Origin of the sequence: Nocardioides bizhenqiangii (assembly GCF_034661235.1) — a bacterium.
Taxonomy (GTDB): Bacteria; Actinomycetota; Actinomycetes; order Propionibacteriales; family Nocardioidaceae; genus Nocardioides; species Nocardioides bizhenqiangii.
Genome location: NZ_CP141059.1, coordinates 3,438,831 through 3,496,501 on the forward strand (window position 1 = coordinate 3,438,831; position 57,671 = coordinate 3,496,501).

Consider the following 57,671-nt stretch of genomic DNA (forward strand, 5'->3'; position numbering starts at 1 on the left):
GAGGACGGTCACGCCGAGCCGCTCGTGGTCGAGCAGCTGCTGGAGGTCGGCGGCGCTGCGGGTGTCGCGGTAGTCGGTCACGACGACCACGCCGACCGGCTTGCCTCCCGGACCGCCGATCCCGAGCGTCGACCCGAGAGAGCGCAGTCGCTCGCGGAGGTGGGCGGTGCCCGCGATGTCGGCCCGCGTGACGAGCACGACGATGTCGGCGCCCGTGAAGACCGGCATCGCGGCGCTGCCCGGGACGACCCGGCCGCAGTCGACGAGGACGTCCGTCCGGTGCTGGGCGAAGACCGCCGGCAGCTGGCCCCACGCCGCTCCGAGCCCGGACAGCTGGTCGGGCGAGGCGAGTCCGACGAGGACGTCGACGCCCATCGCCGTGTGCTGGAGGTGCTCGGTCAGGTCGGCCTCGGCGGCGCCGCGTCGTACTGCCGCACCGAGCGACAACAGCCCCCGGTCGGGGTCGAGCGGGCCGCCTCCGACCGCGCGGTTGCGCCACATGACGTCGCCCCCGGCGGGGTCGACGTCGGCGAGCACGACCGGCGCCGGCCAGCTGGCGGCGATCGCCGCGATCGCGGTCGAGACGCCCGGCGAGCCCTTGGCGGAGGCGAACGCGTAGACGGTCACTGGCCGTCCTCGAGGTCGACGTCGGGGTCCAGGCCGGAGTCGAGGATGGCGAGGCCGGCCTCGCCGGCGCCGGCGGCGTCGATCACCGAGAGCGCCACCTGGTCGAGCACCAGCAGGCTGGCGGTCGGGAGGTCCGTGCTGGAGCCCAGGTCGTCGGTCTCGGGTTCGGTGACCTCCAGGACGTAGGCCGTGCCGAGGACCTCGGCCTTCTCGGTGCCACCGGAGGCACTGGTGGCGCGCACGACCTGCACCAGGTCACCGGACCGGACCGTCGCGGCCGGCGCCAGCTCGCCGACGAGCGGGACGGACACGATCGCGCGGCCGTCGGGGATCGGGTCCTCGCTCGACACGTTGTTCTCGGTGAGCAGGGTGCCCGGCTCGATGCGGGTGGTGGCGTAGGCGCCGACCACCTCGTCGGTGAACTCCTCAGGGATCACGGGGATGTCCTCGCTGGCGACCCGCACCACCTGGAGGTGTTCCTCGGTGATCTGCATCCCTGGCTCGATGGGCTGGCTGGCCGCCAGCACCGGCACCCGGCTGTCCATGCGAACGGCGAGCAGACCCGCGACGAGGGCACCTCCGACGATCAGCAGGAGCGCCAGCGCGGCAAGTGCCGGGCGACGCTGTCGCGGTGGTGCGATCTGGCCGGCCGGGTTGGGAACCGCGGCCCGCCTGCCTGCGCGGCTGCGCTGACGATCGGCGACGGTTCCGCTGATGTCGTTGCTCACGACGTCCTCCGAGATGGTCCGAGATTCCGAGCGGCCCGCGTCCACGGACCCCATGTGACTGCGGGTCCGCCTACCCCGAATGACACGTCACGAACCTCGAGAGTTGCGTGGGAGTCGAACGCGGGCCGGGCCAGTCCGAATGATAAGCGGTCCGGGTGGCCGATCTTCGTCCGGATGTTTGCGGGGTCACACCGCGGGTAACCCGGAGGCCGTCAGCGTTTCCACCAATCACAGGAGTTCGACATGGCAGGACCCGACGGCAGCATCTCCATCGATCACGGTTCCATCGAGGCCCAGGCCAGGAACCTCGGTGATCTCAAGAACGAGCTGGAGAACGCGGTTCAGACGACCACTGGTCAGATCCAGAGCCTCTACGACTCCGGCGCCTTCAAGGGTCTGTCCGGCTCGTCGTTCCAGGAGATCTTCGCTCGCTGGAACAAGGAATCCGGTGACCTGTTCGCGGTCATCGACGAGTTCGTGACCTACCTCGGCAAGGCGTCCTCGGCCTTCTCCGAGGTCGACCAGGCATTCACCATCAAGCTGTGAGACCGGCGGCGCGCTCAGGACGCCGCGCTTCACCACCACGGCCCGGCACTCCGAGGGGAGTGCCGGGCCGTCGCGTCTGCGTCCGGAGACCGGCGCGAGGCGTAACCGCAACGGGTCGCGCGGGTTAGTACCTGCAAATCGCCCCTGGCGCTGGGAGGAGCTCGGGCATGGACGAGGACGAGCTCAGGGCAGCGCCGGCCATCGACACGATCTCGCTTCTCGTGACCGCAGCGCGCCGAGCCGGGTTCGACGTCGACTCGGATCCGCTGGACCAGGTCGCGGTCGACGTGGGCCCTCGCCGCACCGGGTGGCTTCACGTCCGAGCAATGGCGGTCGCCGGCGTCGCGATCCTCGCGGCGGCCATCGGCGCCGAGAGCACCTCCGACGGCAAGGCAGCGGTCGTCGCGAGCATCCTCGTCCTGATGTGTGCCTCGCTGGCGGACATCTACAACGGTCGCCCGGCGGCGCCGCGCCCCTAGGAGCCCGCTGAACAATCCGCCCTGCTGCGCGGCGGCCGGATTGTTCAGCGCACTCCTAGCCCACCAGCGGGACCTGGACCCCGATCTGGTCGCCGGTGCCGGGGAAGACCACTCCCCTGCCGGGCTGCACGCGCGGCACCAGCGACGTGCGGGAGACCCGGCCCCCGAAGACGTCTCCCTGCAACGGCTCCTGCGGTGACAGCAGCAGGCCCTTTCGGCCCGACCGGGCCTCGACCACCCAGCCGGAGAACCCGGCGCTGAGCTCGCTGACCCCTCCGCCGAGGACCACGTGGAACCCGCGGTCTCGCGCCTGGCGGACGACCGCGCCCATCACCGGGGCGAGCGGGCCCTCCTTGAGTCGTTCTCCGTCGTCGATGAGGACGACGGAGCCGTGTCCCAGGGCGCGCAGCCGCTCGATCACGTCGTCCTGGGCGTGCTCGATCCCGACCAGCGCGTCGTCGCCGAGGTCGTCGCTGAGCAGGTTCACGCTCGGGGTGAACCCGAGGACCTGACGTCCGTCCGCGCGGGCCCACCGGCAGATGAACCGCAGCGCGTTGGTGCGACCGCTGGAGGGCGGCCCGACGACGAGCATCGGGGTGTTCGCGGCGTCCACGCTCACGAGCTCGAGCCGGTCGCCGCCGACGCCGACCGGGATGTGACCACTCGGCAGCGGCGGCGGGGAGGCGAGCACCGACGTCGCGTCGATCTCGCTCGGCAGCGCCGCCAGCCGGAACGGGCGCTGCGCCTCCGGTGCCGGTCCCTCGTCTCGTTCGGCGGCGGTGAGCGTCGCCCCGAGCTCGCGCACCATCGCGGACTGCGCGGCGCCGGAGGTGTCGTCGCCCAGGACGGCGACCTGCGCCTCGATGCCGGACTCCGCCCACAGGCCACGCCCGTCGGACAGGTGGTCCGGCACGTCCTTGGCCTTCAGGCCACCGCTCGTGTAGTCGCTGCGGTCGGGCAGCCGCAGCAGCAGCTTGTCCTCGACCAGCGACGCGACCCGACCCGAGAGGAGCGACCGGTCGCCGGCCACCACGACGTGGATGCCGACGCTGGCTCCCTCCCGGAGGAGCCCGAGCATGCGGTCGTTGAGGCGGCCGACGTCGACCTCGCTCAGGTCGGAGACGAAGCCCTCCCACCGGTCGAGCAGGAGTACGACGTACGGCAGCCTCTCGTCGGCCGGCACCGCCCGCCGCTGCTCGTCGATGTCGGCGTATCCCGACCTTCCGAGCACGTCCTGGCGCCGCTTGACCTCGTCGCCGAGCCGCTCCAGCAGCCGGCTCGCCCGCTCCACCTCGGTGCGCTGCACGACGGCACCGGTCTGCGGCAGCGCGGTGAGCGGCAGCAGCGCGCCGTTGCCGCAGTCGAGGCCGTAGAGGTGCAGGTCGCGCGATCGGGTGACCTCGGCTAGGCCGACGGCGATGGTGCGCAGCGCGGTCGACCGCCCGGACCTGGCTCCGCCGGCGATGTAGAGGTGCCCGGAGGTGCCGAGGGTGAACTCGCGGGGACGCTGTGCCTGGTCCGCGGGGTGGTCCTCCAGCACCCACGGCGCCGACCACCCGACGACCCGATCGGGGTCGGGCTTGGCGGCGACGAGGTCGCGCAGCGCGGCCAGGGTGACCGGCGCCGGGAGCTCCGGCAGCCACGGCGAGTGCTGGGGGCCGACGCCGCGCAGCTCGGCGGCGCCGGTGATCGCCTCGACCAGCACGGACAGGTCCGTCTCGCCCTCGTCGGTCTGGCTCCCCTCCTCCTTGGGCCGGCCCGGCGCGGGGTGGCCGACCAGGTCCCAACCGACCGGCCACACGAGCGGTGGCTCGCGCACGACGTCCTCGACCGGCTTGGTGTCCGGGCGGGCGCCGCCGACGCGGCCGGCCTGGAACGGGAGCAGCGAGGAGTGGCCGAGCCGGGCGTAGCCGCGGCCGGGCTGGTCGGGACGGATGGTCGCGGAGTCACCGGCGTCGATGACGTCCTTGGACTCCGACTCGTCGGTCACCCGCAACGCGATCCGCAGGTTGGTGTTGGCCCGGATGTCGTTGGAGATCACGCCCGACGGCCGCTGGGTGGCGAGGACCAGGTGGATGCCCAGCGACCGGCCGCGCTGGGCGATGGTCACCAGGCCGGTCACGAAGTCGGGCAGCTCGGCCTTGAGGCTGGCGAACTCGTCGATCACGATCGCCAGCCGCGGGATCGGCGGCAGCCCCGGGTCGCGCCGTTGCAACGCCCAGTAGTCCTCGAGGTCCTTGGCTCCCGGTACGGCGAGCAGGTGCTCGCGGCGCTTGAGCTCGGCGCCGAGCGAGGTCAGTGCCCGGCTGACCAGGTGCGTGTCGAGGTCGGTCACCATGCCGACCGTGTGGGGCAGTCGGGCGCAGTCCTTGAACGCCGACCCGCCCTTGTAGTCGACGAGCACGAACGTCAGCTGCTCCGGACTGTTGGCGACGGCCAGCGAGGCCACGATGGTCTGGAGGAGCTCGGACTTTCCGGAGCCCGTCGTACCGGCGATGAGAGCGTGCGGCCCGTCCTTGCGGATGTCGAGCCGGAACGGCCCGTCGAAGCCTTCGCCGATGACGACGTCGGTGCGCGCCTCCGGCCCCCAACGGCGCGCCACCCCGTCCGGCGTCGGGTGCTCGAGGGCGATGCACTCCAGCAGCCGCGCCGAGGCCGGCAGCCCGGACACCTCGACCGTCGGTGTGGTGTCGCGCACCGGGGCGAGGGCCCTCCCGATGCGGGTCGCCCACGCCGCCTCGACCAGGTCCGGACGGATCCGGGCGACCGCCTCGGACCCGGTGCGTCGCAGCTCGACGAGACCCTCCTGCACGTCGAGCACGGCGCGGCACTCCTCCGGGAGCAGCCGCACGTCCTCGTCGAGGCAGATCACCTTCACGCCGACGGCCGGTCCTTCGCGCAGCAGCGTCACCAGGCCGGGCAGCGCGCGCAGTCGCCGGGCGCCGTCGACCACGACCAGCACGTCCGGGCGGGGGGTTGCGTCGCCGGGAAGGCCGACCCGCCGGTCCTCCGGCGACCGGTCGGCGATCAGCTGGCCGAGCTCGGCCAGCCGTCGCGACACGGACTGCTGCTCGGTGCCCAGGACGGCGGCGACCGGCTCGCCGGGGCGCCGGCAGTGCGGCAGCCACCGGGTCCAGCCCCACTGCTGCTCGCGCTCCGCGTTGGTGAGGACCACGAGGTCGAGGTCGCCGGGCGCGTGCAGCACCGCGGCCTGGCCGACCAGCCACCGGGCGAGTGCGTCGACGCCGCCGCCGTCGCAGCAGATGCCGATCACGCCGAGGTCGCGGATCGAGATCGAGACGGGCACGTCGCCCAGCGTCTCGGGCTCCGGCGGCTCCTCGGACTCCTTCCGGGAGCGGTCGACGACCCTGATCGGCGACGGCCGGTCCGCGACGCCGAGCCGGAGCTCGAGGTAGTCGGGATCCGCGCGGCGCCGCATCCAGAGCTGCTGCCCGGGGCCGACCGCGTCCAGCAGCACCCGGGCCGGGTCGGGACGGTCGCGGCGGAGGTCCTCGCGGAACAGCCGCTGGGCCCGCGCCAGCCGGCGCCGGACGGAGATCGTGTCCTCGCGGAACTCGATCATCTGCTGGCGGTACTCGACAGCCGCGCCCTTGCGCTGGGCCACGAAGTTGAAGAGCGCGAGCACGGGCGACATCAGGCCGAACAGCATGAACCGCCAGCTCCCGAAGAGCAGGCACATCGGCACCGCCATCAGCATCGGCGCGAACACGATCGGCCACGGGATCGTCTGTCGGCGCGGCTTGACCGGCTCCCCCGGCAGCACGAACGAGCTCTCGCGCTCCGGTGGCAGCAGCCGCGGCGGCCGGTTGAAGTCGATGCCGAGCACCTCGTCGCTGCGGCCGGCGTCGGCGTCGGGCGCCCAGACCCGGTGCCACTGGAGCAGTGTCTCGCCGATGCGCAGATCGGCGCCCTCGGGCCAAGCGACGTCGCCGAGCTCCTCCGCTGCCTCCTCCTCCAGCGAACGCCCCTTGCGCAGGGCGCGGGCCTCCCGTTTCTCGGCCCTGCGCTCCGCCTTGCGGTCGCGGCGCTGCTTCTTCCTGCGGCGCTTGCGCTCGCGTCGGGTCAGCGCCTCGACGGGGAGGAGGTCGACCGCGGCGGCATCCTCCTCGTCGTGCTCGGGGTCGGGCTCGGCGGGGTCGCGGCCGTCGAGCCGTACGGCGCGACTGCGCTCGACGATCTCGACGTCGGCGTCGGCGGTCACCCGGATGACGAGCGCGTCGGTCGGCAGGAACAGGTCCGGCAGCGACATGCCGGGCGCGCCGTTCCCGATCTGGTGCTCGCCGATACCGAACCGGTGGATCCGGCCCGCGCCGGGACCGGAGACGACGCGCACCTCCACGACCCCGCGCGGCAGCGCGGCGTCGTACCCGTCGGGCTCGTGGAGAGCGACCACCGAGCCGGGTTGCAGGCGCGCGGCGCGGAGACTCTGGTCCTTCCCGACCGGCTGCCCGTCGACCCAGACGGCGACCTGCTTGGCGAAGCCGGGGTGCATCTCCCCGTCGGTCGCGTCGAGGAGCGGTGGCAGCAGCTCGGCGACCTCGGTCTCGGGTGCGGCGTCGACGAGGACGTCGCGGCGCACGCCGGTGGCGCCGTTCACGACGCTGAGACTGAATCGCACCGAGAGTCCTTCCGTCCGCCCGAGCGGGCTGCGCCCGCCATCGTAGGCAACATCGGACCTACCCGGTCCTCACCCGGCTGACACGTCCGGCGTCGGAGGGCCGGCTCAGTCGACGCGGTCGATGATCAGCGGCCGAGGGTCGTACGCCGTCCCGGGCGGGTCGATGCGGTAGCCACCGTCGAGAGCGGCGAGTGCCCGCTCGAAGCGCTCCGGGGTGTCGGTGAGGAGGGTGAGGATCGGCTGTCCGGCGGTGACCGGGTCACCCGGCCGGGCGTGCCACACGACGCCGGCCCCGGCCTGGACCGGGTCCTCCTTGCGTGCCCGGCCCGCTCCGAGCCGCCACGCGGCGACCCCGACGGCGAGGGCGTCCAGCCGGGTCAGGACTCCGTCGGCGTCGGCGGTCACGTCGTGCGACTCACGGGCCGTGGGCAGCGGGGCGTCGGGGTCGCCGCCCTGGGCGCGGATCATCGCCTTCCAGGCGTCCATCGCGGAGCCGTCGGCGAGCCGGTCGGCGGGGTCGACGTCCGTGACACCCGCGGCGGTGAGCATCTCGCGGGCGAGGGCGAGGGTCAGCTCGACCACGTCGGCGGGGCCGCCGCCGGCGAGCACCTCGACCGACTCGGTGACCTCGATCGCGTTGCCCGCGGTGCGACCGAGCGGCACGTCCATGTCGGTCAGCAGGGCCACGGTGCGCAGGCCGGCGTCGGTGCCGAGGGCGACCATCACCTCGGCGAGCTCTCGCGCCCGGTCGGCGTCCTTCATGAACGCCCCGCTGCCGACCTTCACGTCGAGCACCAGGGCGCCGGTGCCCTCGGCGATCTTCTTGCTCATGATCGACGACGCGATCAGCGGGATCGCCTCGACGGTCCCGGTCACGTCGCGCAGCGCGTAGAGCTTGCGGTCCGCGGGCGCGAGGCCGTCGCCCGCCGCGCAGATCACCGCGCCGACGGACTCCAGCTGCGCGAGCATCTCCTCGTTGGAGAGCGTCGCCCGCCAGCCCGGGATGGACTCGAGCTTGTCGAGGGTGCCGCCTGTGTGCCCCAGGCCGCGGCCCGAGAGCTGAGGCACGGCGACGCCGCAGGCCGCCACGAGCGGGGCCAGCGGCAGCGTGATCTTGTCGCCCACGCCACCAGTCGAGTGCTTGTCCGCCGTCGCGCGGGACAGCGCGGAGAAGTCCATCCGCTCCCCCGACGCGATCATCGCCGCGGTCCAGTCGGCGATCTCGCGGCGGTCCATGCCGTTGAGGAGGATCGCCATCGCGAGTGCCGACATCTGCTCGTCGGCGACGTCGCCCTTGGTGTAGGCGTCGACCACCCACTCGATCTGGCTGCGGCTGAGGGCTCCGCGGTCCCGCTTGGCGGAGATGATCTCGACGGCGTCGTGCGAACTCATCGGGCGTTCCTATCAGGCCGCATCATCAGGCCAGGTCGTCGGGGCCGAACGCGAGGGGCAGCATCTGCTCCATCGTCCGCACACCCTCGGGCGTCAGCAGCTCGAGGCCGGGCCCGCCCGCTTCGTAGAGGATCTGCCGACAGCGGCCGCACGGCATGATCACCTCGCCCGAGCCGTTCACGCACACCACGTGGGTCAGCCGGCCGCCACCCGTGGCGTGCAGCTGCGACACCAGACCGCACTCGGCGCACAGGGTGACGCCGTACCCGGCGTTCTCGACGTTGCACCCCACCAGCAGCCGGCCGTCGTCGGCGAGGCCGGCGGCGCCGACGTGGAAGTGTGAGTACGGCGCGTAGGCCCGCGCGGACACCTCGGTCGCCGCCTGCTGCAGGGCAGGCCAGTCGACACTCATCTCGGGGTCCTCAGTCCGACTTCCGGTAGTGCTGGCCGTCCGCGGCGGGCGCTCGCACCCGGCCGACGAACCCGGCGACGGCGATGATCGTCGCGATGTAGGGCAGCGCGGCGAGCAGGTCGCCCGGCACCTTCTCGTCGAGGATGCTCAGCTGGTCCCGCAGGTTGCGGAGGAAGCCGAACATCACCGCCGCGAGCGCCGCGTAGACCGGGTGCCAGCGCCCCATGATGACCGCGGCGAGCGAGATGAAGCCGAGCCCGGCGGTCATCTCCTTGTCGAAGGCTCCGGTGCTGAGCGTGAACGAGGCACCCCCGAGACCGGCGAACACTCCACCCAGGAGCACGGCCTGCCAGCGGGTGCGGATCGGGTCGATGCCGACCGTGTCTGCCGCCTTGGGGTGCTCTCCCACCGAGCGCACCCGGAGGCCCCACCGGGTCTGGAACAGGAGGAACCACACCGCCGGGACCGACACGTAGGCGATGTAGACGAGCAGGTTCTGGCCGAAGAGCGCAGTGCCGATGTAGGGGATGTCGACGAGAACCGGGATCTCGACCGCCTCGAGCAGCCCCGGGTTGTTGAACTGCTCCTCCCGGTCGTCGGGGATCTGGCCCAGCAGGAAGCTGGTGATGCCGTAGCCGAAGGCCACGAGGACGACGCCCACCACGACCTGGTCGACGTAGTAGCGCAGCGAGAAGAACGCGAGCATCGCGGCCACTCCCACGCCGGCGAGGATGCCGCCGAGGAGACCGAAGACCGGGCACCAGAACAACGGGATCGCCGCGATCGACGCGACTGCGAAGCTGGAGAACACCGACCCGAAGAACGCGCCGACGATGAACTGGCCCTCGATCGCGATGTTGACGACGCCCGAACGCTCGCAGAGCACGCCCGCGAGCGCACCGAACACCAGCGCCGTCGCGATCCTGATCGTCCCCGGGATCGGGTTGGTCATCGCGGGTGCGAATGCGCCGGTCGGGTCCGCGTACGCCCACATGAGGAACGCGCCGTAGAAACCGATGCCGATGACGACCGCGATGAGGACACCGACCCAGCCACGGGGGTAGCGGTTGACGATGGCGAGCAACAGCGCGGCGGCCGTCAGCGCGACGGCTACCCACGAGACGACGCTGCCGTCGAACTCCACCGGCGGGTTGTCCTTGGTCCGCGGCCCCTTGAACAGGTGCGACACGGTCGGGTCGTCGATCTTCAGCTTGAACCAGATCTCGGCGAGCAGCACCAGCGCGAGCACGACGACCAGCTTGATCTGGCGGCGTACGTCGGCACGGTCGCGGATCTGCGGCTCTGCGGCGGCGGGAGCAGGAGTCTCGAGCACGTCGGTCATGCCGCTGCTCCCTTCGGCTCGGCGGTCGCAGGCTTCCGGCGCCGCCGGAACCTGCCGAGACCACGGATCAGCGCGGGGGCGGCGACGAACAGCACGATCAGCGCCTGCACGACCTGGATCAGCTCGGGGGGCACCCCGGCCGACGTCTGCATCCCGAGTCCGCCCGCGGACAGGGCGCCGAAGAGCAGACCGGCGAGGACCGTGCCGAACGGGGTCGCGCGCCCGAGCAGGGCCACCGTGATGGCGTCGAAGCCGACCGAGCCGACGACCTGGTCGGTGACCGACTGCTGGAGACCGAGCAGGGTCATCGTGATGGCGAGCCCGGAGAGCAGGCCGGCGATCGCCATCGTCGCGATGTACACCTTGGCGATGCTCATCCCCGCCGTCCGCGACGCCTCAGGGCTGGCGCCGACGGCCCGCATCTCGAAGCCGAGCCGGCTGCGCTCCAGCAGCCACCAGACACCGACGGCGGCGAGCAGGGCCACCGGGATGCCGAGGTGGAGCCCGAACAGCGTGGGGTAGGTCGCGTTGTCGGCGACCGGCGGGCTCAGGAGGTTGTCGCTCCCCGGGCGCTGGAACGCTTCCTTGGCCAGGAAGTAGAGGACCGTGAACCGGGCGACCTGGTTGAGCATGATCGTGGTGATCACCTCGTGGGCGCCGGTCTGAGCCTTGAGCACGCCGACGATGCCGCCCCAGATCGCGGACGCGACCAGACCCGCGGCGATGGCAGCGAGCAGGTGGATCCCCGGCGGCAGGTCGTAGGTGAAGCCGACGTACCCGGCGGCAAGCGCACCGACGAGCATCTGGCCGGTCGCGCCGATGTTGAACAGGCCGGCGCGGAAGGCGATGGTGACACCGAGTCCGGCGCAGATCAGCGGAGCCGACCGCTCCAGCGTCCGCTGCAGCGACGAGCCGGAGCCGACGGCTCCGTCGACCAGGGCGCTGTAGGCGTCCCACACCGCGCGGACGGAGTAGCGCAGGATGTCGCCGGCGTAGACGAAGAACGAGCCGGGGTTGCTGAAGAGGTTGCCGATCGCCTCGATGACGTCGTCGTCGGAGATGGCGATGAGGAACGCACCGACCGCCAGCGCCAGCACGATCGCCACGACGGTGTCGCGGACGGTCGGCAGCCAGGAACGGAGGTCGCGAGCCTTCGGCTCGCCGGCCTCGGGCTCCGGGACGATCGCCTCGGGGGCGGGAGACATCGCGGTCATGACGCCACCTCCGTCCCCTCGGGAACGGCACCCGCCATCAGCAGGCCGAGCTGCTCGCGCGGGATGTCGGGTGTCACGGTCGCCACGATCCGACCGTCGTACATCACCGCGATCCGGTCGGCCAGCGCGTAGATCTCCTCGAGCTCGGTCGACACGATGACCACCGCGGTGCCCTTGTCGCGCTCGGAGATGATCCGCTTGTGGATGAACTCGATGGAACCGACGTCCACGCCGCGCGTCGGCTGCGAGGCGATCAGCACCTTCAGCGGACGGGAGAACTCCCGCGCCACGACGACCTTCTGTTGGTTGCCGCCGGAGAGCGAGGCCACCGGCGACTCCGCCGACTCGGTGCGGATGTCGAACTCGTCGATCCGGTGCTTCGCGTTCGCGGCGATCGTGTCGAGCCTGAGTGCCGGCCCCTTGGAGAACTCGTCCGACCGGTAGAGGTCGAGCACAAGGTTCTCGCGGACGCTGAACGCACCGACGAACCCGTCGTGCGAGCGGTCCTCGGGGATGTAGCCGATGCCGTCCTCGAGGCTCTGCCGAGGACCGTGCCGGCTGATGTCCTTGCCGTCGAGCTCGATCCGGCCAGCGTCCGGCCGGACCAGCCCGAGCAGGGACTTGATCAGCTCGGTCTGTCCGTTGCCCTGGACCCCGGCGATGCCGAGCACCTCGCCCGCCCGCGCCTCGAACGACACGTCCTTGACGACGACGTGGCCCCGGGGGTCGATCACGGTGATGCCGTCGGCCTTCAGCACCGGGGCCCCCGGCGTGGCCGGTTCCTTGTCGACGACGAGCGAGACGCTGCGGCCGACCATCATCTCGGCCAGCTCGGCCTCGCTGGCGGACGGCTCGGCGGTGCCGACGACCTTGCCGCGCCGGATCACGCTGATCCGGTCGCCGATCGCCTTGACCTCGCGGAGCTTGTGGGTGATGAAGATGATCGAGGTGCCCTGCGCCTTGAGCTCGCGCATGATCGCCATCAGCTCGTCGATCTCCTGCGGTGTCAGGACCGCGGTGGGCTCGTCGAGGATCAGGATCTTGGCGTGGCTGGCCAGGGCCTTGATGATCTCGACGCGCTGCTGCACGCCGACCGGGATGTCCTCGATCAGCGCGTCCGGGTTCACGTGGAGCCGGTAGCGGTCAGACAGGTCCTGCACCTGCTTGCGGGCGGCGCGGCGGTTGAGGACGCCGGGCCCGTAGGTCTGCTCGTGGCCGAGCATGACGTTCTCGGTCACCGTGAAGACGGGGACCAGCATGAAGTGCTGGTGGACCATGCCGACGCCGGCAGCGAGGGCGTCGCCCGGTCCGTCGAAGCTGACCGGCTTGCCGTCGAGGAGGATCTCGCCCTCGGTCGGCGTGAGCAGGCCGTAGAGCATGTTCATCAGCGTCGACTTGCCGGCGCCGTTCTCGCCGAGGAGGCAATGGATCTCGCCCGGCTCGACCACCAGGTCGATGCGGTCGTTGGCGGTGAACGAGCCGAACTTCTTGGTCAGGCCCTTGATCTCGAGGCGCATGGGGTCCCCCGTCCGACGGTGGTCATGGGAAGGCGACAGGTCGGGGCGGCGGACGCCTCCCCGACCTGTCGTTCAACCTAGCGGCAATCAGCCGACGGTGATCTCACCGCTGATGATCTGCTGCTTGAGTTCCTCGATCTCGGCAGCGAGCTCGTCGTCCACGTCGGCGTTCGGGCCGTACGGCGCGAGGCTGACGCCGCCGTCCTCCAGCGTGCCGCGGTAGACCTCGTTGTTGAAGCTGCCGCTCGCGGAGTCGAGGATCGCCTTCTCCACCGCGACGTCCATGCCCTTGACGACCGACGTGAGGAGCGAGTCGCAGTACTCGGCGGCCGAGACGCAGCCGTCGGTGTCGACCCAGATGCCCCACACCTCGTTGTCCTGGGCGGCCTGCAGGCCACCGAGGCCGGCGGGGCCGGCAACCGGGAAGATGACGTCGGCGCCCTGCCCGATCATCTCCTCGGCCAGGGACTGGCCGGCGGTCTTGTCCTCGAAGTCGTTGGTGAACGAACCGGCGTCGGGGTTCTCCGGGTCCCAACCAAGGACCTTGACGTCAGCGTCGTTCTCCGTGTTGTAGTGCTCGACACCCTGCGCGAAGCCGGTCATGAAGATGGTCACGGTCGGGATGTTGAGGCCACCGAAGGTGCCGACCACGCCGGTCTCCGACTTCGCCGCGGCGAGGTAGCCGGCGAGGAACGACGGCTGGCCGGTGTCGAAGGTCAGACCCTTGGCGTTCGGCGGCGGGTTCGGCTCGAAGGTCTCCGGGTGGAGGAATTCGTAGTCGACGATCGCGAAGTCGACGTCCGGGTTGGCCTTCGCGGCGGCCCGGGTCGCGTCACCGAGGAGGAACCCGACCGTGGTGATCTGGTTGCAGTCCTGGTTGACGAGCGAGTCGATGTTGTCCGCGAACTGCGAGGGGTCGCTGGACTCGGCCTCGGCAGTCTGCACGCCGTAGTTCTCAGCGGCGGCCTCCATGCCGTCGTGCGAGGTCTGGTTGAACGACTTGTCGTCGAAGCCGCCCGAGTCGGACACCATGCACGCCTTGAAATCGGGGAACTGCTCAGCGTCCTCGGTCGGGGAGCTCTCGGTCGAGGTCGGCGTGTCGCTGGCGCTGCTGTCGCCGTCGCCGTCGTCTTCCCTGTCACCGCATGCCGTCAAGGCGAGAGCCGCGATGGCAGCCACCGCAGCGATTCGAGCCGTTCTCTTCACGGCGTCCTCCATATTTCGTCGTCGCGCCCCACGGCGGGGCATCCCGTGCACCCTAACGGCGAGTTTCGGTGACGGGGGCCGTTGCAACGGAAATTTCTAAGTTGTTACCAAATGGGTGATGACGACCCGCTGCCCACGGTCACCCGTTCAGCGTCCGGGCGGCGACGGCGGCCAGGACCCGGGCACCAACGCCGACCGCCTGCTCGTCGACGCGGAGGTCGCCCTGGTGGAGGTCGTAGGTCGCTCCGCCGGGCGTCCGGGTGCCGAGGCGGAACATGGCGCCGGGGACACCCGAGAGGTACCACCCGAAGTCCTCGCCGCCCAGGCTCTGCGGCACCTCGGTGCGGTGGTGGGTGCCGAGCACCGCGTCGACCGACCGGTTGATGATGCGAGCGCTGGTCGTGTCGTTGAAGACGGGCGGCACGCCCTGGAGGTAGTCGACCGCGGCGGTGACGCCGTAGGGGCGGACGATGTCGAGCACCGCCTCGCGCACGACGGCTTCGACGCCGGCCCAGGCGACGGAGTCGAGGATCCGCACGGTGCCGGCGGCGAGGCCCTGGTCGGGGATCACGTTGGGGGCGGACCCGGCGCGGAGCATGCCCCAGACGACGCTGACGCCGGCGCGCGGGTCCATCCGGCGGCTCAGCACGGCGGGCAGCTCGCTGGTGATCTTGGCGAGGGCGAAGGTCAGGTCGCCGGTGAGGTGAGGACGTGACGTGTGGCCGCCGGTGCCCTCGACCCGGACCTCGATCCGGTCGGCGGCGCTCGTGATCGCGCCGGTGCGGACACCGATCGTGCCGACGTCGACGGCGGGCTCGGCGTGCAGCGCGAAGATCCGCTCGACCTCGTCCAACGCCCCGTGGTTGAGGAGGTGGACGGCACCGCCCGGCATCACCTCCTCGGCCGGCTGGAACAGCAGCCGCACGCGGCCGGCGAGCTGTCCGCGGCCGTGCGCCTCGGCGAGGGCGTGGGCGGCCCCGACGAGCGCTGCGGTGTGCACGTCGTGCCCGCAGGCGTGGGCGACGCCCGGGACCGTGCTGGCCCACGGGTCCGGGGTCAGGTCGTGGACGGGCAGGGCGTCCAGGTCGGCCCGGAGGGCGACCACGCGCTCGCCCTCGCCGATCTCGGCCAGCGCCCCGCTGCGCTGCGAGGGGGTCACCCGCCAGCCGATGTGCTCGAGGATCTCGACCACCCGGTCCGTCGTACGACGCTCCTCCCACGAGAGCTCGGGGTGGCGGTGCAGGTCGCGGCGCAGGTCGATGAGGTCTTCGGCGTGCTTCTCGACGACGTGGTTGATCACCCGCTCGACGGAGTCGGCGGCACTCGGGTCGGGGGTCGTGGGCATCAGGACGAGCCTAGCCCTGCCGCAACGGCCCGTCCGGATCGGATCCGGACGGGCCGCCGCGACGAACGGGTCTCAGGGGGTGTAGCGCACGACCTTGCCCGCCGGCGCGTCACCGGGCTGGCCGGAGAGTCCGGACAGCACGTTGACCGATGCGTAGACGAAGTCACCCTCGAGCTCGACGGCTGCCGGGAACGGCACCCGCACGAACGTGCTCTGGGCTCCGCCGCCGGCGGCGATCCTGGTGATCTTGCCGGCGAAGAGCTCCGAGACGAAGACGTCGCCGTTCGCTGCGACGTCGAGGCCGGTCGCGCTCACGAGATCGGTCGCGATCTGCGTGTGGTTGCCGTTCGCCGGGTCGACCGTGAAGACACCGCCCGGGACCGTGCCGTCCTCAGGTCCTCCGGGCAGGCTGGAGACGTAGAGAAGGCCGTCGGGGCCGATCTCGACGTCGGTCGGGACCGGTTCGAACCTGTAGGAGTGACCGACCGCGCAGTCAGGGAGGTCGGCCGAATCGGCGAACTCCTGGGTGATCTCGACCGGGATCGCGGGCAGCACCGCGAGCGTGCTGACCGTCCCGTCGCGGCGCACCTTCAGGATCGAGTTGCCCGCCGCATCGGCGACGTACACCGGTCCGCCGGCGGTGGCGGTGCCGTAGGGGTGGGACTCGACGATGCCGTCGTACTCCTGCGGCGGCGCCTCCGGCCCGGTCGGCCACTGCGCGGCGCACTCCGGGGAGAGGCTCGGGGCGCCGTAGGTGGCCTCCCCGTCGGGGTTGGTGGCCTGCTCGTGGGCGCCGAGACCCGCGACCCGGCGGACCTCGCCCTTCCAGGTACGCCGCATCAGGGCCGCGCCGTGGACGAACCAGACGCCGCGGCGGTCGACGGAGACAGCACCGACCTCGGCGCCCTTCTTCGAGCGGAACAGCAGCTTCCGCGGCTCTCCGGCTTTCTTCAGGTACAGCTCGCCGGCGAAGTTGGCGCTGTAGACGATGGCGCCCTGGTTGGTCACGGCGACGCTCAACGGCGAGAGCAGGCCGTGGGCGAGCACGTCCCTGTCGCTGGGAGCGGACGTGGATGCCGTCGCATCGGGTGCGACGGTGGTGGCGAGCGCCGCGAGGGCGGCGACTCCTGCAGCGACGAGCCGTCGCGCGGACTTGGAGCTGGACACGCGTTCACCTCTCGGGAGGATGGGAGTACGAGTCGTGGACGCTACGTCACACTCACGGGCCGCCGAGGGTGAATGCTGGAAAACTCATCCCTGAGACGGATACGACGCGTCTCCACCCCGGCCCTCACCCACTCGGGCGCTCGCCGTACCTCTCCGTGAGCTCGGCTGCCCGGTCGGCGAGCACGACGGTGTCGGCCTGGTAGCCGTCAGGACCGGTGACCGACACGCTGATCACGCGCAACGGATCGACCTCGGACGCCCACACCGCCTCGACGACCTGGTCGATCACGGCCCCGGCGTCACAGCTGTCGCACCGGATCGTGAAGCTCACCTGCTGGGCGGTGGAGGCGTCGTCCCGGTAGACACCGTCGACCTTCGTGAAACCGCCGTCCGTGCCGTCGATGTCGGCCGCGATCGCGTCGACGATCTGCTGGTTCTGCGTCGTGTCGCGCACCGTCCCCTGCTCCTTGTCCGAATCGGCGTCACACGCGCACACGAGCAGCACTGCGGCGAGTGCCGCGCCGCGGGTGAGCCGGCTCATCCGCGCTCCATCTGGAAGGTCGTCACCGTGCTGTCTCCGCCACCGCCGAAGTCGCCGAGCCCTCCGAGGGCGTCCACGACGGCGGCGTCGTCGGAGCCGACGATGTCACCGGCCTCCGTCACGTAGACCTCCGCGAGCCCGTGATTCGGGGTCGTGCCGCCGTTCTGCTGCTCGAACACGATCGTCGAGTGGTTGCTCTTGTCGCCGTAGGCCTCGCCGTCGAGGCGCGGCACGATGTCGTACTCGTTGACCAGCGACACCATCCGGACCTCCTCAGGGAGCTCGATGTGGTCGACCGGCGAGCCGGCCGTCAGGACGGCGTTGACCCGCCCCTGGACGTCGGTCTCGCCGTTGGCGATCGCCTCTGCCAGGCGCGCGGCGACGATACCGCCCTGGCTGTGGCCGATGAAGTTGATCTCGGCACCGGGCGGGACGTCCGCCAGCGCCTCGAGGACCGCCTGCTGGTAGGCGTTGTCGTCGCCCGCCACGGCCGCGAAGTTGGTGCCCATGTTCTGCACGAGCCCGGACTCGAGTCCCGGCGCGTCGAACGCCTTCGTGCCCGGCAGGTAGACGTTGTAGACGCCGTCGACCTCCTCGATCTGGAACTGGTCCTCGTGGGCGGCGACGTCGTCGAGTCGCTGGAGCGCGCCCTGGATGTCACTGGGGGACTCCGACTCGTAGGTCTCGAGCGCCGTGAGGCTCTCGAGCTCCTGGCTGTAGAGCCCCGCGAGGGTCGACGAGGCCTGCTCGACGTCCAGGGGGAACCCGATGAGGGGTTGCGCCCAGGGCGGCGCCAGGGTGCCCAACAGGGCGACGAAGCCGGGCGAGCTCGCGACCAGCTCCTCCAGCTGGTCGGGGTGCTCGACCAGCCACTGCTCCGGGTTCGTGAAGAGCCCCTCGTCGGCGAGCTCGGCGAGGTCGAGGACGGTCCCGGGCAGGCCGGCGGGCGAGAGCCTCCACGCGAGCTGGAGCGGCACGGTGTAGCCCTGTGCCCAGTCCCCCACGTCGTCCGCGATCTCCATCGCCCGGTCCACGGCGAGATATGCCTTCGCCTGTGCCTGCATGAAGAAGCCGGCCGCGGTCATCTTGACGCCGTGGGCCGAGAGTGCGCTCGGGCCGTCCAGGGCCGCCACCATCTCCGCCTCGAACGACGCGAACGTGCCGGGCGACAGCACGGCGCTGGCCAGCAGGTTGCCGTCGACGAGGAACCGGTGGCTCGCGGCAGCGACGCCGACGACCTCCGTGCCGGTGTCCCGGATGGCGCCGCCGGTCGCGTCCATGTCGTCCATGTCTGCCTCGAGACCGTGCGCCCCGCCGTGGACGTCGTACTCGCCGGTCACAGCCAGGCTCCCGCGACGAGGTTGCCGAGCTCGCCTGGGAGGTCGGCGCGCCGCCGGGGCTCCAGCGTGAGCGTCCGGGACGCTCGGTTGCTGGTGCGGCCGGACCACCAGCCGTCGCGGTCCAGGAACCAGACCAGCGCGTGCGGCGCGCGATCCCGGCCCACCGCGGTCACGTGCAGCACCGCCCGGGTACGTCGGCTCCACTCGTGCAGGCGGGTGACGTCGCGCGGGTGGAGGCCGACGAGCTCTCCCGTGGCGGCGAGGAGGTCACCCGGGACGTCGTCGTCGATCGCCGCGACCGGTCCGACGGCGGCGAGGGGGACGGAGAAAGGCTCGCGGCCCTCCCCGTGCCGGTCCGGCTCCGGGACCAGGGCGAGCAGCTCCGTCCCGATCGCGCGCGCGTCGAAGAGCGAGAGGGTGTGGGTGAGGCCGTCCCGCACCAGCGAGCCGCCCAGGTGCGCGTCGACCCAGTGGTAGCCGAGGCGGGAGACGTCCGGGCCTGCCAGCGAGACCCGGATCCGGTGATCGGCCGCTCCCAGCGCCGCGAGGTTCGCGGCGACAGCCGGCACCGGTCCGTCGTCATCGATCACGCCGTGGTCACGGAGCAGCGTCGACGCGCGGGCGAGATCGGCGCCGGCCAGCGCCACGTCGACCGGTTCGATCTGCAGCCGGACGTCCTGCGGCAGCCGCAGCCCGACCGACTCGGCGGACCGCTGCAAGGCCACCCACTTGTCCACCCCGAGGGCGATCCGGCGCGGCCGCGCCAACAGGGTGCGCTCCCCTACCCGGATCACGGCAGCAACCCCCCGATGCCCTCGATCACGTCACCCGCGGCGTCCCTGACCCCGCCGGCGAGGTCGCCGAGGTCGCTGAGCATGTCGTCGACGGCGTCCTGCACCTCGCTCGCGACGCTGCCGCCGAAGCGGGCGATGTCGTCGATCATGTCCTGGGTGATCTCGACACCCTCCTCGGCGAGGTGACGGAGATCGGCGATCCGGTCCTGGATCCACTCGATCCGGTCGCGGACGGCCGCCGCGTGCCTGCGCAGCGCGGCCGCGGCAGCGTCGAGACCGTCGGCGTCCCCCAGCAGGTCCGTCCGCAGACCGTCGCACTCGCTGCGGTAGTCCTCTGCCCCCGCGGACTGCCACGCCACGTTGGCGACGAGCTCCGCGAAGCGCCCGCACTCCGCCCGGACGTCCGAGGCCTTGCCCTCGATCTGGCCGGCCAGCTCCTCGAGCTGGTCCGGGTCCGCGAATCCCATGCCCCGCGCTCTTCCCGGTCCCGCCGCCCGGCAAACCGCGGCGGGTGGACCGCTCCGCGGCGTGCTCGACTAGGTGGTGGGCGGATCCTCGTCGTACGCCTGGATGAGCCGGTCGGCGGCGAGCGGCGCGGTCAGGTCACCGGCAAGGACGGCCGCACGCACCTCGGCCTGCACCGCCTTGACCCCCCGCGAGTGCCGCAGCCGCTGGTCGAGCTCGTCGCGCACCAGCGCCCAGGTGAAGTCGAGCTGCTGCTCGGCCCGCTTCCTCGCCAGCCCGTCGGCGCCGAGGTGGCTGCGGTGGTTCATGACCTGCTGCCACACGTCGTCGACGCCGACGTCGTTGAGTCCCGAGCAGGTGACGACAGGGACCGCCCACCCTCCGTCCGAGTGGCCACGGACCAGGCGAAGGGCTCCGGCCAGCTCCCTGGCGGCTCCCCTGGCCTCCTGCTCGCGGTCGCCGTCCGCCTTGTTGACGGCGATCACGTCGGAGATCTCGAGGATGCCCTTCTTGATGCCCTGGAGCTGGTCGCCGGTGCGGGCGAGAGTGAGGAACAGGAAGGTGTCGACCATGCCCGCCACCGTCACCTCGGACTGTCCGACCCCGACCGTCTCCACGAGGATCACGTCGTAGCCCGCGGCCTCGAGCACGGCCATCGCCTGCACCGTGGCGCGGGCGACGCCGCCGAGCGTGCCCGCGGACGGCGACGGCCGGATGAACGCGTCGGGGTCGGTCGACAGCCGCGCCATCCGGGTCTTGTCGCCGAGGACGGAGCCGCCGGTGCGGATGCTGGACGGGTCGACGGCCAGGACGCCGACCTTGTGCCCCTCGGCGGTCAACCGGCTGCCGAGCGACTCGATGAACGTCGACTTCCCGACGCCCGGCACCCCCGAGATCCCGACTCGCACGGCGTCGCCCTGCGGCAGCGCCGCGAGGAGGTCGCGCGCCTGCGCGCGGTGCTTCGCGCTGGTCGACTCGACCAGCGTGATCGCCCGCGAGACCTGGGCCCGACGACCCTCGCGGATGCCCTCGACCAGCCGGTCGACGCCCATCAGCCGGCCATCAGTGCTCGAGCTGGTCGCGCAGCTTGGCCAGCAGGTCGAGCGCCGACTCGGCGATGACCGTGCCGGGCAGGAACACCGCGGCCGCGCCCATCTCCTTCAGCGTCGGTACGTCGTCCGGCGGGATGACGCCGCCAATCACGACCATGATGTCCTCGCGGCCGTGCTCCGCGAGCGCCTCCTTCAGCGCCGGGAGCAGCGCGAGGTGGCCGGCGGCCAGCGACGAGACTCCGACGATGTGCACGTCGGCGTCGATCGCCTGCTGGGCGACCTCCTCCGGAGTCGAGAACAGCGGGCCTACGTCGACGTCGAAGCCCATGTCGGCGAAGGCCGACACGACGACCTTCTGGCCGCGGTCGTGGCCGTCCTGGCCCATCTTCGCGACCAGGATGCGCGGGCGGCGACCCTCGGCGTCCGCGAACTCGTCGGTCGCCGCGCGCACCTGGGAGAGCAGGGTGTCTCCTGAGTCGGCGGCCTCGTCGCGGTACACGCCGGAGATGGTACGGATCACCGCCTGGTGCCGGCCGTAGACCTTCTCGAGCGCGTCGGAGATCTCGCCGACCGTCGCCTTGTGGCGGGCGGCGTCCACCGCCAGCTCGAGCAGGTTGCCGTCGCCGGAGTCGGCGCTGCGCGTGAGGGCCTCGAGCGCCGCGTCGACGTCCGCCTGGTCCCGCTCGGCCCGCAGCCGCTCGAGCTTGGCGATCTGCTGGCGGTAGACGTCGTCGTTGTCGACCTTCAGGACCTCCAGCGGGTCCTCCGCCGGCAGCCGGAAGGTGTTGACGCCGATCACCTTCTGCGCGCCGGAGTCGATCCGCGCCTGGGTGCGGGCGGCGGCCTCCTCGATCCGCATCTTCGGGATGCCCTGCTCGATCGCGGCGGCCATGCCACCGGCGGCCTCGGCCTCCTCGATGTGCGCCCACGCCCGCTCGGCGAGGTCGTGGGTCAGCTTCTCGACGTAGTACGAGCCCGCCCAGGGATCGATCGTGTACGTCGTACCGCTCTCCTGCTGGAGCAGCAGCTGGGTGTTGCGGGCGATCCGCGCCGAGAAGTCGGTCGGCAGCGCGATCGCCTCGTCGAGCGCATTGGTGTGCAGCGACTGGGTGTGCCCCTGGGTCGCGGCCATCGCCTCGATGCAGGTGCGACCGACGTTGTTGAAGACGTCCTGCGCGGTGAGGCTCCAGCCGGAGGTCTGGCTGTGGGTGCGCAGGCTGAGGCTCTTGGGGTTCTGCGGGTCGAACTGCCGGACCAGCCGGCTCCACAGCGCGCGGGCCGCGCGCATCTTGGCGACCTCCATGTAGAAGTTCATGCCGATCGCCCAGAAGAAGGACAGCCGCGGCGCGAACTGGTCGATGGTGAGGCCGCTCTCCAGGCCGGCGCGGATGTACTCCACCCCGTCGGCGAGGGTGTAGGCGAGCTCGAGGTCGGCGGTCGCCCCGGCCTCCTGCATGTGGTAGCCGGAGATCGAGATCGAGTTGAACCGCGGCATCCGCTGGCTGGTGAACGCGAAGATGTCGGAGATGATCCGCATCGACGGCGCCGGCGGGTAGATGTAGGTGTTGCGGACCATGAACTCCTTGAGGATGTCGTTCTGGATGGTCCCCGAGAGCTGCTCCGGCTTCACCCCCTGCTCCTCGCCCGCCGCGATGTAGAGCGCGAGCACCGGCAGCACCGCGCCGTTCATCGTCATCGAGACGCTCATCTCGTCCAGCGGGATGCCGTCGAAGAGCGTCCGGGTGTCGTAGATCGAGTCGATCGCCACGCCGGCCATGCCGACGTCACCGCGCACCCGCGGGTGGTCGGAGTCGTAGCCGCGGTGGGTGGCGAGGTCGAACGCGACGCTCAGGCCCTTCTGGCCGGCCGCGAGGTTGCGGCGGTAGAAGGCATTGGACTCCTCGGCGGTGGAGAAGCCGGCGTACTGCCGGATCGTCCACGGCTGGGTGGTGTACATGGTCGGGTAAGGACCGCGCAGGAACGGGCTCAGGCCGGGCCAGGTGTCGAGGGATCCATCGTCCGCGAGGGCGGCGACATCTGAGGGTCCGTACGACGGCTTGATCTCGATGCCCTCCGGGCTGTGCCAGCCCTCGCCGGTCGGCGCCTCGACCGCGGCCTTGGCGCCCGCGAGGGGCAGCCCGGCAAAGCTCTTCGGAATGCTCACGACAGCTTCTCCCTGGTAGCGGTCAGGAACGCCAGCGCATCGACGCCCAGCGCGCACGAGTCGTCAACCACCTCGAAGATGTCGGTGGTCGAGCTTGTCGAGACCCCGGCGATGATCACGTGCTGGGCGCCGGCGCCCCGCAGCGCTTCGACCGCGGCCGCACCCCACTCGGCGTAGGCGACGTCGTTGCCGGCCAGGCACACGACCGGTTGTCCGGCGTACGACGCCAGCAGCTCGTCGACACCCGCGGTCGGCCCGGCGACCTCGACCGCGATGCCTCCGGCCGCGAACAGGTTGGAGGCGAACGTGGCGCGGGCGGTGTGCTGGGCGACGGTGCCGAGCGTGGCCAGGAAGACCGGCCTCGCCGCCGGTTCGTCCCGCATCGCCTCGAAGGATGCGCCGTAGCGCGCCGCGCGGTCGTTGAGGGGGTCGGCGTCGCGGACCGGGAGCACCTCGGCGAGGTTGGGGAACTCGGTGACGCCGGTCAGCGGTCGCCGGCGGCGCGCGACCTGGCGCTCGCGCTCGGCAACCGCCGCGGCGATCCGCTCCCGGAAGGGGGTGAGGTCGTGGCCGCCCTCCCACTCCTCCTCGAGCTCCTGGAACGCAGCCCACCCGGCGGCGGCGAGATCGGCGGTGAGCTGCTCGACGGCGTAGGCACCTCCCGCGGGGTCGGCGACCGCGGCGACGTGGGACTCGTCGATCAGCAGGTGGCTCACGTTGCGCGCGATCCTCCGGCCGAAGGCCTCGGGTCGGCCGAGGGCCGCGTCGAACGGCAGCACGGTGATCGCGTCGGCACCACCGACGCCCGCGGCGAACGCCGCGACGGTGCCGCGGAGCATGTTGACGTAGGGGTCGTACTTGCTGAGCATCGGCCGGCTGGTCACCGCGTGCTGGCGCTGCGCCACGTCGACGTCGGCCGGGAGCCCGGAGTGCTGGAGCACGCTCGCCCACAGCTGCCGTGCGGCGCGGAGCTTGGCGATGGTCGGGAACTGCTCGTCGGTCGCGGCGTACCGGAACTCGATCAGGTCGGCCGCGTCGGCGAGGTCGAAGCCGTGGTCGGTGAGCCAGCGCAGGTAGGCGACGCCGACGGCGACGGACCAGGCGAGCTCCTGGACGTCGCTGGCGCCGAGGTCGTGGGCAGCGGTCGCGTCGACGACGATGGCGCGGACGCCGGCCGCCTTGGCCTGGGCAGCGAGGTCTCGCAGCTCGGCGACGGCCTCGTCGACCGCGAGCGGCAGCTCGCGCAGCATCGCGCCGAGCGGGTCGGCGCCGAGGTTGCTGTCGGGGTGGAGGTCGAGTCCGCGCTCGTCGGCGTACGCCAGGAGTGCGCGCGCGGCCTCGGTCGGCACGGTGGGCGCATCGAGGACGACCGGCGCCAGGTCGAGGAGCACGCCGGCCAGGACCGCCGCGACGTCGGTCGTCTCGTCGGCAGCGACCCACAGGCTGGTCACCCCGCCGTCGAGGTCGACCAGGGCCTCCTCGTTGGCCAGCTTGGCCTCGGAGTGCGAGACCAGAGCGCGGATGTCCCACCCGCCGACCCGGCTGGGCCGGACGGCCGGCTCCGGGGCACCGGCGACGCCGAGCGGCGGGATCGCGATCCCGTCGAGGGTGGCGTGGGTCAGCTTGTCCCAGACCAACGCGTCGGGGTCGGCGTCCGTCATCTTGCGGGTCTTGCGCAGGACGGCGGCCGCGGCCGCCTCCCACTCCGCCTTGCTGTGGCTGTCCTCGGGCTGCGCGAGGGCAAGGGAAGTCGCGGCGTCGGCTGGTCCGTCGACGTCTGTCATAAGGCGCACCCTACGAACCGCCACGTGGCGGTCGCCACAAGGTGTGAGGTTTGAGACGTCCGGGATGTGGGCGGGAGGGGCGACAACGGTTCGTTGCGACCGCGGGTAAGCCAGCTCCGATGCCCGTGCGGCCCTCCTGGCATTGGGAGGGCGGCAGGGTAGGAGGTGCGCGCTCTGGCAACGTCACCAGACCCATGCCAGTGGGGTTGCGGGACGTAGGTGGTTGCGACCGAAAGGGCTTTGGACGAGGGCGGAGGTCGGGGGGTGGTCGCCGCGGCCGGCTCACGAAGGCCGAAATCCAAGCCGGAATCTCCCGAATTGCCCTTGGCTTCACGTTCGAACTGGTGTACGATTGGTCGTAGGTCGCAAGACCCATGTCGTCCACGAGACTCAGCTCTAGGACACCCCGGCACCAGGCCACCGGACACACCCATTCACGTGTGCCCGAGCAGCCGAAGGGGTCCGGATGAGCGTCCAGCCGCAGACGCAGCATCCGATCGTGGGTGCGGTCGCGGCGGCCCGGGAGTCGGTGAAGACCGTCCGCGAGGTGCAGCCGACGTTCATGGCACCGGCCCAGAAGCAGGCCGCGGTCCTCGAGCTCGACGCGCTGGAGGCGACGCTGGCCGAGCTGCGGCTCCGGGTGCTCGCGGGCGCCGCCGATGCCGCCGATGAGGCCGGTGCCCGCGACGTCGGTGCCTGGACCGCGCAGCTGACCCGCGCAGACCTCGCCGCTGCGAGGGCCGATGCGCAGTTGGCCGAGGCCCTGGACCGCCGGTGGACCCAGGTCGCGGCCGGGATGGCCGACGGCAAGGTCTCGCTCGCCCAAGCCAGAGTCATCGCCCACGCGTTGGAGGCGCTGCCCGCCGATCTGGACCCCCGCCTGGTCCTGGACGCGGAGGCGCAGATGGTCGCCTACTGCGCGGAGTTCAACCCCACCGAGCTCCGCCGGCTCGGCCGCTACCTCCTCGAGGTCGTCGCCCCGGACATCGCCGAGGCCGAGCTCGCCAAGCGACTCGAGAACGAGGAGCAACGAGCCCGGGAGAAGACCAGCCTCCGGTCGAAGGTGATCGGTGACGGGCTAGCGCGGACCACCATCGTCCACCCCGTGCTCGACCGGGACCGGTTGCTGACCTACCTTCACGCTTTCACCTCACCCCGCAAACACCACGACGCCCTCGGTGGGGAGGAGGACCGGATCCCCTACCCCCGCCGCCTCGGCCAGGCCTTCTGCGCGCTGCTGGAGCACCTCGACCCGACCAAGCTCCCCCAGCACGGCGGCGACAGCACGACGGTGATGGTCACCATCGGACTCGACTCCCTCCGCGCCGAACTGAGCGCCGGCAGCACCGTCGGTGGCGAGGCGTTGTCGGCCACCGCGATCCGCCGGCTGGCGTGCAACTCCGCGATCATCCCGGTCGTCCTCGGCGGGAACGGCGAGATCCTCGACCTCGGCCGCAGCCGGCGGTTGTTCTCACCGGCCCAGCGCAAAGCCATGCGGCTGCGCGACCAACGCTGCCGGAGCGAGGGCTGCACCGTCCCCGCCGCCTGGACCGAGGCCCACCACCTCAAACCCTGGGCCGCCGGCGGGAACACCGACCTCGGCGACGGCATCCTCCACTGCAACTACCACCACCACCTCGCCCACGACCCCACCCACACCGCCGAACGACTCCCCAACGGCGACATCCGCTACCACCGACGCACCTGAACCGACGACTCCGCGCCGAGGTCGGTGGTTCCGCCGACGGCGTCCTCCACTGCAACTTCCACCCACCACCTCGCCCACGAGCCCCACCGGTTGGCCGTCGTTGCCCGTTGATGAATGACCGTTTCAGCCGCACCGAGGGTGACACCCACCGACGACCGGGCTTGCGTCCATCTCGGTGAGAAGGTGTCACGCGTGACTGACCCGACCGAGCTGCTCGAGCGGTTCTGGGGCGTAGCCGACGCCCGTGTCAGCCGGCTGGGCGGCGGGATGAACTCGGAGACCTGGCTCGTGGACCACCAGGGCGCAACCTATGTAGCCAAGTCAGTGTCGCCTGCTGCGCTGGCGGATCTGGTCTCAGGCTGCGAGGTCGCCGCAGCGCTCGCTGATGCGGGGTTCGTGACGGGACGACCCGTCCCCACCCGGGACGGAAGGATCGCGTGTACTGAGCCGCCTCTGGCCCTCCTCGAGCGCGTGTCCGGCCGCGAGCTGGACGGCGAAACCGCTGAAGAGCAACGCTGGATGGCCCGCACGTTGGCCGGTATCCACGCCGCCAGCGGGCCAGCCAGTGGACCGAGCACAGCTGCCTTCGCAACAGACTGGATCTCACCGCAGTTGCCAGGTGTCGAGGCTCATCCCTGGCTCACCACTGCCATCGGGGCGGTACGAGCGGAGACCGCACAGCTGAAGGTCACCTGGTCGCAGTTGCACACGGATCCGGCGCCGGAGGCGTTCATCCACGACGACAGCACGGGAGTGACCGGCCTGATCGATTGGACCGGAGCGCGGAAGGGGCCGGTCCTGTACGACGTCGCGTCTGCAGTCATGTACCTGGGCGGACCAGACCGGGCCACGGCGTTCCTCGACACCTACCAGTCCCACGGTCCGCTCGCCGCGCAAGAGATGCAGTACCTCGATGCGTTCCGACGTTTCCGCGAGGCCGTCCAAGGCGCGTACTTCGCTCGTCGGCTGGCCGTCAACGACCTCACGGGAGGGATCGATCAGGCCGAGAACCACAAGGGCCTCAGCGACGCCCGGAGACGAATCGTCGCGCTCGGCCCTGGTGCGGGCTAGAGTCCGCCGGTCGTTCCGGCATCATCCTGCCCATGAAGGTCAGCTACAACGACGAGAAGTGGCGCGTCACCCGGCGCTGGCTGCCGTGGCGCCGGCGGGTCCGCGGGGCGGGCAAGGCGTGGGACCTGGTCCCCAGCCTGCCGGCCGGCGACGACCCGGTGAGCGGCGCCATCACGCTCGTGGTGCTCGTCATCTTCGCCCCGGTCATCGCGGTCGCGGTGGTCCTGACGGTGCTGGCAGCGATCGAATTCGCGGTGCTCCTGCTACTGGTCCCGTTCCTCGCGGTCGCTCGGATGGCCTTCGGCCGGCACTGGGTGGTCGAGGTGCGGCGTGGCTTCACGCCGTACTACGAGGAGCACGCCGGCGACTGGGCCGCCAGCAGCGAGCGGATCCGGCAGCTGGCCGCGTCGATCTCACGTGGCGACCTGCCGCTGCACACCCTCGGCGACGACGCCGGACCGGTCAGCCCCAGTTAGGCAGCTGTTGGAGCGACCACCGGTTGCCGTCGGGGTCGGCGAAGTAGACGAAGCGCCCCCACTGCTGGTCGTCGACGGGACTGACGTCGATGCCGCGCTCGGTGAGGTCGGCGTGCGCCGCGTCGGCGTCGGCGATCACCGCCTGCATGTTGTCGAGCGAACCGGGCTCCATCGTCGTCAGGCCCTTCCCGATCGCGATCGAGCAGGCCGACCCCGGCGGGGTCAGCTGCACGAACCTGACCTCGTCGCTGACGGTGTGGTCGTGATCGACCACGAACCCCGCCCGCTCGTAGAACTCCTTCGCCCGATCGACATCGCTCACGGGCACGGCCACCAGCTCGAGCTTGATATCCATGGCGGACAACCTAGGCAAGGCCACCGACAGCGCGACAGGCCCTGCCGAGCTCGGACCCCAGGCGTTCACCGGACATCCACCACCGGATGGGCAACCTGAAAGGTCGCCCGCCCAGGTTGGGACCATGCGGATCGCACTGGTGACGGAGACCTTCTACCCGGCCGTCGACAGCACCACGACCACGCTGAAGGCCACGGCCGACCGGCTGGTCGATCTCGGCCACACCGTCCGGATCCTCGCGCCGGGCCCCGGCTTGGCGTCGTACCGCGGCTGCGAGGTGGTGCGGGTGCGCCCCCTCGAGCCGACCGGTGGGCAGATCAGGGCCGCCATCGACGGGTTCGAGCCGGACCTGGTCCACGCCGTCTCGCCGCGGTTCGTCGGTCGCAAGGCACTCAAGCACGCGCGCCGCACTGGCGTCCCGACGCTCGTCGTCGAGCAGTCGCCGATCCTCGACCTGGCCGCCGACTACTGGCGGGCCAAGGTCGCCGAACGCGCGGACACGTTGCTCGTCACGGCGCCCTGGATGGTCGGCCGGGTCGCCGAGCTCGGCGCGGACGCCGCGCTGTGGCAGCCGGGTGTGGACCCGCTCGCGTTCACGCCCAGGCTACGCGACCCGTGGCTGTACGACTCGTGGTCGCGCGCCCGGTCGAAGGACGGCCCACAGGTGGTCGTCGGCTATGTCGGCAGCCTCCACAAGCGCAACGGCGTACGCCGCCTCGCCGACCTCGCGGCACTTCAGGGGGTCCGGCTCGTGGTGATCGGTGACGGACCGGAGCGGGACTGGCTGGAGAGGCGGCTGCCGGCCGCCCGGTTCACCGGCCCGCTCCACACCGGCGACCTGACCGTCGCGCTACCGACCCTGGACGTCCTCTTCCACCCCGGCGAGCACGAGACGGACTGCCACGCCCTGCGCGAGGCCGCGGCCTCGGGCGTCCCGGTCGTAGCACCCCGCTCGGGCGGCGCTGCCGACGTCGTCCGCCACCTCGAGACCGGTGTTCTCTACGACCCCGCCGACCACCGCGACCTGCGCCGAGCTGTCGCCGCCGTCGCTGGCGACCGTCACCGCGGTCTCCTCGGCCAGGCGGCCCGCACCCACGTCGCGCGCCGTACCTGGGTCGACGCCGTCGACGAGCTGGTGGGCTCCTACTACCGGGGCTCGACCACGACCTCGCCGCTCTTGGGGGGCAACCGGAACGACGTCACGGTCGAACCGTCGAGGCGGCGCAGGGCCGACGGCAGTCTCACCCGCACGGTCTGACTGCCGGGGTTCACGAACGCCAGGCCGTTCCTGAACCGACGCTTGTAGATCCCGTTGCCGGTGCGCACCATCTCTCCTTCCGGCGGTCCGAGACGGTTGGGCATCGAGTACGGTGCGTTCGCTCCTGTCGCTCCGGCCCGGTCGCGGGAGCGGGTGAAGACGAAGTACGAGTTGCCCTTCGCGGCCATGAGGAAGGACGCCATCCCGTACGCCTGCCAGCGTGCTGCCTGGGCGTCAGTGTGGTCGACCCACAGCTTGACCGAGAACAGGCCGGCGACGTTGTGCTTCTCGAGGTCCCGGATGACCGCGACGTTCCGCAGCCACTGCGCTCTGTCCGGGAAGTCACCAACGTCCGTCGCGGAGCCCCGCAGGAAGTTCTCCATCAGCACCGCAGGTAGTCCGAGGGCGAGAGGCCGGGACTGCACCGGGTCGCGCCAATACCGGTAGTCGTTCGAAACGACGTTGAACACGTGGACAAGACCGGGAGACCTGGCGCGGAGCGCGGCGGCATGCTCGGCCTGCGCCTTGCGGTACTGCCGCTGGGTGTACTTCACACCCGTGGACGGGTTGACCGGGATCCCGGTGAACTTCTGGTCAGGCGAGAAGATGCCCAGTCCCATCGAATCCATGAGGCACCCGTCGTACCTGGCCATAGCCACGCGGTCGCGGCACTCGCCATCGACCCACCGTTGCCAGACGGGGCTCGTGTTCGACATCAGCGTGCTTCCCCAGATGCGCGACGTGATCCGGCGTCCGTCGGAGTCGTGTGCGAACGCCGACTCACGCAGGTGGCGCACCTTGTGCTCCTTCGCCAAGGTGCCGTTCTCGTAGGCGAGGATCGTCAGGTCCGGGTTGGCGCGCCGCATAGCACGGACGTGGTCGCCGAACGCAGCGGGAGCCGCTGTCACCAGATCGTGTCGCTTGGCGATCCTGATCGCTCTGGCCCGCGAGTAGTCGTGCACGAGGGACATGTGGGTCGGTGCCCACGTCAGTGCGACGCCACCCGGCTTCGGCGGCGCGCCCGGCCGTGCGGGCTCCGCCGAGCCGACCGCCGGAGCGGTCAAGATCGAGGCGGCGAACACCGCCACCGTTGCTGCTGTCGCGCGCTTCAGGAGCGCGCGGCTTCGTCTGTGTCTCATCGACCCTCCCGGTCACATCCCCCCAGGCCCCGGACACCCTAGACCAGCACTGCCCGAATCCATGCCACGACGAGTTGTCTACGGTGTGAGGACCGCCTGGGAAAGGACGGCCTTGCGAAATCTGAGTACGCGACTGGTCTCCGGCCTGTGTGCGCTCGCCTGTGGTGCCGCACTCGGTGCGGGGTGCTCGCCGGACGACGACCCTCGAGAAGGAGGCGCCGCGCCGTCCGGCGACGCCGCCGCCGGGCTCAAGCCCGCCCTTTCCGGGCTGGTGGTGACCGAGCCTCCCGCCCTGGTCACCGTCCCCTACGCGGAGTTCGGGACGATCACCACGACCTGGGCCGAGGTGGAGCCCGACCAGGGCAGCTTCGACTTCTCGGCGATCGACGAGGTCCTCACCGAGCACCCGGACATCAGGTTCCGCCTGCGGGTCCGGACCGGCCGCGACGCGCCGTACTGGCTGAAGCAGGCGACCGGCGGCTGCATCACGGTGCACCCGTCGACCGAGAACGGCGCGACCGGCTGCACCGCCAAGTTCTGGAACGAGTCGTTCCTGGACCACTACTCCGTCCTGATGGAGGAGGTGGCGCGCCGCTACGAAGAGGACCCGCAGGTCGTCGACGTCGCCAACAGCGCGTGCTCGACGGCGTACGCCGAACCCTTCATCCTCGGCGTCGACGAGCGTTCCCTGATGCTGTTGGAGGAGGCAGGCCTGACCGCCGAGAACCACGAGGAATGCATCTTCGGATCGACCGACGCGATGATGTCGTCCTTCACCCGGACCCGCGTCTCGCTGGCCGGCCACGGTGCCTGGGAGTTCACGGACGGCCGGTCCTGGGAGGCCGAGCGCGACCTCCTCAACGAGCTGCGAGCGACCTACCCTGGCCGACTGGTCCTCGAGGACCACGGCCTGGGCCCCGACGACGAGGTGTGTCCCGTCCCCGGCGAGTCCGCAGAGACGGCCGAGAGCTGGCACTGCTACCTGGCGGGCCTGCCGACGGCCGAGACTCCTCACGGCTGGCAGCTCACGCTCAACGACGGCTCGATGAGTGTCGCCGTGTGGGCGGGCGTCGACATGGGTGCCTGCTACCTCGAGTACGCCGCGTTCCAGCAGCTGTCCGAGGACGAGCGCCAGGAGGTGCACGAAGCACTCGTCGACAACTGTCCGGTGTCGAGCGATGACGGCTAAGGCGTACGGCGCCGACCGAGGAGGCTGAGCCCGGCGACGACGACGACCGCGACCAGGGCGCCGACGGCGGCACCGGCGGCCGCGCGCCGGACCTGGGTGTCCGAGCCGCCGGAGGTCAGGTCCGCCCCCTGCATGGTCAGGGGCAGGACGACCCGGTTCGCGGCCCGGGCTTCCTCCTGTGCGGCAACGCGTTCCTCGACCCGTTGGCGGTGTTGCCGGGCTGCCTCGCGCTCCACCTCGAGCCCCTCGCGCGCGGGCGAGTTCTCCGGCGTCGAGGCGAGGGCGACCTCGAGGGCTGCCTCGCGCTGGGTGGCGAACTGCAGCTGGGTCTCGAGCGCGTCATCGGCAACGGCGCCGGAGTTCTCGCCGGACATGAACGTTGCGGCGGAGGCGACCACGGCCCGGAGCACTTCCTCGGCGGCAGCCTCGTCACCGTCGTGCACGATGACGCCGACCCGGACGAAGCTGGTCTCACCCAGCGGCTGGACGGTCAGGTCCTGCCTCAGCTCGGACACGCTCATGTCGGCTTCTTCGGCAGGACCTTGGAGGACCGACGGCAGGGTGAGTGCCGCGTCGAGGTCCTCGACCAGGTCGACCCGGTCGTTCGCCACCGTCGCAACCGGCCGGATGTTGACGACTCCGTAGATCCGGTCGGTGGTGCTGCGGTCCGCGGCGGCGTAGGCCACTGCACCGCCGATCAACGCCGCGAGCACGACGACCCACCACAGCCGGACGACGGTGGCGCCGGCTCCTGGCGTCAACGGCTGAGCCTTCGGCATGCGTTCCCCTTGAACTAGCGATGACGCGAATGGCTGACGCGCGCCCGGTCGACCGACGATACTTCGGGAGTCGAAGTTCGCATTAGAGTACCGCCAGCCAGGCGGGTGGGGTTCGAGTCCGGGCGACAAGCATTGGGGGCGCGATGGCCAGCGAAGGCCACTTCGGTCGTGCGCCGGTCCGGGTGATCTACCTGACCGGCACCGGGCGGAGCGGATCGACCCTTCTCGGCAACGCCATCGGCAGCCTGCCCGGCGCACTGAGCGCGGGCGAGATCAGGTTCCTGCTGCGGCGCGGGATCGCCGAGCGCGGCACCTGCGCCTGCCTCGCGCCGGTGGTCGAGTGCCCCGTGTGGCAGCCGGCCCTGGAGAAGACGTTCGGGACCGTCCCGGACCGTGACGAGGCACTTCGCCTCGATGCCGCGCTGACCGACCTCGTCCGCCGGCGCCGGGTCCGCTGGTGGGCCAGTGGCGGCACGAGCCCCGAGGCCACGAAGCTGATCGACCTGCACGGTCGGTTGGTCGCCAACCTCGCCGAGGCGAGCGGCGCCACGACCATCGTCGACTCGTCCAAGATCGCGACCTTCGGGGCCCTGCTCGGACGCAGCCCGATGCTCGACGTCAAGCCCGTCCATCTGGTGCGTGATCCGCGGGCCGTGGCGTACTCCTGGCAGCGCGAGGTCGCCTCTCAGGCGGCTCCGGGGTACGCCGGCGAGATGGAGCGCTTCCACCCCGGCAAGGCTGCCGCGATGTGGCTCCATTCCACGATCAGCGTCGACATCGCCTTTAGGAAGCGAGGAGTCGACGTCATCGACGTGCGTTACGAGGACTTCGTCGCCGACCCGGCAGCGATCCTGGAACGGGTCGCCACCTTCGCCGGGTGCGCACCCGAGATCGGGTTCGTCCGCGACGGCACGCTCGACCTCCGCACGTCCCATGCCGCCGCGGGCAACCCCAACCGGCTGCGGTCGGGCCCGATCTCCCTCCGCGCCGACACCGCGTGGAGGTCCGAGCTCCCCACCCGCGACCGGCTGATGGTTTCCACGCTCACGACGTCCCACCGGCGGCGACATGGCTACTGACTCCGCCCGGCCCGTGCAGTCCGCGACCGTCCTCGGAACGGTCGTGGTGACGATCGCGCTCGTCGTCGCCGGGGCGGGGCTCGTGACCGGCCTCGGACACCTGCGTACCGCGGCGATCGGGGTCGCCGCCCTGGTCCTGGCGACCGCCGCTCTCGTCATCGCCCGACGCTCGTTCGCATGGCTCATCTCGGCCGCTCTCGTGCTCCGGCCGATCGCTGACCTCACCGCCAACGAGGGTGTCGGCATTCCGGAGATCCTCGGGGTGGGCATGTTGCTCATCTGCATCGGCTGGCTGCTGATCCACCGCGTGGAGCTGGTCCCGCGGCTGAAGGAGCCGCTCACCCTTCCCGTCCTCGGCCTGGTGGTCGTCGCTGCGCTCTCGGCGGTGAGCAGTCCGTTCCCGATGGAATCGATCCCGACCGCGACCGGGATCGCGGCGGGTGCCGCCGTCTACCTGGTCCTCGTCATCCTCCTCACGACCGGCCGGATGTCGGTCGTCCACCTGATCGGCACCCTCGCGGCGAGTGCCGTGGTCCCGGTGCTCTACCCGCTGCTGGGACTGGTCGGTGTGACGGTCTCCCACGAGAAGGACGGCATCGCCGCCCTCAAGTCCGTGTTCTTCCTCTCCAACAACTTCGGCCACTTCCTGGTCCCGATCCTGCTGGTCGCGGTCGCGATGGCCACCCACGCCAAGGGCCGCGCCCGCGTCGCCATGTGCGCCCTCGCGGTGATCCTGGGTGCCGAGCTCCTGATGACCGAGACCCGCGGCGCCTGGATCGCCGCGATCGTCGGGATCGTGATCGTCGGGGCCGTCCTCGACCGCAGGCTGCTCCTCGGCGCGATCGTCCTCCCCGTGCTGCTGGTCGCGTTCGTGCCGTCGGTGACGGAGCGAGTGACGTCGGTGGTTCCCGACCCGGCAGACACCCGTACCGAGAGCTCTCTGACCTGGCGCTTCGAGCACTGGACCGAGGTGCTGCCGATGGTCCGGGAGTCTCCGGTCACGGGGATCGGGCTCGACGAGACCCTGCGCCGCACCGGCAAGGACCCGCACAACGACTTCCTGCTCGTCCTCGTCGAGATGGGGCTGGTCGGCTTCGCCGTCTATCTCTGGTTCCTCGGTGCAGCCGTCGTCACCGGCTACCGCGCCACCAGACGGGTCATCGATCCAGCGCTCCCTGTCGAGCCTCTCGTCCATGGCGTCACCGTCGCCCTGTTCGGCTACTCCGTCGCGTTCATCGTCGCGTCGAGCGGCGAGAACCTGTTGGAGAACCTGACCACGCTCTGGGTGGTGTTGCCCGCCCTGGCCGCGGTGTCCTGGGTCGCCCACGCCCCGAGGCTCGCCCTCGTCCGCGCTCGACGTACTCCCGGCACGCTCCGCACCCGGCTGTCCGACCGCTGGACCGGGTCATGAGCGGCGGCCACCTGCTCGCACCGCGGCGTCGGCGCGCGTTGCATCGCTTGCGACGCGCGGGCTACCGGCTACGACCCGGTCCGCGGGAGCTGCCGCGCTACTTCATCGTCGGCGCCAAGCGCGCCGGTACCACCTCGCTGGACGAGTACATCAACGCTCACCCTCTGGTGCTGCGCGGCCTGGTCGAGAAGGGATGTCGCTACTACGACGTCAACTACTCCCGCGGCCCGGAGTGGTTCCGCCAGCAGCTGCTACCGGTGTCCACGGTCGACCGGCTCGAACGCAAGCTCGGACAGCGCCCGATCCTCGGCGAGTCGAGCCCCTACTACGCGTTCCACCCGGAGTCCGCGCAGCGGATCGCGGCCGACGTCCCGGACGCACGGCTGATCTTCGTGCTCCGGGATCCGGTCGAGCGCGCCTGGTCGCACTACCGCTACGAAGTGGTCCGCGGCTTCGAGACCCTCGACTTCGCGGCAGCCTTCGCCGCCGAGAGCGACCGGCTGGCCGAGCCCGATCCGCAGACCTGGGGCCACAACCACCGCCACTTCAGCTATGTCGCCAGGAGCCGGTACGCCGAGCAGCTGGTCCGGCTGCGGTCGTCCTTCGACCCGGAGCAGGTCCTCGTCATCGAGAGCGAGCAGCTGTTCGCCGACCCGCGGTCGACGATGGACGCCGTGTTCGCCCACCTGTCGCTCGACCCGGTGCCGATGGCCTCCTACGAGACCTTCAAGGGACAGACGGCGAGCGCCGTCCCGGCCGACGCGGCGGAGATGATCCGAGCGGCGGTCGCCGACGACGTCGCTCGGCTCGAGGGGCTCCTCGGGCACGCGCCCTCATGGGCTGACTGAGACCGCACGGCTGTAGCGCTGCGCCTCCGGCCAGTCCTCCAGGTGTGCCCGGTTCGCGGGGAGCTCGAGAGCGTCGAGGAGCTCGTCCCAGGTCGTGACCGCGTTACCGGGCCGGCACAGGCCCCGTGCCAGGAACGCGACGACCTCGCTCTCGGTGCGCTCGAGCGCCTCGCTCATCCGCGCCGTGTTGTGCCGGCAGTCGCCGTCCGGGTCGATGACGTAGTGGTCGACCGGGATGTGCGAGAGACCGGACCGGACGAGCAGGGCCAGGCGGTGACAGCCGTCCACCGGCACCCACCGGTCCTCCGCCAGCGACCGGCCGGCGATCTTCGTCCCGGCGGGGATCCGAGCAACCGTGATCGGGTGCTGGGTGTCGAAGCCGTTGGCCTCGAAGCTGGTGAAGAGGTGTGCGACACGGGACACCGCCTGCCGGAACAGGGTCACCTGCTCCTGCTCGGAGACGCCCGCGAGCCCGAGGCCTGGCACGACGATCTTGCGGAACCAGGTCCCGTACAGGCTCTGGCTCGCGAGCTCGAAGAACTCCTCGGAGTCGAGGATGTCGCGGTGCTCGGCGGCGAGGTCGAACACCGCCTTGCGCGCGAGGATGTCGGACCGGTGCGGGCTGATCAGCTGGTCGACGGGGATCGGCTCCGCGCCGGGCCGCAGCCGCCGTACCCGCCACCGGTTAACCCAACGACGGAGGACGGGCACCCGCACACTGAGCTCCCGCCGGGCGCGCACCAGCAGCGAGCGGGCTGCCTTGCGCTCGTCCTTCACCAGTCCGGACCTGAGGACCACCGCCGGGTAGACCAGGACCACGATCCCCGCCGCCAGGGCGAGGGTCACGAGCGCGTCCAGCGCCGTCGTCGCCGTCATCAGCCGGATCAGCACGAGGGCGAGCAAGGCGGCACCGGCGGAGACCAGGTGCGGCCGGCGCAGCGGCCATTCATGGGTGACCAGGTGTCGGACGACCGCGATCCGGACCAGACCTGAGAACAGGAGGGTGACCAGCCAGGCCACGGCCGCACCGGCGATGCCGTAGACCGGGATCAGCGCGAGGTTGAGCAGGATGTTCCCTACGAGTGCGCTGAGGTTGATCCGCATGTTCAGCCGGTTGTGACCGGTCTGGTTGAGGAGGACCGCGGACGGCGCGGCCAATGCCTCCACCAGGGCGCCCGCTCCCAGGATGAGGATCACGATCACGCCGTCGGAGAAGCCCGGGCCGAAGCAGGCGAGGACCGCGGCGGGTGCTCCGAAGACCACGGTGAGCGGGACGATCGTGAGCCGCCAGGTCCACCGGACGACGAAGCCGTAGTCGTCACTGACCTGCTCCAGCTCGCGCGTCTCCCAGTGGTGCGCGATCCGGGGGGCCATGGACGCGGTCAGCGGGGTGATCACGATCATGCACGCCATCACTGCCCGCGTGGCCACCTGGTAGACGCCCACCTCCGCGGCGGCGACCATGGCGCCCAGCAGCACCACGTCGACCCACAGGATTCCCTGGGTCGCCATCGACGCCACCCAGCTGACCCCGGCGAACCTCGCGAGGTTGCGCCACGGGTAGACGGGGCGGGCGTCGGGGAGGTCCCGGATCCGCCGCGACAGCACGACGGCTCCGCTGGTGCCGCCGATCACGCTGGCAGCGAGCAGACCGCCGGCGAGGCCCATCAACCCCCAGCCTGCGACGAGGGACACCGCGGCGAAGCCGAGCCGGCAGAGAGGCTCGAGGATCAGGCCGATCCGGGCGAACGCCCGCATCGACCGGAAGCCCTGGGTGGCCGCCAGGGTGACGTCCATGAGCACGGCGAACGGCAGGCTGACGGCGACGACACGCATCGGGCCCGTCATCGACGCGGCGCCGAAGACCTGCTCGGCGAGCACCGGCGCCAGGAGGGCGAGCCCGATCCCGGCCAGCACCGCCGCGCCGACCGGCACACCCACGCCGAGGCGCACTGCTCCGCGGAGGCTCGCGTAGTCGCCGCGAGCCCGGCTGGCGGCGACGAACTTGGTCATCGCGATCCGCATGCCGAGTCCGCAGACCAGCGCGAGGATGGCCCGCAGCGCGAACAGGATCGCGAAGGCACCGAGCAGCGCCTCTCCCGAGAGGCGCGCGATCAGCAACGCCACGAGGAAGGTCGCGGCGTTGCTGATCACGGCACCGGCGATGGTGCGCCGCCCATCGACGGCCAGGCTGCCGGTGCCCTGCTTCGTGCTCACCCCTGGTTCCGCCCTCCGGTCACGACGCGACGAACGGCTGCCACGCCGCGCTGCCGTCAAGGTTGCCAGCAGCGTCGCGAGCTCGTGCGTCGAACGCGTAGTTTCCGGCGGGAAGGTTGACGTTGATCGACCAGTTGGTCGACGTGGCGTTCGGACTGCTCAGTGAAGCCAGGCGGTAGGCGTACGTCGATCCCCACGTGCCGTCGGCCTGCAGCCACTGGTTGGTCGTGCGGTTGCGGACCCCGACCCTGACCTGGTTGACGCCGACGTTGTCGGTCGCCGTGCCGGTCGAGGTCACGGTGCCGGCCGGCACCGTGGAGTTCTTCGCCGGCGTGGTGATCGTCGCGTCCGGTGCGACCGTGTCGGGCCCGGGCGGTGGGGTGGCCGGGATGATCTCCAGAGCCACGGCGAGGAAGGCGCCGCCTCCGTTCTCGTAGTGCTCGACGACCACCTTGTGGTTGCCGGGTTCGAGCGTGGGCGAGGTGCCGGTCAGCCCGTTGAAGACACCATCGGTCCAGGTGTTGATGACCCGCTCGCCGTCGATCCAGACCCGGACTCCGTCGTCGGAGTTCGCCGTCACCTTGACCTGCGCCGTCTCGGCCAGGGTCAGGTTGCGCGTGTACCGGGCCGAGAACTGGTCGGACGGGATCTCGCTGTTCGGGGATCCGTTGCCCCAGGCCTCGTTGATCACGTCGTCGCAGCCGACCACCGCCGGAGCGCCGGACAGCGTCCGGTTGGCGAAGAAGCTGACGTTCCACGGCGACCCGCCGGTGCAGTTGGGCGGCGTCGGCGGAGCCGGCGGCATCGAGCCACCGCTGATCGGCGTCGCGATCAGGCTGGTCATCAGCGCCCAAGGAATGCCCGAGGTGAGACCGTCGCTGACCAGCGTCCGCGTGCCCCACTGGGGGAGGCCGTCGGGCGCGTAGAACCGGTAGAGCCGGTTGTCGCTCCACGCGGCGTACAGCCAGTCACCCACGAACTCCAGGGCCCGGGCACCGCTCCAGTCCTTGGACGAGGCAACGAACTCCTGTCCCCCGAGGATCCCGCTCTGCAGCGAGTGCCCGCGCCAGAAGAGGGTGGAGCTGTTCGTCCTGGTGTAGAGGACCCTGCCGTCCTTGAACGCCGCCGAGCGGGTCTCGGCGACACCCCAGGGCTGGTCGTAGGGCGTGAGGTTGTGGGTGGCGTCGACGTACCCGACCGACGTGGACAGGTTGGTCACCGAGCTGCCGACTGTCGTGCCGTTGAACGACCGGGAGTAGAACGCCTGCGCCGGCCCGTAGTAGTTCAATCGGCCGTGCTGGACGAACCCGTCCCGGGTGCCGCTCCAGTTGACGCCGTCCTGCAACGGACCGCTGACCGTCGTGACCGACCCGAAGTTCGCGCCGTCGAACGGCATCCGGTTCATGGAGTTGCCGCTGGTCGTGTAGAAGAAGTTGACCGGCAACGGGACGTTCTGGGGGACCGGGTTGGCGGTGCCACCGGCCACCGGAAGCATCGCCAGCCGCTCCCGCAGCTGTCCGTTCCACCTGATGGTGTCGTAGCCGGCCATCAGGTAGTCGTCGGTGGCGTGGAACGCCTCGATGCCGCGTCCTCGCGGGTCACGGCTCGGGTTCCACGACAGCGGGACGCCCGAGTACGGGTCGAGCGCATGGATGCCGTATCGCACCACCGCACCGGGGCCGTCGTTGTCGCCTCCGGGCGACGGGTTGGGGTTGTTGGCCCACCGCTGGTGGCCGCCGACGTAGATCGCGGACTCGGTGACCTCGACGGCCCAGTGGGTGTCGCCACCGGAGTGGGCGACCCAGGTCGGCTCCAGGCCACCGCCGGTCTTCGTCGGGGGCAGCTCCCACCGCGCCGTGGTGTCGCACAGGGTGTTGTTGCCGAAGAAGGCGCCGGTCGTGTTGACCACGAACCACTTGCTGTCCGGCGAGATGTCGATGCCGCGGATCCAGGTGTCGTTGTAGACCGAGGCGCACTGGCGCTCGTACATGTCGGTCGACCACGGCGCGACCTTCGGGCTGGCGCCGGAGAGATCGATGACCGCGACCTGGTAGCGGGTCAACCCGCCCACCTTCTTGAAGTTTCCGCCGATGACGAGCCAGTTGCCGTCGGGAGACGCATCGAGGTCGAGGACGTAGGGCGCGTACGCGTCGCGCGACTCGCTGATCGGGAGGTTGAAGGAGTTGTCGTACGCCCCGGTGTCGGGGTCGATCGCCGCCAGTCCGCGAACGGTCTGGTTGTTGACCTTGCCGAACTCACCGCCGAGGATCAGTCGGTCGCCCACGAGTGCGAAGTCCTTGACCGTCGTCCCGGCGCTCGCGGTGAAGCTGGTGTCCAGCGTGCCGTTGAGGTGCAGCTTCGCGATCCGCTGAGCCGGCTGCCCGTCGATGGTCGTGAATGCGCCGGCGACCAGGATCCCCTGGCCGTCCTCGGTGTAGGTGACCGCCTCGACGTTGCCGTTGAACACCGGGTTGAAGGACTGGTCGATCAACCCGGTGTCGGAGCTGAACTTGAACAGCTTCCCCTGCGCCAGGTTAGGAGACCCACTTGCGTTGTTGCGGATCGTGGTGAACGTCCCGCCCACCAGCACGTCGGGTCCCTTGTTGTCGATGTCGTAGATCCGACCGTCCAGGACGCGCGGGTGCTTCGCCTCCGGTGTCGGTGACACCACGACGTCCTGGTCGGCCGGTGCGGGCGAGCCCGACCCCATCACCAGACCGGACGCCACGGCGATTGCTGCCACGAAGGAGGCGACCGACCGGCGGCCTCGAGATCTCAGAACACTCATGCTGCGCTTTCCTTACTGATCATTGAGTAGCCACGGGGTGCGGTCGCTCGGTGGACCCCGAGCGCGGGGGTAGGGGCGGACACGGGGTCCCCGGCGTAGACGGCCTCGAGCCGCTCGACGCAGGCGTTCCAGTCGAAGTTCCGGGCCACGTAGGGCGCGTCGAAGGACGCCGCGCGGCGCTCGGCCGCCGGGTCCTTCTCGACCCACTGCAGGGCCTCGACGAGGTCGTGGAGGTCGCCGTCGCGGAACAGGCGGGCGCCGGTGCGACTGCGTCCGACGACCTCCTGGTGCGGTGCGATGTCGCTGGCGATCACCGGCGTGCCGCTGCCCATGGCTTCCAGCAGTGTGAGCGGGAGACCCTCGAGCGCGGACGGCTGGACGAAGGTCCGGGCGTTGGTGAAGAGCTCGTCGAGCTCGGCGCCGTAGACGTAGCCGGGCATGATCACGCGGTCGTCCCTGCCCGCCAGGCGGCGCAGCTCGTCGACGTAGCTGTCGGTGTAGCTCGAGCCGCCGACGATCACGAGACGGGCGTCGGTGTCGAGCTCGGCGAACGCCTTGATCAGCAGGTCGGGGCGCTTCTCGGGGACCAGGCGCCCGACGAACAGCGCGTACTCGCCGTCGTGGAGGCCGTACTTGGACCGGATGATGTCGGCCGGCCGGTGGACCCGGGGCGTCACCCCGTTGACGATCGTGGCGCACGAGCGGTCGTACCGCGCACGGTAGTGGTCGGCCAGCGCACCCGACACCGTGACTGTCTGGTGCGGGACACGCGCGCTCATCCAGGTCGCCAGGTTGAGGATCGTCTGGGCGGCCTTTCCCCACTTGGCGCGTTCGCCGTCGAGGCCGTGGATGGTCTGTACGACGCGGGCGCGACCGAGGTAGCGCGGCAGCGGGGCGATCAGGCCCGGGCCGACGGCGTGGTAGTGGACGACGTCGTAGCCGCCCGTCATCGCGGCGACGGACGACATGGCCGAGTGCGCGATGGCCTCCAGGCTCTTCGTCGGGAGGGTGGGCACCCGGACCACCCGCATGCCGAGGTGCTCCTGGACGCGGGAGGCGCCGAGGTACTTGCTCTGCGAGTAGACGGTGACCTCGTGGCCGCGGGCCACCAGCCGACTGCCGATCTCTTCGACGTGGTGCTCGATCCCGCCGAAGCTGGCCGGGACACCCCTGGTTCCCAGCATTGCGATCTTAAGTCCCATGGTGGAGGACTCCTCCCGTGAGGTTCGCTGCCGTGGCGTACGCCTGGTCGAGGCGCTCCAGGTGGCGATCGATGGCGAAGCGGTCGATGGCGCCGCGGTGTGCCGCGGCCCCCATCTCGTGAGCGCGCACCGGGTCGGTGGCCAGCTCGGTCAGTGCAAAGGCGAGGGCGACCGGGTCGTCGTGCTGGACGAGCAGCCCGGACACCCCGTTGGTGATGAGCTCGGGGAACCCGCCGAGGTGCGTGGCGACCACCGGACGTGCGGCGCCGAACGCCTCGAGCACGACCATCGGCTGGTTCTCGTACCAACGCGACGGGGCGACGACCACGGCGGCCTCTCGCATGCGCTGGTGCAGCTCGTCGGACGGCAGCCGACCCGCGAAGGTGACCCGGTCGGAGACACCGGCCCGCTCGGCCCGCATCCGGAGCTCGGCGACGTCCGGTCCGTCACCCGCGATGGTGACTGGGATGCCCTCGGGCAGCAGGGCGGCCGCGTCGATCAGGGTGTCGACCCCCTTCTCGGAGGAGAGCCGGCCGGCGAAGAGCACGCCCCTCCCCGGCGCCGTCGCCGGCTCGATCCGCGACAGGTCGCTGAAGTGCGGGATGTGGGTGAGGCGATCGGGGAAGACCTTGGCCTCCCGCATCTTTCGCAGCATGAAGTCGCTGGGGCAGATGAACACGTCGACCGGCTTGTAGGCGCCCAGGACGGTGTGGGCGGTCAGCTCGATCGCTGCGAGAGCGCTCGCGCCGCGCGAACCGTTGCAGGCCTTCAGCGCCGCGTGACGGAACTTCCGCGGGACGCAGGCCTCGCAGATCTTCCCGTTGTCGAGGAACTGGTAGGTCGGGCACGCGAGCTTGTAGTCGTGCAGCGTCATCACGGTCGGGATGCCGCGGCGGGCCACTGGCCGCAGGATCGACGGCGACAGCTGGTGATAGATGTTGTGCAGGTGCACGACGTCGGGGCGGACCCGATCGAGGATGGCGTCCATGCCGATCCGTGCGCTGCGGCGGTAGACGATGTCGACGGACGTTGCGATCCGGGCAGCGACACCGCTCGGCGGCGGATTCAGCTCCATCCGCGGCGGGAACAGGTCGGCGTTGGGGTCGGCCTGGTTGTCAGGGTGCTCCATCGCGAAGAAGGAGACCTCGTCGCCCCGGCCACGCTGGAGCTCGGCGAGGTCGAGCATGTAGCCCTCGGCACCGCCACGGCGGTAGAGGAACTTGTTGACGTGCAGGATGCGCATCAGCAGGCGCCTTCGGCAGTCACGACGGCCTTGGCGGTGCGCACGAGGATGGCGAGGTCGCCGCGCACGGTCCAGTTGTCGGCGTAGTAGGTGTCGAAGGCCCTCGCTTCGCTCCAGCCCAGGTTCGACCGGCCGCTGACCTGCCACAGGCCGGTCATGCCGGGTCGCACGGTGAACCGCCGCAGCGCCTCTTCGTCCATCACCGCCACCTCGTCCGGAAGTGCGGGACGGGGGCCGACCAGCGACATCTCACCGCGCAGCACGTTGACCAGCTGCGGCAGCTCGTCCAGCGACGAACGACGGAGCAGGGCACCGAGCCGGGTGATCCGCGGGTCCCGCCGGATCTTGAAGAGGACGCCGCCGTCGCTCTCGTTGGCGGCCAGCAGGCTCCCCTTGAGGTCCTCGGCGCCGTCGACCATCGTGCGCAGCTTGAGGACCTCGAAGTGCCGACCGTCCTTGCCGACCCGCACCTGGCGGAAGACGGCCGGGCCGGCGGAGTCGAGCCGGACCGCGAGCATGAGCAGCAGCAGGAGCGGGCTCAGCCAGACGAGCAGGAGCGCCGCGAGCACGGCGTCGAGCGTCGCCTTGACGACTCGGCTCCCCCGTTTGGCCCGCGTCGCACTCGTGGTCGTGACCGCCCGGTCGGCGGCGACAACGCCCCCGCGCACGACCTCGGTGCCGACCAGGTCAGTAGTAGTAGTTATCGGGCATGCAGCAATTGCATGATCGAGCGTCCCCCACGCCACAGCCGAATACCTTTCCCCATGGCCTGGGTTCCCCAACTCAGACCGGTGACGGGTCGTTGAATTTGGAGCCGACCCGAAAGGCCCTCGTCCCGAGTGCGCGGAGTCGACGCACGAAGGCCTTTGGAGGATTCAAACAGAAGGTTGGACCGCTTGTGACATCCGAAATTCGCAGATCTGATCACCTTTCCCGACGGAATTAGCAGATCTGGTTACGAAAGGCGTCGCGGCGGGTGTGAATGCCGTCGAACGGGAGATCAGCCGCTGCCGGCAGTGGCCCACAGCCCGGTCGTCGACGACCAGGGGATGTCGGAGGTGGCCCCGTTGTCCACGACTGCGCGGGTGTCCCACCTCGGCAGCCCGTCGGGTGCGGCGAACCGGTAGAGCTTGTTGTCGCTCCACGCGGCGTAGAGCCAGTTGCCGATGAGCTCCAGCGAACGGGCGCCGCTCCAGTCGCGGGACGATGCGATCGACTCGAAGCCGCCGAGGATGCCGCTCTCCAGCGAGTAGCCACGGTAGTAGAGCTTCGGGTCGCCGGTCTTGGTGTAGAGCACCCGGCCTCCGTCGAACGCGGCGGTACGGGTGGTGTCCACGCCGTAGGGCTGGTCGTACGGCGTCAGGTTGGCGTCTTCGTCGACGTACCCGACCGACGTCGACAGGTTCCGCACCGACGCACCGACGGTGCTGGTGGTGAACGACCGCCAGTAGAACGCCTGGTCGGCGCCGAAGTAGTGCAGCCGGCCGTCCTGCACGAAGCCGTCGCGAGTGCCGCTCCAGTTCACGCCGCCGCTGACGGTGGAGATGGGGCCGAAGCTCGAGCCGTCGAACGCCATCCGGTTCAGATCGGTACCGCTGGTCGTGTAGAAGAAGTTGACCGGCAGCGGGACGTTCTGGGGGGCCGGGTTCGGCGTCCCGCCGGCCACGGGCAGCATCGCCAGTCGCTGCCGGATCTGACCGGCGAAGAAGTTCGTATCGCTGCCGACCATCAGGTAGTCGTCCGTGGCGTTGAACGCCTCGACGCCGCGACCCCGGTCACGGCCCGGGTTCCACGACAACGGCACACCGGAGTAGGGGTCGAGCGCTGCGATCCCCGGCCGCGACACGGAGCCGGACCCGTCGTTGTCGCCCCCGGGCGAAGGGTGGGGGTTGTTCGACCACCGCATGTGGCCGCCCACGTAGACGGCCGACTCGGTGATCTCGACGGCCCAGTAGGTGTCACCGCCGGAGTGGTTGACCCAGGTCGGCTGCCGGTTGGTGCCCGCCCCGGCGGGCGGCAGCTCCCACCGCGCGGAGGAGTCGCACATCCGGTCGGGGCCCAGGTGGGCGCCCGTCGTGTTGACCACGAAGAATTTGTTGTCCGGGGAGACGTCGATCCCGCGGATGTAGGTGTCGTTGTAGGACTTCGCGCAGTCGCCGCGATAGCGGCCGGTCGACCACGGCGCGACCCGCGGCCTGTCGCCGGTCAGGTTGATCACGGCGACCTGGTGCCGCTCGGCGGAGCCCACCCGCTGGAAGTTGCCGCCGATCACCAGCCAGCGCCCGTCGGCGGAGACGTCCAGCTCCTGGACGTACGGCGCGAACTGGTCCCGTGAGCCCGTCACCCCGAGGTGGAAAGACCTGTCCAGCGCACCTGTGCCGGGTCTCACCGCCGCCATCCGCCCCACGTCGCGGCCGTTGATCTTGTTGAACTCGCCGCCCAGGATCAGCCGGCCGCCGACCAGCGCGAAGTCCTTGACCCGACGCGAGGCGCCGGCCTTGAAGCCGGTGTGGAGCGCGCCGTTGAGGCGGAGCTTCGCGATCCGCAACGCCTTCTTGCCGTTGACCCTGGTGAAGTCGCCCGCGATCAGGATGGCGCTGCGATCGGCGGTGTACGTCACCGCCTCGACGTCGCCGTTGATCCTCGGACGGAAGGACTCGTCTATCAGGCCGGTGTCCGAGTCGAATCGGAACAGCCGCGGCTGTTGCACCTCGGGGGACTCGAACTCGCCGTTGCGGATCGTGGCGAACGTGCCGGCGACCAACACCTTGGGGCCGGCGTTCGCGATGTCGTAGACGCGACCGTCCAGGATCCGCGGGTGCTTGGGAGCCGGGGTCGGCGACACCACCACGTCCTGGTCCGCGGGCGCAGGTCCGTCCGCCGCCGCCACCAGCCCCAATGCGAGGACCAGTGCCACGACGGGACGAAGCAGCCCCCCGCGCACCGCCTGAGCATATGTGGCTCGGGGCACCCCCACCAAAGATTCGCAGGATCAGGCGTACAGCTCGGTGAACGCGCGCGAACCGGACAGCACGTCCTCGATCGCGGCGAGATCCGCCGGCGCGAGGTCCCGACGGAACGCGTCGGTGCGGGCGGCCTGGATCGAGTACCGGTTGAAGCCGGTCTCGAAGTCGGGCGTCCACTCGAGCCCGAGATGCGTGAGCAGCGAGGAGAGGCTGGTGCGGGGGTCCGCGACGATGTCCTCGTAGCGGACCGTCAGCCACCGGTCCGCCGGGACCTCCGAGCGCGCCCGGTCCGAGGCGTCCGTCAGCATCTGCCACGCCAGCGCGGCCAGGACGGGGAACGAGCGGCCGTGGCCCTCCCACGCGGCCTGTTGCTCGGGCGCCAACGGCCCGAAGTGCCACTCGCCCGGGCCTCGGTGACCGTGCCACCACGGCATCTGCAGCCACGAGTTCGCGACTGCGCGGGGATCACGGACGATCTCGATCACCGCACACCCCGGGAAGCACGCCTGCAGGAATCCCGTGCGCGGCCACCCGGTGAACTTGTGGAGGAAGACCTCCGACCGCAGCCGCGCCGTACGACGGCCCACGAACGCCTGCATCCGTCCGGTCAGCCACGGGGTCGCGTCGGCGGCCAGCAGGTCGCGCACCGGGTCGACCAGCGCCGGGCTGACCTCGCGCGCGAGCACCCGATAGGCCTCCGACGGCGCGAACCGGAAGCGTCCCTTGGTGGTGACGGCCGCGGGCAGCCGACGCCACGCCTGGTTCTGGATCCGGGAGCTGGTGCGGATGCCCTTGTCGTCGAGGTTGGTGACGAACCCATTGTCGGGGTGCCGCGCCAGGATCTCGTGGACGAGGGTCGATCCGCAGCGGCCGGTCCCGATGACGAACGCGATCCGAGGCGGCCCGTGCCCGGGCGAGTCACTCACCACCGATGGCCGCCGGTACGCCGATGTCACCGATCAGCCAGCTGCCCTGGGGCACCCCGGCCTGGTCGGAGTTGACCAACGTGACCAACTCCGCGTCGCGCGGGACCGCGATCAGGATCCGCCCCTCGGCGCACTCGCCGGGCGCCAGCTCGGTCAGCCGCGGGTACTGGCCCGTCGGCAGGTCCCGGTCGTAGTCGAGGTCCGCGGGGTACCAGCCACCGTCGGCACCGGTGGCGGCCCACTGGTACCAGCCGATCTCGGTGCCCGATCCCCCCGCCGAGACGCAGGTGCGCACGGTCGCCGCCACCCACTCGAAGTTCGCGCCCGCCGGCAGCCATTCCTCTGCGCCCTCTCCCCGGAAGATCGCCTTCACGGTCGTCGACGCCGCCCCTTCGAAGGTCTCGCCGATCGCCAGCGCGCTCTCCAGCTCGGCGGCGTCCGACGTCTCGGTGGCCGTCGGGCCGGCACCGGAGTCCTCGGGGTCCAGGACCTCCCCGGCATCACAGCCGGTGAGCAGTGCGGAGGCCAGGGCAGCGCAGACCAGCAGACACGAGGTCCATCTCATGCAGTCGGTCTCCCTAGTGACCCGGACGAGTACGCGCGGCGCACGATACCCGGTCGGTCAGGTCGCGGTACGGCTGTCGTTGTCCTTGTTGCGCAGGCCGATCTTGTTGCCGAGCCACACCAGCGGGTCGTACCTCGTGTCCGCGACCCGCTCCTTCATGGGGATGATCGCGTTGTCGGTGATCTTGATGCCCTCCGGGCACACCTCGGTGCAGCACTTGGTGATGTTGCAGAGGCCGATGCCGGCGGCGTCCCGCACGGTGTCGCGCCGGTCGCGCACGTCGAGCGGGTGCATGTCCAGCTCTGCGTAGCGGAGGAAGAACCGCGGCCCCGCGAACGCCGGCTTGTTGTCGTCGTGGTCACGGACGACGTGGCAGGTGTCCTGGCACAGGAAGCACTCGATGCACTTGCGGAACTCCTGCCCGCGCTCGACGTCCACCTGCATCATCCGGCGCTTGCCGTCGGCGTCGCGCGGGCCGAGCTCGATGCCCGGCAGCTCGCGCGCCTTCTCGTAGTTGTAGGAGACGTCGGTGACCAGGTCGCGGATCACGGGGAACGCCCGCATCGGCGTGACCGTGATCGTCTCGCCCGGGTCGAAGTCGGAGAGCCGGGTCATGCACAACAGTCGTGGCTTGCCGTTGATCTCGGCGCTGCACGAGCCGCACTTGCCGGCCTTGCAGTTCCACCGGATCGCGAGGTCGCCCGCCTGGGTCGCCTGGAGCCGGTGCAACGCGTCGAGGACGACCTCGCCCTCCGACACCTCGACCGAGTAGTCGCCGAGCGCACCACCATCCGCATCGCCCCGCCAGACCCGCATCTTCAGCTCGTAGCCAGTACTCATGCTGCGCTCATTTCGGGGCTCACTCCTCGAAGAATTTCTTCAGCTCGGCGGGCATCCCCGGGATGGCCTGCTCGGTCAGGTCGACCCCGGTGCCCTCGGTGTTGAGTCGCAGCACGAGGTTCTTGCCGCCCCACTCGGGATCGGGGCCGGGGAAGTCGTCGCGGGTGTGGCCGCCGCGCGACTCCTGGCGCGCGAGCGCGGCCTTGGCGACGCACTCCCCCACCAGCAGCATGTTGCGCAGGTCGATCGCGAGGTGCCAGCCCGGGTTGTACTGCCGGTTGCCCTCGACGTGCATCTGCGTGGCCCGCTCCTTGAGCCGCTCGACCTCCTGCAGCGCCTGCTCCAGCTCGGAGCCCTCGCGGATGATGCCGACCAGGTCGTTCATCGCCTGCTGCAGGTCCTGCTGGATCGTGTACGGGTTCTCGCGTCCTTCGACCTCGAACGGAGCGACCGCGCTGGCCTGCGCTGCCGCGACGTCGTCGTCCGAGATCGGCGGCCGCTCGGCCAGTCCCGCGGCGTACGACGCCGCCGCGTCGCCCGCGCGGCGACCGAACACGATCAGGTCGGACAGCGAGTTGCCACCCAGCCGGTTGGACCCGTGCATGCCGCCGGAGCACTCGCCGACGGCGTAGAGGCCGGGCACGACCGACAGCTCTGTCTCCGGATCGACCTCGATGCCTCCCATCGCGTAGTGGCAGGTCGGGCCGATCTCCATCGGCTCGGCGGTGATGTCGACGTCCGCGAGCTCCTTGAACTGGTGGTACATCGACGGCAGCCGCTTCCGGATGAACTCCGGGGTACGGCGGGACGCGATGTCGAGGAACACGCCTCCGTGCGGTGATCCCCTGCCCGCCTTGATCTCGGCGTTGATCGCCCGGGCCACCTCGTCCCGGGGCAGGAGCTCGGGAGGGCGGCGGTTGTTCTTCTTGTCGTCGTACCACCGGTCGGCCTCCTCGATCGAGTCGGCCGTCTCCTTCCTGAAGAACTCAGGGATGTGGTCGAACATGAAACGGTTGCCCTCTGAGTTCTTCAGGATGCCGCCGTCGCCGCGCACCGACTCGGTGACGAGCAGACCCTTGACCGACGGGGGCCACACCATGCCGGTCGGGTGGAACTGGACGAACTCCATGTTGATGAGCGTGGCCCCGGCGCGGAGCGCCAGGGCGTGGCCGTCACCGGTGTACTCCCACGAGTTGGAGGTGACCTTCCACGCCTTGCCGAACCCGCCGGTGGCGAGCACGACCGCCGGCGCCTCGAACACGATGAACCGGCCGGACTCGCGCCAGTAGGCGAACGCACCCGCGATCGCGTTTGCCCCATCATCGGACTCTGCCTTGAGGAGGTCGGTGACCGTGCACTCCATGAAGACGTCGATGCCCAGCGCGACCAGCCGCTGCTGGAGGGTCCGGATCATCTCCAGGCCGGTGCGGTCGCCGATGTGGGCGAGCCGGGCGTAGCGGTGGCCGCCGAAGTCGCGCTGGCTGATCAGCCCGTCCGCCGTACGGTCGAAGAGCGCGCCCCAGTCCTCGAGCTCCATCACCCGCTCGGGCGCCTCCTGGGCGTGGAGCTGGGCCATCCGCCAGTTGTTGAGCATCTTCCCGCCGCGCATGGTGTCGCGGAAGTGCACCTGCCAGTTGTCCTCGGGGTAGAGGTTGCCCATCGCTGCGGCGGCGCCACCCTCCGCCATCACCGTGTGGGCCTTGCCGAGGAGTGACTTGCAGACGACCGCCACCCGGGCGCCGGCGTCGTGGGCCGCGATCGCGGCCCGCAGCCCCGAGCCGCCGGCGCCGATCACGATCACGTCGTACTGGTGCCGTTCGATGCCGCCCCGGGCGTCGCCGGACATCTCGTTGCCGGTCATCGGGTGGCGCGTCCCTCCGGTCGCAGGGGTTCCTGAGCTTGTCGAAGGAGTCGAAACCATCTAGAAGAACCTCAGGTCGTCGATCACGTCGGTGGCGAGCAGGTAGACGTAGAGGTCCACCAGCGCCACGGAGAACAGGGAGTACCAGGCGTACTTGGGATGGTGGGCGTTGAGCTTCGACACCCAGGTCCACAGCCGGTAGCGGACGGGATGCTTGGAGAAGTGCCGCAGCCGGCCGCCGACGATGTGCCGGCAGGAGTGGCACGACAGCGTGTAGAGCCAGATGAGGGCGACGTTGACCGCCATCAGCACGGTGCCGAGGCCCATGTGGATGCCATCGGTCTCGCCCGACCCCACGGCGTACTCGTCAGGCATCGGCCGGAAGGCCAGCACCACGTCGAAGGTGAGGACGAGGCCGACCACGACGGCGGCGTACCAGAAGTAGCGGTGCAGGTTCTGCAGGAGAAGGGGGAACCGGGTCTCGCCGCTGTAGGCGCCGTGCGGCTCGGCGACGGCACACGCGGGCGGCGACAGCCAGAAGGCCCGGTAGTACGCCTTGCGGTAGTAATAACAGGTCATCCGGAAGCCCAGCGGGAAGATCAGGATGATCAGCGCCGCCGAGAGCGGCCACCACTGGAACGGCTGGCCGAAGTCGGACGCGCCCTCGACGCAGTCACCCAGGCACGGTGAGTAGAACGGCGACAGGTAGGGCTCGGCGAAGTAGTCCCTCCCCATGAACGCACGGACCGTGGCATAGACGACGAACGCGCTGAAGACGAGAAACGTCGCCAGCGGGGTCAACCACCATCGGTCCGTGCGGAGCGTCCGCTCCTCGATCTTCGCTCGACCTGGCCCTTGTACGCCTGTCGACACCTACACCTCCGGAGCTCGGTCCGCACGGACGGACGACGATCGAGCCCTGAGTCTGCACACTCGGCCGCATTTGTGAAAGGGGCCACTCCGACATCTGGCCAAAGGTTAGGTGCGCCTAAAGGACATATGTCACAGCGGGACCGCTTAGGTGGGTGCCGAGAGCGCGCGGTAGCGTCATCAGTCGTGGCAGATCCCGTTACGACCAGGCCCGCCCTCGTCGAAGGCGCGCGGGCTTCCCGCACCACGATCGCGCTGAAGCTGCTGATGGCCCTGAGCGGCCTCGCCTTCGTCGGCTTCGTGCTCGGGCACATGTACGGCAACCTCAAGGCCTTCTCCGGCCACGACGCGTTCAACGAGTACGCACACCACTTGCGCGAGCTCGGCGAGCCGTTGCTCCCCCACATGGGCTTCGTCTGGATCATGCGCGCCGGCCTGCTGATCGCACTCATCGTCCACGTGGCCGCCGCGGTCGAGCTGACCCGCCGGGCGCGCAAGGCGCGTCCGGTCAAGTACGTCGTGAAGAAGCACACCGGTGCCATCCCGGCCAGCCGGCTGATGCGTTGGGGCGGCCTCACCCTCTTCCTCTTCATCGTCTGGCACCTGGTGAACTTCACCTTCGGCAAGGTCAACGTCCAGGGCGGCGAGACCGACGATCCCTACAACCTCCTCGTCGACACCTTCGACGTCTGGTGGATGACGGTCATCTACCTGGCCGCGATGGCGATGCTCGGCGCTCACCTCCACCACGGGGTGTGGAGCTCCCTCCAGACGCTCGGCCTGACGAGCACCGCGGCCAGCCGCGCCCGCGCGAAGACGATCTCGTTCGCGATCGCGATCCTGATCGCCGGCGGGTTCTCGCTCGTCCCGATCGCCGTCCTCGCCGGCCTCATCGACTGATCCGCGCCAAGCTAAGGGGCTCCCTGACATGACCGACATGCCGGACACCACGCTCACGTCCGACCGCTCGCACAACGTCCCGTCGCCGGCGCAGTACGACGACGCCTCCGGTTACTACACGCCCGGCGAGCCGATCGCCGACACCAAGGCGCCGGACGGGCCGATCGACGAGCGGTGGCAGACCCGCAAGTTCGAGGCCCGTCTGGTCAACCCGGCCAACCGCCGCAAGCTCTCGATCATCATCGTCGGCACCGGCCTCGCCGGTGGCGCCGCGGCCGCCACGCTCGGCGAGGCCGGCTACAACGTGAAGTCCTTCTGCTACCAGGACTCGCCCCGGCGGGCGCACTCGATCGCCGCCCAGGGCGGCATCAACGCGGCGAAGAACTACAAGGAGGACGGCGACTCCGTCCACCGGCTCTTCTACGACACGGTCAAGGGCGGCGACTACCGCTCGCGCGAGTCCAACGTCTACCGGCTGGCAGAGGTCAGCACCAACATCATCGACCAGTGCGTCGCGCAGGGCGTTCCGTTCGCCCGCGAGTACGGCGGTCTCCTCGACAACCGCTCCTTCGGCGGCGTCCAGGTGTCGCGCACCTTCTACGCCCGGGGGCAGACGGGTCAGCAGCTGCTGATCGGCGCCTACCAGGCGATGGAGCGCCAGGTGAAGCTCGGCACGGTCACCGAGTACACCCGGCACGAGATGCTCGAGGTCGTCGTCGTGGACGACGGCGAGACCAAGCGGGCCCGCGGCATCATCGCCCGCAACATGGTCACCGGTGAGATCGAGACGCACCTCGCCGATGTCGTCGTGCTCGCCTCGGGTGGCTACGGCAACGTCTTCTACCTCTCGACCAACGCGATGGGCTCCAACGTCACCGCTGCCTGGAGAGCGCACCGCAAGGGCGCCTACATGGCGAACCCCTGCTACACGCAGATCCACCCGACCTGCATCCCGGTCTCCGGCGAGCACCAGTCGAAGCTGACCCTGATGTCGGAGTCGCTGCGCAACGACGGCCGGATCTGGGTGCCCAAGAAGGCCGAGGACTGCACCAAGGACCCGCGCGACATCCCCGAGGAGGACCGCGACTACTACCTGGAGCGGATCTACCCCTCCTTCGGCAACCTGGTGCCGCGCGACATCGCGTCCCGCCAGGCCAAGAACGTGTGCGACGAGGGCCGCGGTGTCGGCCCGATGGTGGGCGACTTCCGCCGCGGTGTCTACCTCGACTTCGCCGACGCGATCGAGCGCCTGGGCGAGGACGTCGTCCGCGAGAAGTACGACAACCTCTTCGACATGTACGAGCGGATCACGGGCGAGAACCCCTACCAGGTCCCGATGCGGATCTACCCCGCCGTGCACTACGTCATGGGCGGCCTCTGGGTCGACTACGACCTCCAGTCCTCGATCACCGGCCTGTTCGTGACGGGCGAGGCGAACTTCTCCGACCACGGCGCCAACCGGCTCGGGGCCTCCGCCCTGATGCAGGGGCTCGCCGACGGCTACTTCGTGCTCCCCCACACGATCCGCGACTACCTCGCCGAGGGCCCCTTCGAGGAGGTCGACGAGTCCCACCCCGCGGTGGTCGAGGCGCGCACCGCCGTGCAGGAGCGGATCGACAAGTTCCTCTCGATCAAGGGCAACCGGTCGGTCGACAGCTTCCACCGCGAGCTCGGCCACATCATGTGGGAGTACTGCGGCATGGAGCGCACGGCCGAGGGCCTCCGGAAGGCGATCGACATGATCCGCGAGCTCAAGCGCGAGTTCTGGACCGACCTCAAGGTGCTGGGCACCGCGGACTCGCTCAACCAGAGCCTCGAGAAGGCCGGCCGGGTCGCCGACTTCATCGAGCTGGGCGAGCTGATGTGCATCGACGCGCTCAACCGGCGCGAGTCCTGCGGCGGCCACTTCCGGTCCGAGTCGCAGACCGAGGACGGCGAGGCGCTGCGGCACGACGACGAGTTCGCGTACGTCGCCGCCTGGGAGTGGGCTGGCGAGGACGAGACGCCGATCCTGCACAAGGAAGACCTGGTCTACACCGCCATCGAGATGAAGCAGAGGTCCTACAAGTGAATCTGACCCTGAAGATCTGGCGTCAAGCCAACGCCCAGGACAAGGGCCGGATCCACACCTACGAGGTGGCCGGGATCTCCGAGGACATGAGCTTCCTGGAGATGCTCGACGTCCTCAACGAGCAGCTCAACGAGCTCGGCGAGGAGCCGATCGCGTTCGACTCCGACTGCCGTGAGGGCATCTGCGGCACCTGCTCGCTGATGATCAACGGCGAACCGCACGGGCCGGAGGTCACCACGACCTGCCAGCTGCACATGCGGTCCTTCAAGGACGGCGACACGATCACCATCGAGCCGTGGCGCTCGAGCGCGTTCCCGGTGCTCAGGGACCTCTGCGTCGACCGGTCGGCGCTCGACCGGATCATCCAGTCCGGCGGCTACATCTCCGCCAACACCGGCTCCGCGCCCGAGGCCAACTCGGTCCCCGTCCCGCGCGACGACGCCGTGCGCGCCTTCAACGTGGCCACCTGTATCCAGTGCGGAGCGTGCGTCGCAGCGTGCCCCAACGGGTCGGCGTCGCTGTTCCTCGGCGCCAAGATCACCCACCTCGGCGAGCTGCCGCAGGGCCAGCCGGAGCGGTGGAGCCGGGTCGTCGACATGACCGCCCAGCACGACCACGAGGGCTTCGGCGGCTGCACCAACATCGGCGAGTGCGCGGCCGCCTGCCCGAAGGAGATCCCGCTGGACGTGATCAGCCAGCTCAACAAGGACCTCCGCACCGCGATGCGGCACGGCCACTGATCCCGCCCCCGGATCATCCCGCCTGAGCTTGGTGCGGCAGGACCCAGATGTCGTCGTCGTCCCCGGGCGATTCCCCGAAGGTCGGCGAACGCGCGCCCGCGACCACCTGGACGTCGAAGATCTCCTCGACCCCGGTGGCGAACTGCAGCGTGCCGACCGTCGTGCCGGTGCTGAGCTCGATGACGCCGACGCCGCACTTGAGCTGGTCGTGGTACGCCGCGATGGGGGCTCCTCCGAAGATCGCCGTCTCGCGGATCTTCGACAGGCCGACGAACGCGAGGTCGCCGTGGATCGCGAGCCCCCGGGCGTAGCCCGGGAGGACGGCGACCACCTCGCGCTGACCGGTCGCGGCGTCGACGCGCTCGAGACGGCCCATCCCGGAGTTCAGCACGAACAGCTGGCCGTCGTGCCAGCGCGGCGAGTGCGGCATCGCCAGTCCGGTGGTCACCGGCTCACCCGACGCCACGTCGAGCACGGTCCCGGTGTCGTTGCGCTGCTTGCGCCACCCGCCCGGCTCGTCGGTCCGGGCCATCACGGTGACGAAGGCCGGTGCCCCGTCGCGCATGGCGACGCCGTTGAGGTGGCAGCGGTCCTCCGGAGCGAGGCGCGAGATGAACGGAGGCCGCCACCGCGGGACGAAGCTGAAGCCCGGGTCGAGGCCGGCGAGACAGGAGAACCGGGTGTTGACCATCCACAGGTCCGGATCGCCGCTCGGCCCAGTGCCCCAGGCGATCTCGTGGCACTGGATGCCTCCCGTGACCATCGACGACCGCGGCAGCCAGCACCGGTCATGGACGCCGGCGGGGGGCATTGCGGGTGCGAGCTCGGAGTGGTCCCGCAGCATCCACACCTGCGCCTTCCCGGCGACCGCGAGCCGGTCGGGACCCAGCGCAAGCCCCATGGCGTGGTCGAAACGGCGGAAGGAGAACGTCAGCTCGTCGTCGGCTACCCCGACGGCAACCACCTGTCCGGCCTGGTACGTCGACACGAGGAGCGAGCAACGCGCCGCGTCGAGGAGCCCGGGGAGGCCGGTGCTGTAGTGGAACCGGACCTCGGTGGGGCCGCCGTCGGTCGGCGCCGTCGCGTCGTCCGCAGCCGCCTCGTCCGCAGCCGTCACCGCATCTTCACGGTGTAGTGCCGGGTGATGCTCCGCACGGCGCCACCGCACGACTCGAAGGTGAACCTCGCGCCCACCTCCACCTGTCCGGTCCGCCGGAGCGTCCGCTTCGCGGCCCTGGTCAGGACCAGATGGAGGTTGAGCCGGACGGTGTCGGACCCGCTGATCTCACGCTCGAGCGGCCTGATGCCACCCTCGCGGACCGGCACGACCCCGACCGTGCCGGAGCCCTCGAACGCGGCCCAGACGCGCAGCGTGCCGTTCTCGGCGTTGTAGCTCGCGCGGGTGGTCACGTAGAACGCCCCGCCCTTGTTGATGTCGACGACCATGCTGGTGCCGGCCTCGGTGCCGTCCGAACGCCACAGCTCGTCGCCGTGGAGGCCGTCGTCGGCCCTGAAGAACAGGTCGCCACCGGACTCGGTCAGCTCTCGCGGCCTGCTGCTGGCGCCGTTCGGCAGGATGTCCTCGACGAGGGAAGTGCCGGCAGTCGTGCCGTCCGACCGCCACAGCTCCTGGCCGTGCACACCGTCCCGTGCGATGAAGAGCAGCGTGTCGCCCACCGGGGTCAGCGACGCCGGATAGCTGAGGTAGTCACCGAGCCGAATGTCCTTGACCATGACGGTTCCGGCCTCCGAGCCGTCGGAGCTCCACAGCTCGAGGCCGTGGCTGCCGTCATCGGCAGCGAAGAACGCGGTGTCGCCGACCGCGACGATCTCGCTGAGGCCGTACTCCTCGTACTCGTCGCCGCTGGAGGGGAAGTCCTTGACGAGGACGGTCCCGGCCGCGGTGCCGTCCGAGACCCACAGGTCACGTCCGGACGTCCCGTCCTCGGTGGAGAAGAACAGCGTGTCGCCGACGCCGACCAGACCCTCGGGGTCAGCGGACGCACCCCCCGGACGGATGTCCTCGACCAGGACCGTCCCGGCCGCGGTGCCGTCGGAGCGCCACAGCTCGCGGCCGTGGACGCCGTCCCGGGCCCGGAAGAACAGGGTGTCGCCGACGGCGGTGAGCCGACCGGGGTAGCTGCCGTAAGAGCCCGGCCGGATGTTCTTGACCAGGACCGTCCCGGCCTTGGTGCCGTCCGAGCGCCACACCTCGTGTCCACGGATCCCGTCGTCCGCGGTGAAGAACAAGGTCTCACCGACCGCCGTGAGGTTCGTGGGGCCGTAGTCGTACTCGTCGTAGCCGCCGCTGTCGCCCCCGGGACTGATGTCCTTGACCAGGACCGTGCCCGCTCTGGTGCCGTTCGAGCGCCACAGCTCCTCCCCGTGGACGTCGTCTGACGCCGTGAAGAACAA

General features: G+C 70.5%; 47 protein-coding genes (2 of these 47 cut by a window edge). 13 read left to right on the forward strand and 34 right to left on the reverse strand.

Translation table 11 applies throughout. From position 1 onward, the window contains the following. Both SHK19_RS16745 and SHK19_RS16750 read right to left on the reverse strand, forming a co-directional pair. A protein-coding gene (locus SHK19_RS16745) for a hypothetical protein (protein ID WP_322936912.1) crosses the window boundary here: on the reverse strand, window positions 1-627 show its 5' portion. Its footprint begins 153 nt before the window's first position; 627 of the gene's 780 nt are visible here — the first part of the coding sequence; the start codon lies at window positions 625-627; the stop codon falls past the left edge of the window. Next, window positions 624-1,355 (reverse strand): SAF domain-containing protein, encoded by a 732-nt coding sequence (locus SHK19_RS16750; RefSeq protein WP_322936913.1) that lies wholly within the window; start codon window positions 1,353-1,355, stop codon window positions 624-626. The genes SHK19_RS16745 and SHK19_RS16750 overlap by 4 nt, the downstream gene beginning before the upstream one ends. A gap of 243 nt (window positions 1,356-1,598) precedes the next feature. Here SHK19_RS16750 and SHK19_RS16755 point away from each other — a divergent pair, with 243 nt between their 5' ends. Continuing rightward, entirely contained in the window at window positions 1,599-1,901 is a 303-nt protein-coding gene (locus SHK19_RS16755; RefSeq protein ID WP_322456434.1) for a WXG100 family type VII secretion target, read from the forward strand. Between the two features lie 167 nt (window positions 1,902-2,068). After that, window positions 2,069-2,380, forward strand: coding sequence for a hypothetical protein (locus tag SHK19_RS16760; protein ID WP_322456433.1), 312 nt, complete (start codon window positions 2,069-2,071; stop codon window positions 2,378-2,380). A gap of 55 nt (window positions 2,381-2,435) precedes the next feature. On the opposite strand, the gene SHK19_RS16765 is transcribed toward SHK19_RS16760, so the two are convergent. From SHK19_RS16765 to SHK19_RS16840, 16 genes are all read right to left on the reverse strand, one after another. Beyond that, window positions 2,436-6,998, reverse strand: coding sequence for an FtsK/SpoIIIE domain-containing protein (locus SHK19_RS16765; protein WP_322936914.1), 4,563 nt, complete (start codon window positions 6,996-6,998; stop codon window positions 2,436-2,438). Window positions 6,999-7,124: 126 nt separating this feature from the next. Then, window positions 7,125-8,411, reverse strand: a complete 1,287-nt coding sequence (locus SHK19_RS16770; RefSeq protein WP_322456431.1) for a thymidine phosphorylase — start codon at window positions 8,409-8,411, stop codon at window positions 7,125-7,127. A gap of 25 nt (window positions 8,412-8,436) precedes the next feature. Further along, window positions 8,437-8,823 (reverse strand): cytidine deaminase, encoded by a 387-nt coding sequence (locus SHK19_RS16775; RefSeq protein ID WP_322456430.1) that lies wholly within the window; start codon window positions 8,821-8,823, stop codon window positions 8,437-8,439. A gap of 10 nt (window positions 8,824-8,833) precedes the next feature. Beyond that, a complete protein-coding gene (locus tag SHK19_RS16780; protein WP_322936915.1) occupies window positions 8,834-10,165 on the reverse strand; it encodes an ABC transporter permease in 1,332 nt (443 codons plus the stop codon). Further along, window positions 10,162-11,379: an ABC transporter permease gene (locus tag SHK19_RS16785; RefSeq protein ID WP_322936916.1), complete on the reverse strand. Its 1,218-nt coding sequence runs from the start codon at window positions 11,377-11,379 to the stop codon at window positions 10,162-10,164. The genes SHK19_RS16780 and SHK19_RS16785 overlap by 4 nt, the downstream gene beginning before the upstream one ends. Then, window positions 11,376-12,896, reverse strand: a complete 1,521-nt coding sequence (locus SHK19_RS16790) for an ABC transporter ATP-binding protein (protein ID WP_322456427.1) — start codon at window positions 12,894-12,896, stop codon at window positions 11,376-11,378. The genes SHK19_RS16785 and SHK19_RS16790 overlap by 4 nt, the downstream gene beginning before the upstream one ends. A gap of 87 nt (window positions 12,897-12,983) precedes the next feature. Next, window positions 12,984-14,075, reverse strand: a complete 1,092-nt coding sequence (locus SHK19_RS16795) for a BMP family lipoprotein (protein WP_322936917.1) — start codon at window positions 14,073-14,075, stop codon at window positions 12,984-12,986. A 166-nt stretch (window positions 14,076-14,241) separates the two neighbouring features. Further along, entirely contained in the window at window positions 14,242-15,447 is a 1,206-nt protein-coding gene (locus SHK19_RS16800; RefSeq protein WP_322456425.1) for an amidohydrolase, read from the reverse strand. Window positions 15,448-15,519: 72 nt separating this feature from the next. Next, entirely contained in the window at window positions 15,520-16,614 is a 1,095-nt protein-coding gene (locus SHK19_RS16805) for a ScyD/ScyE family protein (RefSeq protein WP_322936918.1), read from the reverse strand. A gap of 124 nt (window positions 16,615-16,738) precedes the next feature. Then, window positions 16,739-17,155, reverse strand: a complete 417-nt coding sequence (locus tag SHK19_RS16810) for a hypothetical protein (RefSeq protein ID WP_322936919.1) — start codon at window positions 17,153-17,155, stop codon at window positions 16,739-16,741. After that, on the reverse strand, window positions 17,152-18,495 hold the full coding sequence (locus tag SHK19_RS16815) for a lipase family protein (RefSeq protein WP_322936920.1): 1,344 nt from the start codon (window positions 18,493-18,495) through the stop codon (window positions 17,152-17,154). The genes SHK19_RS16810 and SHK19_RS16815 overlap by 4 nt, the downstream gene beginning before the upstream one ends. Beyond that, complete coding sequence (locus SHK19_RS16820; protein ID WP_322936922.1) at window positions 18,492-19,289, reverse strand: hypothetical protein; 798 nt, start codon at window positions 19,287-19,289, stop codon at window positions 18,492-18,494. Before SHK19_RS16820 ends, SHK19_RS16815 begins: the two co-directional genes overlap by 4 nt. Then, window positions 19,286-19,756 carry a hypothetical protein gene (locus SHK19_RS16825; RefSeq protein WP_322936923.1) on the reverse strand — a complete coding sequence of 157 codons (471 nt, stop codon included), beginning with the start codon at window positions 19,754-19,756 and terminating at the stop codon, window positions 19,286-19,288. The genes SHK19_RS16820 and SHK19_RS16825 overlap by 4 nt, the downstream gene beginning before the upstream one ends. 69 nt (window positions 19,757-19,825) lie before the next feature. After that, window positions 19,826-20,806, reverse strand: a complete 981-nt coding sequence (gene meaB / locus SHK19_RS16830; protein ID WP_322456419.1) for a methylmalonyl Co-A mutase-associated GTPase MeaB — start codon at window positions 20,804-20,806, stop codon at window positions 19,826-19,828. Between the two features lie 10 nt (window positions 20,807-20,816). Further along, window positions 20,817-22,970, reverse strand: a complete 2,154-nt coding sequence (scpA, locus tag SHK19_RS16835) for a methylmalonyl-CoA mutase (RefSeq protein ID WP_322936924.1) — start codon at window positions 22,968-22,970, stop codon at window positions 20,817-20,819. After that, the gene (locus tag SHK19_RS16840; protein ID WP_322936925.1) at window positions 22,967-24,754 is read right to left on the reverse strand and encodes a methylmalonyl-CoA mutase family protein; all 1,788 of its coding nucleotides are present in this window, start codon (window positions 24,752-24,754) and stop codon (window positions 22,967-22,969) included. The genes scpA and SHK19_RS16840 overlap by 4 nt, the downstream gene beginning before the upstream one ends. 466 nt (window positions 24,755-25,220) lie before the next feature. Between SHK19_RS16840 and SHK19_RS16845 the strand changes: the two genes are divergently transcribed. From SHK19_RS16845 to SHK19_RS16855, 3 genes are all read left to right on the forward strand, one after another. Next, entirely contained in the window at window positions 25,221-26,462 is a 1,242-nt protein-coding gene (locus tag SHK19_RS16845; RefSeq protein ID WP_322936926.1) for an HNH endonuclease signature motif containing protein, read from the forward strand. Between the two features lie 192 nt (window positions 26,463-26,654). Continuing rightward, window positions 26,655-27,533, forward strand: coding sequence for a phosphotransferase enzyme family protein (locus tag SHK19_RS16850; protein WP_322456415.1), 879 nt, complete (start codon window positions 26,655-26,657; stop codon window positions 27,531-27,533). 32 nt (window positions 27,534-27,565) lie between these two features. Beyond that, on the forward strand, window positions 27,566-28,009 hold the full coding sequence (locus SHK19_RS16855) for a hypothetical protein (RefSeq protein ID WP_322456414.1): 444 nt from the start codon (window positions 27,566-27,568) through the stop codon (window positions 28,007-28,009). Here SHK19_RS16855 and SHK19_RS16860 read toward each other — a convergent pair. Further along, entirely contained in the window at window positions 27,996-28,364 is a 369-nt protein-coding gene (locus tag SHK19_RS16860) for a VOC family protein (protein ID WP_322936927.1), read from the reverse strand. The genes SHK19_RS16855 and SHK19_RS16860 overlap by 14 nt on opposite strands. Window positions 28,365-28,488: 124 nt before the next feature. On the opposite strand from SHK19_RS16860, the gene SHK19_RS16865 reads away from it, so the two are divergent. Then, window positions 28,489-29,622 carry a glycosyltransferase gene (locus SHK19_RS16865; protein WP_322936928.1) on the forward strand — a complete coding sequence of 378 codons (1,134 nt, stop codon included), beginning with the start codon at window positions 28,489-28,491 and terminating at the stop codon, window positions 29,620-29,622. On the opposite strand, the gene SHK19_RS16870 is transcribed toward SHK19_RS16865, so the two are convergent. Continuing rightward, complete coding sequence (locus SHK19_RS16870; protein WP_322456411.1) at window positions 29,511-30,761, reverse strand: putative glycoside hydrolase; 1,251 nt, start codon at window positions 30,759-30,761, stop codon at window positions 29,511-29,513. The genes SHK19_RS16865 and SHK19_RS16870 overlap by 112 nt on opposite strands. A gap of 112 nt (window positions 30,762-30,873) precedes the next feature. Here SHK19_RS16870 and SHK19_RS16875 point away from each other — a divergent pair, with 112 nt between their 5' ends. After that, entirely contained in the window at window positions 30,874-31,950 is a 1,077-nt protein-coding gene (locus SHK19_RS16875; RefSeq protein ID WP_322936930.1) for a beta-galactosidase, read from the forward strand. Here the strand turns inward: SHK19_RS16875 and SHK19_RS16880 are convergent. After that, on the reverse strand, window positions 31,947-32,729 hold the full coding sequence (locus tag SHK19_RS16880) for a hypothetical protein (RefSeq protein ID WP_322456409.1): 783 nt from the start codon (window positions 32,727-32,729) through the stop codon (window positions 31,947-31,949). The genes SHK19_RS16875 and SHK19_RS16880 overlap by 4 nt on opposite strands. A gap of 143 nt (window positions 32,730-32,872) precedes the next feature. Here SHK19_RS16880 and SHK19_RS16885 point away from each other — a divergent pair, with 143 nt between their 5' ends. From SHK19_RS16885 to SHK19_RS16895, 3 genes are read left to right on the forward strand one after another with little or no spacing between them, the layout of a single operon-like run. Continuing rightward, window positions 32,873-33,808, forward strand: a complete 936-nt coding sequence (locus SHK19_RS16885; RefSeq protein WP_322936931.1) for a sulfotransferase — start codon at window positions 32,873-32,875, stop codon at window positions 33,806-33,808. Further along, entirely contained in the window at window positions 33,798-35,219 is a 1,422-nt protein-coding gene (locus tag SHK19_RS16890; RefSeq protein WP_322456407.1) for an O-antigen ligase family protein, read from the forward strand. The genes SHK19_RS16885 and SHK19_RS16890 overlap by 11 nt, the downstream gene beginning before the upstream one ends. Beyond that, window positions 35,216-36,067, forward strand: a complete 852-nt coding sequence (locus SHK19_RS16895) for a sulfotransferase family protein (protein WP_322456406.1) — start codon at window positions 35,216-35,218, stop codon at window positions 36,065-36,067. The genes SHK19_RS16890 and SHK19_RS16895 overlap by 4 nt, the downstream gene beginning before the upstream one ends. On the opposite strand, the gene SHK19_RS16900 is transcribed toward SHK19_RS16895, so the two are convergent. The 11 genes from SHK19_RS16900 to SHK19_RS16950 form a co-directional block, all read right to left on the reverse strand. Then, window positions 36,053-38,284: an oligosaccharide flippase family protein gene (locus tag SHK19_RS16900; protein WP_322936932.1), complete on the reverse strand. Its 2,232-nt coding sequence runs from the start codon at window positions 38,282-38,284 to the stop codon at window positions 36,053-36,055. The genes SHK19_RS16895 and SHK19_RS16900 overlap by 15 nt on opposite strands. Before the next feature lie 19 nt (window positions 38,285-38,303). Beyond that, on the reverse strand, window positions 38,304-41,072 hold the full coding sequence (locus SHK19_RS16905) for a PA14 domain-containing protein (RefSeq protein ID WP_322936933.1): 2,769 nt from the start codon (window positions 41,070-41,072) through the stop codon (window positions 38,304-38,306). After that, window positions 41,069-42,256 carry a glycosyltransferase family 4 protein gene (locus SHK19_RS16910; protein WP_322936934.1) on the reverse strand — a complete coding sequence of 396 codons (1,188 nt, stop codon included), beginning with the start codon at window positions 42,254-42,256 and terminating at the stop codon, window positions 41,069-41,071. The genes SHK19_RS16905 and SHK19_RS16910 overlap by 4 nt, the downstream gene beginning before the upstream one ends. Before the next feature lie 7 nt (window positions 42,257-42,263). Beyond that, entirely contained in the window at window positions 42,264-43,517 is a 1,254-nt protein-coding gene (locus tag SHK19_RS16915; protein ID WP_322936935.1) for a glycosyltransferase family 4 protein, read from the reverse strand. Next, window positions 43,517-44,263, reverse strand: coding sequence for a sugar transferase (locus SHK19_RS16920; RefSeq protein ID WP_322936936.1), 747 nt, complete (start codon window positions 44,261-44,263; stop codon window positions 43,517-43,519). The genes SHK19_RS16915 and SHK19_RS16920 overlap by 1 nt, the downstream gene beginning before the upstream one ends. 254 nt (window positions 44,264-44,517) lie before the next feature. Beyond that, a complete protein-coding gene (locus tag SHK19_RS16925; protein WP_322936937.1) occupies window positions 44,518-46,461 on the reverse strand; it encodes a hypothetical protein in 1,944 nt (647 codons plus the stop codon). A gap of 48 nt (window positions 46,462-46,509) precedes the next feature. Then, window positions 46,510-47,409, reverse strand: coding sequence for a sulfotransferase family protein (locus SHK19_RS16930; RefSeq protein WP_322936938.1), 900 nt, complete (start codon window positions 47,407-47,409; stop codon window positions 46,510-46,512). Beyond that, window positions 47,402-47,974 carry a hypothetical protein gene (locus SHK19_RS16935; RefSeq protein WP_322936939.1) on the reverse strand — a complete coding sequence of 191 codons (573 nt, stop codon included), beginning with the start codon at window positions 47,972-47,974 and terminating at the stop codon, window positions 47,402-47,404. The genes SHK19_RS16930 and SHK19_RS16935 overlap by 8 nt, the downstream gene beginning before the upstream one ends. A gap of 57 nt (window positions 47,975-48,031) precedes the next feature. Further along, window positions 48,032-48,814, reverse strand: coding sequence for a succinate dehydrogenase/fumarate reductase iron-sulfur subunit (locus SHK19_RS16940; RefSeq protein WP_322936940.1), 783 nt, complete (start codon window positions 48,812-48,814; stop codon window positions 48,032-48,034). 19 nt (window positions 48,815-48,833) lie between these two features. Continuing rightward, on the reverse strand, window positions 48,834-50,675 hold the full coding sequence (locus tag SHK19_RS16945; RefSeq protein ID WP_322936941.1) for a fumarate reductase/succinate dehydrogenase flavoprotein subunit: 1,842 nt from the start codon (window positions 50,673-50,675) through the stop codon (window positions 48,834-48,836). 60 nt (window positions 50,676-50,735) lie between these two features. Next, window positions 50,736-51,476: a hypothetical protein gene (locus tag SHK19_RS16950; protein ID WP_322456395.1), complete on the reverse strand. Its 741-nt coding sequence runs from the start codon at window positions 51,474-51,476 to the stop codon at window positions 50,736-50,738. 255 nt (window positions 51,477-51,731) lie between these two features. On the opposite strand from SHK19_RS16950, the gene SHK19_RS16955 reads away from it, so the two are divergent. From SHK19_RS16955 to SHK19_RS16965, 3 genes are read left to right on the forward strand one after another with little or no spacing between them, the layout of a single operon-like run. After that, a complete protein-coding gene (locus SHK19_RS16955; protein WP_322456394.1) occupies window positions 51,732-52,445 on the forward strand; it encodes a succinate dehydrogenase cytochrome b subunit in 714 nt (237 codons plus the stop codon). A 37-nt stretch (window positions 52,446-52,482) separates the two neighbouring features. After that, the gene (locus SHK19_RS16960) at window positions 52,483-54,516 is read left to right on the forward strand and encodes a fumarate reductase/succinate dehydrogenase flavoprotein subunit (RefSeq protein ID WP_322938707.1); all 2,034 of its coding nucleotides are present in this window, start codon (window positions 52,483-52,485) and stop codon (window positions 54,514-54,516) included. Beyond that, window positions 54,513-55,256 (forward strand): succinate dehydrogenase/fumarate reductase iron-sulfur subunit, encoded by a 744-nt coding sequence (locus SHK19_RS16965; RefSeq protein WP_322936942.1) that lies wholly within the window; start codon window positions 54,513-54,515, stop codon window positions 55,254-55,256. The genes SHK19_RS16960 and SHK19_RS16965 overlap by 4 nt, the downstream gene beginning before the upstream one ends. A gap of 13 nt (window positions 55,257-55,269) precedes the next feature. On the opposite strand, the gene SHK19_RS16970 is transcribed toward SHK19_RS16965, so the two are convergent. After that, complete coding sequence (locus SHK19_RS16970; protein ID WP_322456392.1) at window positions 55,270-56,373, reverse strand: TIGR03032 family protein; 1,104 nt, start codon at window positions 56,371-56,373, stop codon at window positions 55,270-55,272. Then, a protein-coding gene (locus SHK19_RS16975) for an ELWxxDGT repeat protein (RefSeq protein WP_322936943.1) crosses the window boundary here: on the reverse strand, window positions 56,370-57,671 show its 3' portion. Its footprint extends 558 nt past the window's final position; the window shows 1,302 of its 1,860 coding nt (coding positions 559-1,860); its start codon lies off the right edge, out of view; the stop codon is at window positions 56,370-56,372. Before SHK19_RS16975 ends, SHK19_RS16970 begins: the two co-directional genes overlap by 4 nt.

Coding starts and splice junctions, on each gene's coding strand:
- SHK19_RS16790 (WP_322456427.1), bottom strand. CDS start 12,896: ATGCGCCTCGAGATCAAGGGCCTGACCAAGAAGTTCGGCTCGTTCACC.
- SHK19_RS16770 (WP_322456431.1), bottom strand. CDS start 8,411: ATGAGTTCGCACGACGCCGTCGAGATCATCTCCGCCAAGCGGGACCGC.
- SHK19_RS16885 (WP_322936931.1), top strand. CDS start 32,873: ATGGCCAGCGAAGGCCACTTCGGTCGTGCGCCGGTCCGGGTGATCTAC.
- SHK19_RS16960 (WP_322938707.1), top strand. CDS start 52,483: ATGCCGGACACCACGCTCACGTCCGACCGCTCGCACAACGTCCCGTCG.
- SHK19_RS16800 (WP_322456425.1), bottom strand. CDS start 15,447: ATGCCCACGACCCCCGACCCGAGTGCCGCCGACTCCGTCGAGCGGGTG.
- SHK19_RS16785 (WP_322936916.1), bottom strand. CDS start 11,379: ATGACCGCGATGTCTCCCGCCCCCGAGGCGATCGTCCCGGAGCCCGAG.
- SHK19_RS16760 (WP_322456433.1), top strand. CDS start 2,069: ATGGACGAGGACGAGCTCAGGGCAGCGCCGGCCATCGACACGATCTCG.
- SHK19_RS16780 (WP_322936915.1), bottom strand. CDS start 10,165: ATGACCGACGTGCTCGAGACTCCTGCTCCCGCCGCCGCAGAGCCGCAG.
- SHK19_RS16890 (WP_322456407.1), top strand. CDS start 33,798: ATGGCTACTGACTCCGCCCGGCCCGTGCAGTCCGCGACCGTCCTCGGA.
- SHK19_RS16935 (WP_322936939.1), bottom strand. CDS start 47,974: ATGAGATGGACCTCGTGTCTGCTGGTCTGCGCTGCCCTGGCCTCCGCA.
- SHK19_RS16775 (WP_322456430.1), bottom strand. CDS start 8,823: ATGAGTGTCGACTGGCCTGCCCTGCAGCAGGCGGCGACCGAGGTGTCC.
- SHK19_RS16915 (WP_322936935.1), bottom strand. CDS start 43,517: ATGCGCATCCTGCACGTCAACAAGTTCCTCTACCGCCGTGGCGGTGCC.
- SHK19_RS16755 (WP_322456434.1), top strand. CDS start 1,599: ATGGCAGGACCCGACGGCAGCATCTCCATCGATCACGGTTCCATCGAG.
- meaB (WP_322456419.1), bottom strand. CDS start 20,806: ATGGGCGTCGACCGGCTGGTCGAGGGCATCCGCGAGGGTCGTCGGGCC.
- SHK19_RS16905 (WP_322936933.1), bottom strand. CDS start 41,072: ATGAGTGTTCTGAGATCTCGAGGCCGCCGGTCGGTCGCCTCCTTCGTG.
- SHK19_RS16855 (WP_322456414.1), top strand. CDS start 27,566: ATGAAGGTCAGCTACAACGACGAGAAGTGGCGCGTCACCCGGCGCTGG.
- SHK19_RS16825 (WP_322936923.1), bottom strand. CDS start 19,756: ATGGGATTCGCGGACCCGGACCAGCTCGAGGAGCTGGCCGGCCAGATC.
- SHK19_RS16860 (WP_322936927.1), bottom strand. CDS start 28,364: ATGGATATCAAGCTCGAGCTGGTGGCCGTGCCCGTGAGCGATGTCGAT.
- SHK19_RS16845 (WP_322936926.1), top strand. CDS start 25,221: ATGAGCGTCCAGCCGCAGACGCAGCATCCGATCGTGGGTGCGGTCGCG.
- SHK19_RS16940 (WP_322936940.1), bottom strand. CDS start 48,814: ATGAGTACTGGCTACGAGCTGAAGATGCGGGTCTGGCGGGGCGATGCG.
- SHK19_RS16870 (WP_322456411.1), bottom strand. CDS start 30,761: ATGAGACACAGACGAAGCCGCGCGCTCCTGAAGCGCGCGACAGCAGCA.
- SHK19_RS16895 (WP_322456406.1), top strand. CDS start 35,216: ATGAGCGGCGGCCACCTGCTCGCACCGCGGCGTCGGCGCGCGTTGCAT.
- SHK19_RS16880 (WP_322456409.1), bottom strand. CDS start 32,729: ATGCCGAAGGCTCAGCCGTTGACGCCAGGAGCCGGCGCCACCGTCGTC.
- SHK19_RS16945 (WP_322936941.1), bottom strand. CDS start 50,675: ATGACCGGCAACGAGATGTCCGGCGACGCCCGGGGCGGCATCGAACGG.
- SHK19_RS16810 (WP_322936919.1), bottom strand. CDS start 17,155: ATGAGCCGGCTCACCCGCGGCGCGGCACTCGCCGCAGTGCTGCTCGTG.
- SHK19_RS16910 (WP_322936934.1), bottom strand. CDS start 42,256: ATGCTGGGAACCAGGGGTGTCCCGGCCAGCTTCGGCGGGATCGAGCAC.
- SHK19_RS16840 (WP_322936925.1), bottom strand. CDS start 24,754: ATGACAGACGTCGACGGACCAGCCGACGCCGCGACTTCCCTTGCCCTC.
- SHK19_RS16865 (WP_322936928.1), top strand. CDS start 28,489: ATGCGGATCGCACTGGTGACGGAGACCTTCTACCCGGCCGTCGACAGC.